The sequence below is a fragment of the Endozoicomonas montiporae CL-33 genome, from assembly GCF_001583435.1.
GTDB lineage: Bacteria > Pseudomonadota > Gammaproteobacteria > Pseudomonadales > Endozoicomonadaceae > Endozoicomonas_A > Endozoicomonas_A montiporae.
In genome coordinates, this window is the sequence record NZ_CP013251.1 from 475858 (window position 1) to 532860 (window position 57003).

Genomic DNA, 57003 nt, shown 5'->3' on the forward strand with positions numbered 1-57003 from the left:
TGAGGGCTGCAAATGTCGATAAATTGCTCCTGTTTTTTGATCTCATTCGTTACGTAGCACCTCTACGCGCCTCATGAGATCAAAAAACAGCAACAATTTCTCATCATTTTCGCTCTCCTCAAAAGATCATGAACAGCTTCCAAGTTTAAATAGAAAAACAGGAAGTATTATGCCGGAAGTCATACCTGCCCACTCGGTCGGGCTGGTTACACCTCAGACTTTTCACTTTGATGAACCTCTTGAGTTGAGCTGTGGGCAAACTTTATCTGAGTTTGACTTGGTCATTGAAACCTATGGGTCGCTCAATGAAAACCAGACGAATGCAGTATTGATCTGCCATGCACTCAGTGGTCATCATCATGCAGCCGGTTACCATTCCATGGACGATCGCAAACCTGGCTGGTGGGATAACTGCATTGGTCCCGGTAAGCCCATTGATACAAACCGGTTTTTCGTCGTCAGCCTGAACAACCTGGGTGGCTGTCATGGCAGTACAGGGCCAGTGAGTATCAATCCGAAGACAGGCAAGCCTTACGGTCCGGACTTTCCAATGGTTACGGTAGAGGACTGGGTACACAGTCAGGCTCGTCTGTCCGATCGTCTGGGCATTCAATGCTGGGCCGCAATTGTTGGCGGCAGTCTGGGTGGTATGCAGGTTCTCCAGTGGTCCATGGCCTATCCCGAGCGTTTACAGCATGCTGTGGTGATTGCCTCTGCATCTAAACTTTCAGCCCAGAACATTGCCTTTAACGAAGTCGCGCGTCAGGCCATTATGTCCGATGAACAGTTCTGCGAAGGTCGTTATCTGGAAAAAGACACCATTCCGCGCAGCGGTCTGGGTCTGGCTCGTATGGTGGGGCATATCACTTACCTGTCTGATGATGCGATGGGAGCCAAGTTTGGCCGGGAGCTAAAAAACGACACATTCAGCTTTGATTATGATGTTCAGTTCCAGATTGAGAGCTACCTGCGTTATCAGGGCGAAAACTTTTCCGGCCATTTCGATGCGAACACTTACCTGCTGATGACCCGTGCTCTGGATTATTTTGACCCGGCCAGCCAGCATAACGATGATCTTGCCAAAGCACTGTCAGTGGCAAAGGCAAAGTTCATGCTGGTGTCGTTTACTACCGACTGGCGCTTTGCTCCTGAACGTTCCAGAGAAATCGTTGACGCACTGCTGGAAGCTGATAAAGAAGTCTCTTATCTGGAAATTGATGCTCCCCAGGGGCACGATGCTTTTCTGATGGAAATACCCCGTTATATGCAGGCACTGGCTGCTTATCTGGATCGGGTAGCAGACGACTGTAGTGTTTCAGACAGTTCAAACCAGAACAGGGAAGGTCAGGCATGAGCAGACGTAATGATTTCGATATAATACGACAGTGGATTAAGCCGAAAAGTCGGGTGCTGGATCTTGCCTGTGGTGATGGCGAGTTGCTGAGATCTCTGAAGCAGGAAAAACAGGTAAAAGGCTACGGCCTGGAAATTAACCCACAAAATATCGAACGCTGTATCGTTAATGGCATCAACGTGCTTGAGCAGGATATTGATCGCGGGTTGGGCAATTTTCGTGACGGCAGCTTTGATACGGTGGTGATGACCCAGGCGCTGCAGGTACTGCGTCACCCTCATCTTGTAATGGACGAGATGCTCAGGGTGGGTAGGGAGTGTATTGTGACGTTCCCGAATTTTGGACACTGGCGCTGCCGCTGGTACTTATCCACAAGGGGTAAAATGCCTGTATCCAAGTTTATGCCCTATACCTGGTATGACACGCCGAATATCCACTTCTGTACATTCCGCGACTTCGAGGAATTGTGCCGTCAGAAGCAATTTACCGTTATCGAACGGCTGGTGGTGGATAATGCTCATAAAGGCGGTTGGAAAACCAGACTGCTTCCGAACCTGATGGGTGAGATTGCCATTTATCATCTGACCCGGTGATGTTTGACTCAGCTCTATCAATAATATGAGTCTCTGAGAAAGAGGTGCCCTGTGAAAATAATAAACACAACACAATCGCTTTTGGTTCTTGTCATGGGGTGCTTGTTACTCAGCACTGTCAGAGCTGCGCCTCTGTCTGAAGCCAGCATTCCTGAAGCCCGAACGATGAAAAACGAGCCTCTTCGCTTCGGAGATTACGAGGTGTATTTTTCAGCGTTCAACAGTACGTTTATTGCGCCGGATATTGCTAAAGCTTATCAATTAGAGCGCAGCCCGAAGCACGGCCTTGTCAACATTACTGTACGCAACGTTAAAGACAGTGAAGTGGGTAAAGCCGTCACTGCACAGCTGGATGGTCAGCGGAAAAATCTTATGCAGCAGTCTGTTCCCCTGAGCTTTAAGGAAGTAAAGGAAGGTTCGGTTGTCTACTATCTGGCAGAGTTCCGGTTCAGTAATGAAGAGCTGCTAGAATTCAGCATCAACGTGAAGCCTGAAGGCTCGGATAGAAGCTATCCGGTGAAATTCAGGCAGACCTTTTATCAGGACGGAAAATAGTCGTCTTAACGGGAGTAAACAATACAGTGAGTGGTGAACGTCGCCAGATCGTTCTGGCCAGTGGCAATCAGGGAAAACTGAAGGAATTTCAGCACCTGCTGAGCAATCTGAATATTGATATGCTGCCGCAGAGTCAGTTCAACGTGGACTCGGTGGAAGAGACCGGGCTGACCTTTGTGGAGAACGCCATCCTCAAAGCCCGTCATGCAGCAAAAATATCCGGGCTTCCGGCCATTGCTGACGACTCTGGTATCGAGGTGGATGCCCTGAATGGTCAGCCGGGTATTTACTCAGCCCGTTATGCCGGTGAAGGTGCTACCGATGCAGAGAATAATGCGAGGCTTCTGAAAAATCTTGAAGGGTTGGAAGAGTCTCAGCGAACCGCTCGCTTTCATTGTGTACTGGTTTATCTGCGTCATGCCGACGACCCGACCCCGCTGGTGTGCCATGGAAGCTGGGAAGGTTGTATTCTGGAAGCGTCCAGTGGCGACCATGGGTTTGGTTATGATCCACTGTTCTTTGTACCTTCTGAAGGCTGCTCGGCGGCGGATTTACCCAAAGACGTGAAAAACAGCATCAGCCATCGCGCTGTTGCCATGTCAAAACTGGCCGGACTGCTTTAGTTATAGCTACTTAAGGAGTTATAGCTACTTCAGGTTTAGCCGCTTCAGGCGGAACCATTTCAGGCATAAAACTGTCCTATTGATAACCATTCACGAGCTGACCGAATAACGCATGCTGCAACTGCCCCCTTTGAGTCTTTATGTACACATTCCCTGGTGTATTAAAAAATGCCCCTATTGTGATTTTAATTCCCATGCCCTGAAAGGCGGGCTGCCTGAACAGGCGTATGTGGATGCTTTATTACAGGACTTTGATCAGGAGCTGGAAGCCATTCAGAGGCGCCCCTTGCAGAGCATTTTCTTTGGTGGCGGCACTCCCAGCCTGATGTCGGCAGAGGGGTTTGATCGGCTATTAACGGGGCTGAAGCAGCGCATTGTTTTCACTGATGATATTGAAATCACCATGGAAGCCAACCCGGGAACCTATGAGCATGACCGGTTTAAACGTTACCGTGATGTTGGCATCAATCGTTTGTCTCTCGGAGTTCAGAGTTTTCAGGATGAAAAACTGAAGGCACTGGGGCGTATTCATTGTGCTGCTGAAGCACGTGAAGCCATTGCTTCCCTGCAAGAGATTGGCTTTGATAATTTCAATATTGACCTGATGCATGGTCTGCCGGGGCAGTCTACCGACGATGCCTTGTTTGACCTGAAAACCGCGATTGACCTGAAACCAACACACCTGTCCTGGTACCAGCTGACCATCGAACCTAATACCATTTTCTATTCAAAGACTCCGGTACTGCCGGAAGAGGATGAACTCTGGTCTATTCAGGAAGAAGGCTGGGAGCTGTTGCAGCAGGCAGGTTTTGAGCAATATGAAATTTCGGCGTACAGTCAGCCTGGACGACAGGCACGACATAATCTGAATTACTGGCAGTTTGGCGATTACATTGGTATTGGTGCCGGTGCGCATGGCAAGCTGACCGACATGGCAGCGGGCAATATTTACCGTAACTGGAAAACCCGGATGCCAGCCGACTACCTGAACGTCGCAAAACCGTTTGAGGCGGGTCAAAGGGTTCTGGAATCCGATGAGTTGCCGATTGAGTTTATGATGAATGCTTTAAGGCTGAATGCCGGTGTTCACGAGCAGTTGTTTACCCGGCATACAGGTATGCCGCTGGATGCACTGAAAGAACAACGAAGTTTTGCGATTCAGCAGGGATTACTGGAAAATAACCACAGGTTGCAGCCTACGCGCCAGGGGCGGCTGTTCCTGAATAATCTGTTAGAAATGTTTGCCTGAGTCAGTACTTAACCGGTTCTGGTACGCTTTGGCAGAAGTAACAAACAAACGCACAGGTAACCACCATGGATGGTATTGCACAAATCATCATTGCAGTGTCGCAGTTTTGCCGTAACAACCTGACGCTGATTGCCATTGCTTTAACGGCAGTGGCTGTCGTTTTTGGCGGTAAGGCATTGTCAGCATTATCCTGCAGCTGGACATCACGAATGCACGGTGTGTTGAGAATTCCTGTCAGGGCGGTATTCAATCTTGCCCTGTTTGGTGCGATTTTTTCTTTTGTACCGTACTGGGTAGCGAGTCTGCTGGCTTACTTCAACAATTACACGCTGGCACCGGTTTTACTGGTGTTATTTATTCTGGTGGGGCTGGCTTCCGATCGATACGCTCGCTGAAAGCTGATGAAAAAAGAGGGGCTGTTTTGCCCCTCCTGATACGTCATGAATTAACTACGCGACAGCGATTTGTTCATCCATTGTCGTTTCTTTCCACTGATCAAGCTTCCGCTTAAGCAGGAACGCTCCCACAACAAACGTTGCCAGCTCGCTCACAGGTGCAACCACCCAGATGCCTGTAGCTCCCAAGATTCTTGGCAAGGTCATCAACAGAATAAAGCTGATCACTCCACCTCGCATTAACGACAGGGTTCCGGCAAGGCGTGGTTGTTCCAGTGCGGTAAAGAAGCCGGAAATGACGATATTGGCGCCCATCAGAATAAACGCCAGACAGAATATCTTCATAAACTGGTGCGACAGGCTGATCAGTTCGGCATCGTTCAGGAACAGTGCTGCCAGTTGTTGACCAAAGAAGAAAATACCGGCGTAAGCGGCGGTACAAATCACCAGTGCGATTCTGATGGTCAGCTGAACGGCTTCAGAAATACGCTGATAATCCTGTCTGCCCCGCAGGAAGCTAACGATAGGTTGCATGCCCTGAGTCAAGCCAATCATGGTCAGCAAAACCAGGTTGTTGGCATAACCAATGACACTGAATGCCGATAGTTCAGAAGTGCCCAGATACGCCAGAATCATGTTGTTGAACAGCAGCAGAATCAAACCGGCAGACATTTCCGTCACACAATCTGGCCCGCCAATTTTAATAAAGTGGAACAGCTCTCTGAGCTTTGGCATGACCCTGACAAACTTCAGTGAACCGGTTTTACCCAGTTTGCCGGTGAAATGCAGAAGCAGAAAAGTAGCCTGTGTCATCTGGGCACAGCCTGTGGCGATAGCCGCTCCGCGCAGCCCCATACCCAGCCGGATGACCAGTATATAATCCAGTAAGATGTTCATCACAGCCGCCATACCGATAACCATGAGTTCCAGCTTGGGGAATCCATCGACTTTGACGAATACTTCCATGGAATAGGCGACAAGGTAAAAAGTATTAAACAGCAGCAGCGTTTGCAGATATTCCACTACCATCGGGATCAGCTCACCCTGAGCCCCGAGTATCACTGCGATCTCTTCGATAAAGATATAGCTCAGAGTGCAGACCAATAAGCCAAAGATCAGCAGGGCATAGATAGTACTGGAAAAAAGACGACTGGCGTCTTCATGTTTACCTTCACCGCGCTTGGCACCCACAATGGTTGCAGAGCCAATGGTAACCAGAATGGATATGGCAAACATAATGCTGATATAAGGCATCGACAGATTAACGGCCGCCAGTGCCTCGGGCCCAACCCCCCGTCCGACAAACATGCCGTCAACCATGGTGTAGAGCGCAAAAATCCATACGGCCATCGTCGATGGAACCGCATAACGAAACAGTGTTTTTCCTATGCTGCCAGATTGCAGATCAATAGCTTGAGACATTTTTAATTAAGTTGTTGATGGACGAATGGCTTGCAGCCAACGGAGTTTTTCAAGATAGTTGTGCCAGCATAAAGTCTCGAACAGTTCCAGAGTCAAGCGATTGTATGAAGTTATATCGAATCGGGGAGATCAGTCAGCTGTACGACATCAGTGTCGATACTCTGCGCCATTATGAAAAGCTGTGTATTCTTTTACCTGAACAGGTCAACGACAGTGGTTATCGATATTATTCCAACCGGCAGATCTGGCAGTTAAATATCATTCGTACTCTGCGACAGCTGGGTATTGGGTTGATGGACATCAGGGATTACCTGAGTCATCGCACACTGGAAAACAGTCAGGGTCTGGTGGAGTTTCAGCTGGAGACCGTTGACCAGAAACTGCGAGAGCTGAACCTGTTGAAACAGGAACTGGAGGCGCGACACTATTATTTACTGGAGTCGCAGCAGGTGGAGGTGGGCGAGATAAAGCTCAAAACGCTTCCGGCTCGAAAAGTCTGGATTGAGATGCGTGAAGTCAGGACCATCTGGGAGATTGACCGCCTGCATAAAGAGATTGAACTGAATATTGAAGGTTCCCGACTCAGTTATTTTGCCTGGGGACGAGCGGGGGCGTTTATCAGTGAAGACGATTTTCACAAGGGCAATCATGCCCATTATTGTGGTTCTTTTATTTTCGATAAGCTGGCTGATAAAGAGATTCCGGCCGGAGATTATCTGTGTTTAGATTTTCAGGGTGAATACAGTCAGCAAAATATTGATGAACAATACTTCCGCATGAAGGCTTACATGAAAACCTATTCGCTGGAACTGGCCGGATCTGTGGTGGAAATCTATAAGCTCGATATCCATGAAACCGATGATGAACAGGAATACCTGACAGAAATACAAATTCCGGTCAGGTCTTTCCGCTAAATCATAACTTCACTTTGAATTCAGCTATTTCCAATGTATTTGCTGTACCGCTGGTTTTTGCCAGCATGGCACCCAGAACGATCAGTTTACCGTTAAGGTGTGGCACCAGAATGATGTCAGCACCACGTTGCACCGTTGCTTCTACATTGGCAGCCTGACTTTTTTCTTCACAGGTCAGAATACCGGTATGGCACCCGACAGGTGTTGAAAACACATGATGACCATTCTCGGTAGTCATATGTTCACTGCCCGGTGTGCAGGACTTTCGATGCCGTTCCAGACGACCATCACTCATGGCAAGAATGTAGGTATTGTAAAACTTGCCATCGCCGTCTGACTCAATCAGACCCGCGCCGATATTGATGCGGTAATGTTGTGCCAGATGTTGCAGATGCTGGCAGGCAAGACCATCCGGAACCTGCTCTGCCAGCCTGACAATAGCCCGTCGTTTCAGATTATGCAGATGTCGGAATGCTGTAATACACATTTCCGGAAAGCAGAGGAAATCTACACCTTGCTCTGACGCCTGTTTTGCATAGGCATCGATACAGTTCAGGTTGTGGAACTTATCGTTGGCACGATGATTAAACTGAACGGAAACAATCGTTACTTCTTGCACTGGTTCCCCCTCTAATTATTTTTCTGTCAATAGCTCGTTTGACTTTTCCCTGAGCATTTAACAGTCTGTTTTTATTTCATATTTTTGGCTTGGAAGGCAGTCTAACATCCGATTTTCATGGTGGTCAGTGAAAGGCAGCCGAATTGAGCCATTAACGATGTTTCCTATGACTGGCGTCAGGAAAAGAGTCTGAGTCGATAATCTGACTCTTTGAACTATACTCTGCTCCAAATCAAAATTGAGAAGATAATAATGATAACGCTTAACGAGCTACTGGTTGGTTTCTGTGGCTCAGTATTCCTGCTTGTATTTCTCACCATCCGGTGTCGTGTGCCTGCATTCATGGCGCTGCTTCTGGCCAGCTATGTGGCCGGTTTTGGATTTGGTATGACACCCGATGCCGTGCTTTCACTGGTCACTGCAGGATTTGGTGACACGTTAGGGTCTATAGGGCTGACAATCGCTCTGGGTGCCTTTCTTGGCATTGTTCTGGAATATTGTGGTGCAACCACTGTTATTGCCAATGGCATTATTCTTTTATTGAAAGGGTAGTGGCACAGTTCTGTGATTCTAGCCCTGTCTGCTAAAATACGACATTCGGCAACTTTGAAAAATGCGGTTTAAAAATGTGCCTTACGCAAGTCCTCTGTACAACATGTGGCAGTAACCAAGTTCGGCCTTTCGGATACAGCACTCATGATGTTCCACGATACTATTGCTGTAATGACAAATGTGAAATCAAAACCTTCATGCTTGAATATCGCTACAAGGCCTGTGAGCCTGGCGTTAAAGAAAAAATCATCGATATGGCAATAAATGGCAGCGGAATCAGGGATACAAGTAAAGTACTCGGAATAAGCAAGACAACAGTAATAAAGACTCTAAAAAAAAAGAAAGCGGTCTGGTAAAGGTCAACCCAAATATTCAAACTATTGATCTCAAGTCAGATGCAATTATTCATGTAGGGCTTGTCTGCCAAGAGGCTGAGCTAGATGAGCAGTGGTCGTATGTTCATGATAAATCGAACCAACGCTGGCTTTGGTATGCTGTTGATCACGCTACAAATACCGTGCTTGCTTATGTTTTCGGAAAACGGAAAGATGAAGTTTTTAAAGAACTCAAAACACTTCTGAAGCCATTTGGTATTAATAAATTTTACACCGATGATTGGGGAGCCTATGAGCGACACCTTGATGAAAACATGCATATTATTGGTAAAGCAAACACTCAGAAGATAGAGCGTAAAAACCTTAATTTTCGGACTTGGATTAAACGGTTGGCCAGAAAGACAATTTGTTTTTCAAAGCTCGAAAAGATGCACGATATTGTTATTGGATTATTGATTAATAAAGTTGAGTTTGGGGTCAATATTCACGCGATATAACAGTTCTGGCCCACTACCATTGAAAGATCGTTTCCCCGGACTTGTACTGGCTATTACCGGGTATATTGTTTCAATCCCTATTTATTGCGAATCAGGATTTATTATTCTCGACTCGGTCAGAAAACAACTGGCCCGATCCCACAAGGTGTCACCGGTTTTTCTGAGTACGGTATTGGGTTGCTCACTGTATGCGACCCACACACTTGTACCGCCTACGCCGGGGCCATTGGCAGCTATTGCCAATCTGGGTTTGAACAGCCATATATCACTGGTTATACCACTGAGTCTGCTGTTTTCTCTGGTTGCAGTCTTTGCAGGTTATGTATGGGGCACACGTTTTCGCAAAACAAAAATAGCAACGCCAGTGATTGAAGCTAAGGAGAGTGTTTCTGATAGTCAGCCTTTTAACTATCCATTTCTGCTGGCTGTGCTTCCCATTGGGGCTCCAATTATTTTGATCACTCTGGGTGGTGTTGCGAACAATTATCCAGAACTGACATGGCTGGCATTTATTGGTCATCCGGTGAATGCTTTACTGGTCGGATTAATATGTTGCTGGCCTTTGCAGCGCGCAGCTGGATGTCGGGTTGACTGGAACCAGGCGATCAGAAAAGCGCTAGAAACCGGAGGGCGCATTTTGCTTGTCGTAGGTGCAGGCGGTGCCTTTGGTTATGTGCTTCGTCACGGTGGCATGAGTCAGTTTATTTCCAGCCTTCCTGATCTGGGACAGTGGGGCTTGTTGTTGCCCTTCCTGATGGCAGCATTGATCAAAACCGCAGAAGGCTCTGCAACTGTTGCCATGATTACGTCCAGTGCCATGGTCATGCCTTTGCTGGCTGCATTAGGTCTGGACAGTCATGAAGGACGGCTGCTTGCCTTTTTCGCCTGTGGGGCAGGGGCGATGACCGTAGCGCACGTTAACGACAGTTTCTTATGGGTGATTGCAGAGTTTACCGGAATGGATACTGTCACGGCTTTGAAATCAGTCACTGTTGCCACGTTCTTTCAGGGCATTTCGGTCTTTTTGGCTGTTGAGTTTGTAGCTCTGTGGCTTCTTTAAACAGTCATCAACGATTTTCACTATGGATTTCTGACTACTGAATAATCATATGGGTGAAAGTCTCATATTGACTGGTACTATAATTCCAAGTCACCTTTCTGCATGGGGAATGGGATGACATTGTCCATACCCACTTCCGTGACCTTGGCGCAGTAGGTCACCGCCAGTAACTTCCAGCCATTGTCGAACATGCCACTCTGAATTAATGACCTTGCTGTCAAAATACCTTGGCCTCCGGGATGCCGCCACCTCATTCCAGAACACTTCATTCGCTGCGTTACCAAGGTTTTACAAGTAGCCTCAATAACCCCTGAGCCTATTGGCAAGTTGTGCGACAAGTGTTCAGCATAGTTCATGCGGGTTCGATTACTTCTGAAGTACTCCAGCTCTGTTTTCAACTTCGATCGACGAGGGTGTCGTTTATGCTGGTAAGCCAGAGCTTTGATGACTTTTTCAACACCTTCGGGCTCCTCTTTGAGGATGTGGCGATAGGTGATGAACTTTTCTCTGGATTTGTTGCTGTTTTCACCATAGGACAGGTCAAACGCTTTCTTCAGGTGCTCTGCGGCATGATAGAAGTCTACAACCTCGTGACCTTCAGGGAGTTCATTGGCAAGGTAGGTCCAGTTGTCTTTTGCCCCATCAGCGACTTTAACAAGCGTCAGATCTGGCCTCTGTCGAAGAGCTTCGCTCAGGAGTGCGGAGAGTGATTGTTTCAAAGTCACTTTCTTGCTTTCAGGCATTCGACTCATCCTGACCGTTGAGAGGCGTTCACCCTGTGCATCGTAAAACGACAATGTTCCACAACTGGCCTCCTGACAGCCAGCAGGGCCACGGGTTCGCTTGCCATCGACTCTATTCTGTTCCCGCTTTTCCTGACGTTTACCATCTTTCATCGGCAACATGACGCCATCAAGAGAAGCGGCCGCAGTCACAGCTTCTTCAGGAACCTTGACGCTTTCCCAGAGAAAGTCTTCAAAGGCTTCCCTATTGGGTTCCCACTGCGCATTGAACTTTTTGGGTAGTCTGGCCAGAGAGCTTTCCGAGGGCGTCATGTTCCCTATCAGATCAAGTAGGCTTTTAGCCTCTCCGGGAGGCATTTGCGCAACCATCCAGACAGCTTGTTTAGCTGCTTTTGGTGTCCAATACCCCTCTACAATACCTGCCTGTAGCTCCAAAGGGATGATAGAGTGATCCTTACCGTTACGATAGAGCGTACGCAAAACCCGGACAGGGCCGACAGCGGATTGATAAGTTTCTGAAGATCGCAACACCCGATGGTAACAGACACCGCTTACCTCAATCGCAGGAACGTCAATATCAAGCCCGGTCAGGTCTTCTGCCAGAACGCTTTGCTCTGCTTCGATAAAGAGTTTATGGATCTCACCTTCATAGTCTTCAAAGTGCTTGATTGGGCTGTGTTCCTGACGAAGAACGGCCAGTTTTTGCTCAAGCTGTTGGATAGCATGACAAGAAAAATTGGCGGCTTCAGCTAGTGGCTGACATACTTGCATCGGGGCGGCCTTTCACTGTTGCGGTATCTTTTACAGTAACCATCATAGCGGTGTTTGGCCGTTCCTATGTAAGTCCAGAGAAAATTTGTAGCTGCTGTATAAACCACGGACGGCAAGCCCAGAAAAAATGGTCAGTATGAGACTTTCACCCAATCATATTGTTATGTGATGGACTATTGCTTTTCACAAGAAAAGGGTTTCATTATTCTTTTTATGTTGCTAAACAAGCAGAGATGAAAACAGAACATAAATAAAAATTGTGCAGTGAAAAAGAACCTTAAAATGATTCGATGGCATTCATAGGTTGTAGCAGTTGAATACTATCAATAGTGACTGAAGTTAATTAGCCGACCATTCTAAAGGAATAGATTATGTCGTTAAAATGGAAGTCCCTTATTACCTTTATTGCTCTGTCAGTCTCAGCATTACTGGCAAGTTCTCTATGGAGTGACTCTACGGAGCGAACCCCCAACAGTCTTGATTACTCGCAGTATTTTCTGGCAGATATTCGTGATGCGGAATATTGTGATCTTAAAGTGTCTGAAGATGGAAAAAGCATTTCGTTTGGCAAGAACGTGACCAATCCGGCAATGACTTGTCCTGATGCATTTTCGTGGAAACTGTTCACTGATGTGGTCAATGCCAGGTTCTGGTCAGACTGGGCTTCCGAAACCGATAACTGGCCTGAAGACCCTTGGCCCCTATGCACTGGTGGTAATAAGAAAAATTGCTGTAGCCCGGGAACCAGAGTAACTGGTACCCCGGCTGAAGGTCATTGCCCTGTTTATCCGGGAGATGAACATAAAGCCGATCTGAAGCTTCTGGACAAGGCAAAGGATGATCAAGCTATCCAAACGTTGTTTAAGAAGAACTCTAAACTGATCCGCAAAAGTTTCCCCTCCATTCTGGAATCAGGTGCCAGCGCGGCCCTTCAGGGGCATGGTAAAAAAATGCGTCTGAGTGCATCAGCCAGTGACTCGATTGCCAACTGTACGCCGGAGCAAATTAAGAATTTTAAGTTTCCTGAAAACCCGGAAAGCATAGGGCGATTGATCCGGCAAACCAATGCAGAACTGACTGTACGCAACCGTCCATTCCATGAATACCTTTATCATAACGACCTTTACAATGCAGATGGTGTGATGAACGTTTTCAGGAAAAACAAGAAAAATCAGTCTGAGAATGCACCCTATCACCTGCGTAACGTTTCTGCTGGAAAATATGGTTCAGAAGAGAAAGTAACGCCCCCCGGTGAACAGCAGTTGAGCAGGATCGATTTGCCACCCGATGCCATTATGATCAAAAGCAACTGGTTGCATCATGATCTGGCAAAAAAAATAGGTATACCAACGACCGAAGGGTTTATTACCAGTCAGCAGATGGAAACCCAGCTGTGTCTGGCAAAGGATAAAACGCCTGAAAGCTGTTCAGATAAAGCAAAAGATTATCCGGCAAACTTTTGTAACCTGACCGGTGAGCATTATCTGATGGCGTTCCATATCTCTTCCAAAGATGTTCCCCAGTGGGTCTGGACCACCTTCGAACATGTATCCAATCCGAGCCGTTGTGACTTTATTGGCTGTAATGATTCATTTGGTTATGCCAGTCAGCCTGCAGCGGGTGCCAGCCCGGATTCTGCGGATAACTTTCTGGTGGTTCTGGACGGTGGAAAAATCAATCAGCGCAGTGACGAGTTGAATAGCCCCAGTATTGTCAACAACCTTGATAAATACTATGCCCTTGAAACCATACGGCCTGCTCTGGACAATTTGTTCAAGAAAACAGGTATTGGCATGAAAGATGGCAAAAGCGATAACACCGCAGACCCCGATCCTCATGACAGTGCCTGGCGTAATTACCGGTTGAAGGGCTCGCAGGTGAACTTTACCGATCACGAGGGGCGTTCAACAAAGCTGGGTAACTCGATTACTGAAGCAGGCTTTATGACGGGCTCCAGCTGTATCAGTTGTCACTCAAGAGCCGGGGTGCATATAGCGTTGGAGCTCAATGAAAAAACAGAAGAGTATGAAGAAAAGGCTAACTTCTTTCATCTGAGTGTGTTCAATAAAGTTATCAGTCAGTTTGGTTACGCACAGAGTGTACACAATGTACCTGATCCAAACTGGTTTCATAACAGTGATGAGGTCGGAACGCTGGATGTATTGCAGACTGACTTTATCTGGGGATTCCTGTTTGCCCAGCCATTGAGTTCAGGCGACAGCGATGCCAAATAGCCTTAATTAAAGGGATTACTCGTAACCCTGTAGCCAGCAACATTATGACTAAAGATCAGTGTTGCTGGCTTATCCCTTATAAAATCAGATGTCTACTGTCACAACATCCAGCGTATCCATCGTTCCGGCAGTTTCCGCCAATAATTGACCTTTGTCGTCAAGTACCCTGACAGAGCCTTTTGGATGAGAGGTCAGAATCAGTCGGGCACCATTTTCTGCCATAGCATTAATATGAACACCCTCTCTGCTTTCCGAATCGGACAGAATGCCGGTGATTAGCCCGTCAGGCAGTTTAAAAACGCCGTGGTCATTGCAGGGGCCTGAGTGTTCGCCAAATAGGCAGGATTTGCGATGACGTTCAAGCCGACCATCACGCATGGCCATGACAAACGTGTTGAAATAGAGGCCGTTGTCAGCCTCAACCATGCCAGCACCAATATTCAGGTCGAATAGCTCTGCCTGATGTTGAAGATAAAGACAGGACAATCCATCAGGAAAGGACTCAGCCAGCCGGTCAGCCTGTACCTGTGATAAATCGGATTCGCCCAGAAAACCGGGAATGCACAGTTCCGGAAATATAAGGATATCGACGTTTTGTTTTGAAGCCTGCCCGGCAAAGGAACGGATTGTAGTGAGGTTGAAAAATTTATCGTTAGCGTGTCGTTTGAATTGAACAGAAGCAATGGTTAAAGCAGTCATCGTTTCTTCCAACAGTTTGTTGTAGGTAAGAAACGTATAGCACAGGAAGAGTAATTACATCGCCAATCTGGACGAAGTAATTACTCCCGGCAGTTAATCAGGCTGTTCGCTCAAACAGCAGATCCCAGACGCCATGACCCAGACGCTGGCCACGCTTTTCAAATTTGGTCAGAGGACGGAACTCGGGACGTGGAGAGTAGGATTGCTCTCCCGCCTGGTTGGTGAATCCTTCCGCAGCACTCATTACTTCCATCATTTGTTCTGCGTAGTTTTCCCAGTCTGTTGCCAGATGGATGATACCACCCACCTTCAGTTTCGGACGAAGCAGTTCGATAAACTTTGACTGCACCAGACGGCGTTTATTGTGACGTTTTTTGTGCCATGGGTCAGGGAAGTAAATCTGTACCCGTGAAAGGCTGCCGTCAGGAATACACTGTTTCAGAACTTCCACGGCATCGTCGTTGTAAGTGCGGACATTGGTCAGTCCGGCAGTGCTGGCTTCGTTCAGCAGACTGCCAACACCGGGACGATGCACTTCTACACCGATAAAGTTTTTGTCGGCTTCTGCTCCGGCCATTGCTGCCAGAGACAAGCCCATGCCATAGCCAATTTCAAAGACTACGGGCGCTTCGCGTCCAAAGGTGGCAGCCATATCCAGAGAACCGTCTTTCAGCTCCAGCCCCCATTTGTCCCAGCATTCATCCATACCGCGCTGTTGACCAGCAGTCATACGGCCCTGACGCAGCACAAAGCTTTTAATTTCCCGGCGCTTGCCAGGTTCAACGGTTTGTCCGGTCTCTGTCACAGAGTCCTGATTATCACTGGAGTTGATGGAGTCACTCATGAGCATTCATAGTTCTAAATGGGAAAACCGGCGTAAGATACCGGTCAAAGGGTCATTTGAAAATAGCAAATAGTGCCAATGCCAGCCAGCCCAGCAGGAAAGCGACTCCTCCCAGAGGCGTGATCATGCCCAGCCAGCTGATACCGGTCAGAGCCAGAGCGTAGAGACTGCCGGAAAACAGAACAATCCCTGCCAGAAAACTGTTGGCGCTCCAGCGCAGCCATTTTGAGGAATCCGCCCGTTTGGAGTCCGAAAGCTGTAAAACCAGAACTGCAATCAGAATCACTGCAAGACTGTGATACATCTGATATTCAGTGCCTGTGACCCAGACATTAAACAATCGTTCTGGTAGCCGTTCTTTCAAACCATGAGCGCCAAAGGCACCCAAGCTGACGGCGATGAAACCGCTGATTGCACCGAATAGAAGATAGAGCTTTGCCATAGTGTTACTGATTTAGTGTCAATGCATTTTGTTATTGTCATCTGCCCACTTCGTATCAGGATGTGGGCGGATTTAGAGATCAGATGTTGAACGATTGCAGTGATTTGCCCGACGATGGCAGATCAATCACCGTATCTGCTGCCAGTAGCAGCCCTTCCTGAAAATAGCGGTTACTGGTTTCATGCTCGCCCAGATGAGCCAGCAGTCTGCCCAGCTCGTTGTAGGTATCCGCACGTTTGCGGAATCTCAGGCTGGCTTCGAAATACTCCCGGGCTTTACCCCACAGCTCGTTACGAAGTGCCAGCCGACCGGCACTTAGCAGCAGGTCAGGGTCGTTGGGTCGTTCTTTCAGCAATGACTCGGTAAACAACAACTGTCGTTTCAAATCATTACTGCGAATTTTGCCGTACAGAAGAATCAATTCTTCGCTGTAGCATTTAGGCAGGTTTTCCCGCAAAACCGGTGCGGCTTTCTCTTCCAGTCCCAACTGTACCAGGCTGCTGGTATAGCGATACAAAATCACAGGGTCTCTGCGTTGAGATGCACTCAGATCATTCCAGATTCGTTGCAGAGGTTTGGCCCGCTCATCGTCTGATGTGATACCACGGCTGTTATTGGCTGCCTGTTCAAACAGAGCCTCGAAGGACTGCAGCTCCAGCCTGCGATATTCCTCGTCATCAACCACCTTTAACCGTTTCAGTTTTGGCAACAGTTCTGCCAGTGACTGCCAGTCATTTAAACGGCAGTAGACTTGTTTAAGCAGCTTCAGCACAAAAGCGTGGCGAGGCTCTTTTTTGTGCAATCGTTTAATGGTGGCCAGAGCCTGTTCCAGCTGTCCGGCTGACAGTTGAATCTGGGTCTGGGTAATACCAATCGCCAGATCTGCACCAGGTGCCTTGTGATCTGCCCGGCGCAGGTAGTCGGAACAAGCGTCGTGGTTACCTGCTTCATGAGCAGCACGGGCAGCTGCCAGATAGGTCAAAAGCGGGGTTTCACCGGCTTCGGCCGCCTGTACCAGCAGTTTTTCCGCCTTTTTCCAGTGACCGTGAGTGAACTCGGCAAAGCCACGGATGCTCAGCTTGCGAGCATGGCGTTGTCTGGCGTCAGCGGTAAACGGATAGATAAAGCTGGTGGCTCCAAACAGAACCCGTAGAAGCCCGGATACCACCCAGAAGGCACCAGCCAGCAGTGCAATGATCAGGCAGAGTCCCCAGAGGGTGCTCTCAAACGTCATATTTTCATAAGCAATCAGTACATAGCCTGTGTCGTTCACCATAATATTGGCAAGTAACAGGCAGCCAAACAGCAGGAGCAGGAACAGGGCAAATGTTTTCATGAGGTCTGTACCCCGCTCTCTGACTGTTCAGCTTCTCCGTCAGAAGGCGCTTTGGGAGGTTCCGGATTGTCTGCTGGCTCTGAGGATTGGTGTTGCTTGATAGCGTCCAGAGCGCGGTTGATATTGGGCAGAGTCGGGCTGACGGCGACGGATGACAATGACTGCAATTCTTCCAGCATACCCACTGATGCATCGCCGGACATTTCAAAATAACGCTCTACCCAGCTGCGGGCCTGTTGCAGAGACTCGTTGTAAATCTCCTGCTCTCTTGCCAGAAGAGCCAGTTTGGCCTGCTCAATAAGCAGTCGCAGATTCTGGCGCATCAGCAGGTTTTCCTCACTGGTCAGCAGCGGTGTAACAGGGGAAGTGCGATCCGTTGTGAATCTGAACAGGCCGGTAAAACTGTCCCAGGTGTTTTGCAGCATGCCCAGAAGCAGTGCTTGCCAGTCAGAGTGATCAGCTTCAGCGGTTGTTGCTTCTGGTGGGCCTGACGATTCCTCTTTCTTGAAGCTCTCGGGCTGAAGCAGTGGCAACTCATCCACTCTGCGACTAAGAGCAGACAAACGCAGATAAACACCTTCCTGGTCCAGATGAGGCACCATCTTTAAGACGGCAAGGTCTTCAGCCAGCGCTTCACGAATGGGGTACAGGCTGTAATCATCCAACTCCAGAAGAATATTGTCAGCGTCCTGCAGCAGGGCTTTGGCGCTGATGACATCGTTGGTCATCAACAGTTTCTGGTTGGCAAGACGCAGCAGGTATTCCACCTCGGCCAGCTGCCAGCCGTCGCGATTACTGCCTGCCAGCTCCCGGACGTGGCGAGACAATACATCCATACGGTTCAGCAAGCGGTCATTGCGCTGCTGTACAGCCTGTAACTGCTGGTCAACAGGAGCCAGTGACTGAACGGTTTCTGTCAGGCGTGCCTGCTGTCGGGCAATCTGTGACTGCAGTTGCTCCTGACCACTTTGCAAGACAGGCTGATTGTCTTCCAGTGCTTTTCCCCGCCAACCGATGTAAGCCGCAGAGCCTAAAGCTGCCAGAGCAACCAGCAGTGCCAGCAGGGCAACCAGCAACGGCAACCGGGAAGGTTGGGCTGTAGCGGGTTTGGCAGCTTTACTGCTTTTTTTGTTGTCTTTCGGGGTGTTCGGATTCGTATCCGTCACTTCAGTATTTTTGGCCTGTTCAGAGTCTTTGGACTGTTTGCTCACATTATTGCTCACAAGATTGCTCACAAGGAGGTTTCATCGTTGATCTTCTCAAGAACCGAAAGCATGGCGGCATGGTCGGCACCTGTTGCGGTATAAACCTGCCTGAACCCCAGCTTTTTTGCCTGCCGGGCGACCCGTTGACCGGGAATCACCAGCCGGTAGTGTTCCAGCAGGGACATAGGCAGATGCTGACACAGATTTCGGATGGTTTCGCCACTGCCCGCAAGAATGACATTAATACCATGATCCGACAGCTGTTGTCGCACCTGATTGGGCTGATAGTCCGGACAGAGGCGCTGATAGACTTCCAGAGTATCCACCTGCGCGCCTTTTTGTTGCAATGCTTTTTCCAGAAAATCCCGGCCACCTGACCCTTTGATCAGCAAAATACTCTGGCCTTCTGGAGAGCTGAATTCATCCAATGCCAGCAAGCTTTCACTGTCGTTGCCCTGATCAGAACAGGAAGCAGACACATCAAACCGGGCGAGAGTTTGGCGGGTTGTATTGCCAATGGCAAACCATTGCTGACCAACGGGAAGTTGTGGCCAGTAGTTTTCAATCAGCTCCAGACCATACTGCGCAGCATGTTTGCTGATGGCAATGATTTTCTGGTAACGATCCAGCTGCAACACACGCTCTCGCATAGCCTGCGTTTCTGCCAGCGGCCTGATTTCCAGCATTGGCAGTACAAGAGTTTCTCCGCCCTGCTGCTGAATGTGCTCAGCCAGCCTGTTTCCCTGTGGATTCGGACGGGTCACCAGTGCTCGAATACGGTTGAGAGAATTATCCGGCATAGAAATCAGTCGTGCATTAATTCGTTGAGAATCTTCCCGGCACCCAGCTGTAACAGCTTTTCTGCCACCTGAATACCGGCTGCCTCACCGTCGCTGCGGTGGCAACGGGTTTCTGCTTCCAGAAGCATGCAGCCATCCGGTTGTCCGACCAGCCCGCGGATAAACAGTTCATCACCGTCCAGCTCGCAATAGCAGGCAATAGGCACCTGACAGCCTCCGTTCAGACGGCGGTTCATGGCTCGCTCAGCCATTACCCGATCAGCGGTATCCTGATCATGCAAAGGTGCCAGCAGTTGTCTGATCGCTTCATCATCCGAACGGATTTCGATACCAACGGCGCCCTGACCAGCCGCTGGCAGACACTGTTCGGTGGTCAGGCAGTTTCGAATCCGGCCTGCCATATCGAGACGAATCAAACCTGCGGCGGCAAGGATGATGGCGTCGTATTCGCCGTTATCGAGTTTGGCAAGGCGCGTGTTGACGTTGCCACGCAGAAACCGAATGGTCAGATCCGGACGGAGTTTCAACAGCTGGCATTGTCTTCGCAGACTGGAGGTTCCCACCACCGCACCTTCCGGCAATTCATCCAGATGATGAAAGTCATTGGATACAAAGGCATCCAGAGGGTTTTCCCGTGGACAGATGGTAGACAGGCCAAGACCATCCGGAAATGACATGGGCACATCCTTCATGGAATGCACGGCAATATCGGCCCGACCTTCCAGCAGAGCGTTTTCCAGTTCTTTGACAAACAGTCCTTTGCCACCAATTTTCGCCAGAGGCGCATCAAGAATGCGATCGCCTTTGCTGGTCATTTTTATCAGTTCGACATTGAGCCCCGGATGGAAATGTTCCAGACGTTCCTTCACGTACTCTGCCTGCCAGAGAGCCAGAGCACTTTTTCGAGTGGCAATTCTTACGGTCTTCATGAATGGTTTTACTGCCTGTCACCCCGGTGTCGCACCGGGCTTGTTATTGGAGTGGCTCTGATAATACGACAGGAGGGCGGAAGACAGAAATAACTCTACATAGTTTGCATAATCTTCTTCATCAAAGGCACATGACGACGGCTGACCGATAGCGGCTTTTCCACATGCGCCAGTTGAATGCTGTAGTGCCCGTTGTCATCGCGCAGCATACGTTCAATCAGGCTTTTGCGAACCAGGGCATTGCGGTGGATGCGGACGAACGTCGCTTCGAATTCTGTAGCCAGATCTTTCAGCGGGTCATCGATCAGGGTTTCGCCATTTTCATGGTAAACCGTCACGTATTTACTGTCGGCCATGAAATAATAAATGCTGTCCAGCGGCACCAGCTCAATACCTTTCAGGGTTTTGGCGGAAATCTGGGTGCGAGTGCCGTTGCTTGCCAGAGAACTTTGCAGTTGATTCATCTGCGCCCTGTTCACCTTGCTGGCACGGTTCAGTGACTGTTGCAGGTCTTCGACTTTAACAGGCTTTAACAGGTAGCCTATGGCCTGTACGTTGAAGGCCTCAATAGCGTGGTTATCATAAGCGGTACAGAAAATGATGGCGGGTGGCTTTTCCATCTCTGCCAACAGATTAGCGGCTTCAAGCCCACCCATCAGGGGCATGCGAATATCCATCAGTACTATATCCGGCTGATGCGCTCTGGCGAGTTCAACCGCTTCGTAGCCATTACTCGCGTCTTGCTCAATGGCTTCGAACCCTTCCAGTCGATTCAGCAGGTGCCGAACCCGGTCACGGGCGAGAGGCTCATCGTCGGTAATCAGTATCTTCATGCTGTGGATAACTTGTTTTCCGGGTAGCTGATAATGGTTTCGTAAATTTCTGTTCCATTGTTCAGGGTCAGGTGGGTGTCAATGCTGGCATGGTGACCATAAAGCAGTTGCAGACGGGACCTGATGTTGTCCAGTGCCAGCCGGTTTCCACGCTCTACGGCTTGTTCGCTGTTGTCCGGCACCGGGTTTTGCACCCTGATAGTTACTTTATCGTTGCCAAGCGCGATATCTACACTCACCGTACCACCGTTTTCTCTGGGCTGGATGCCATGATAAACCGCGTTCTCTATAACCGGCTGCAGAGTCAGGGGCGGAATGGTCAGAGTCACTGGTAATGGTTCAGGCAGGTTGTGCAGACGCCACTCACTGTTCAGTCGTTCGCCCAGCCGGTGTTTTTCGATTCTCAGGTAACCTTTGCACAGTTCGATTTCCCGGCTCAGGGCGATCAGGTCCCCTGCTTCCTGCAGGCTGGAGCGAAACAGGTCAGACAAATCTTCAACGGCCTCTTCAGCCTTGTCCTGATCAATATGAATCAGGCTGGCGATGATGTTCATGCTGTTGAACAGAAAGTGAGGTCGAATACGCGCCTGCAAAGCCTGAAAGCGTGCGTTGGCGTTGGCAACGGTCTGGCGGGAGGCTTCGTGCTGAATATAAAAGTACCGCAACAGCATGGCCGTCATAATGAGAGCAATAAAAGCGTGACGTAATAATTGAGTCCAGTCCGGAAAGGTGAGCAGGAAGGCATCTTTCCATAGAAACCATTGTGCCAGTAGCGTCACCGTGAGGGTAATGATCAATACGGTTGCCAGAACGGCGGAGACAATGACGGTGATGGGTGAATGTTTCAGCAGCAGTCTGAGTCGGCACAACACAGCGGCACTGCACAGGGCTATCCACTGGACAAACAGGGAAGTGATGGCGAGTCGGTTCCAGTCAAATCCGTGGCTACCGGGAAAAGCCAGCACCTGAATCAGTACAAACAGCTCAGCCACCAACACCAGGATGAACACTGCCGAGGTGTGACACAGGTCGGGAATAAACAGATGATCACTGTTCTGTTTGTCGAGAGCGGAGTGTGGCATTGGCTGCTTGATTCATTGTTCTTATTGAAGCCTGTTCATATAATGCCGTAGCCGGAGCGGGAAGTACAAAGCTCTCAGAAGAACGAAAAGAGGTTAGACATGTCTGATAACAGTAATCAGCAATGGGGTGGACGGTTTAGCGAGGGTGTGGATGCCTTTGTGGCACGATTCACGGCATCCATCGACTTTGACCGACGCCTGTATCAACACGATATTGCTGGTTCCATGGCGCATGCCCGTATGCTGCACAAGGCAGGCATTCTGACCGGCGACGAGCTGAACGCTATTATCAGTGGTCTGGAAGGTATTCTGGAGGATATCCGACAGGGCAACATCGACTGGTCTGTTGAGCTGGAAGATATTCACATGAATATCGAAGCGCGTTTAACCGATCGTATTGGCGATGCTGGCAAAAAGCTGCATACAGGCCGTTCCCGTAATGATCAGGTGGCAACGGATATTCGTCTCTGGCTGCGGGATGAAATAGACCATATTGATCAGGAACTGAATCGCTTTCAGCAGGGCTTGCTGGGTCTGGCTGAACGTGAAGCCGATACCATTATGCCCGGTTTTACCCATTTGCAGACGGCACAGCCGGTCACCTTTGGTCATCACCTGATGGCATGGTTTGAAATGCTGGTTCGGGATCGTGAGCGTTTGCAGGACTGCCGCAAGCGTGTGAATGTTTCTCCCCTCGGTGCTGCGGCACTGGCAGGTACGACCTACCCCATTGACCGCGAGTTTACTGCACAACAATTAGGCTTTGATCGCCCGACCCGCAATTCGCTGGATTCGGTCAGTGACCGGGACTTTGCCATTGAGTTCTGTTCGGTAGGTGCCCTGATCATGACGCACCTGTCCAGAATGTCGGAAGAACTGGTGTTGTGGACATCGGCGCAGTTTAACTTTATCGATCTGCCGGATCGTTTCTGCACCGGCTCCTCCATTATGCCGCAAAAGAAAAACCCGGATGTGCCGGAACTGGTGCGGGGTAAAACCGGCCGGGTGAATGGTCATCTGATTTCCCTGCTGACATTAATGAAGTCTCAGCCACTGGCGTACAACAAGGACAATCAGGAAGATAAAGAACCTTTGTTTGATACGGTGGACACCCTGAAAGACAGCCTGCGGGCATTCGCGGATATGATTCCCCATGTCGAAGCGAAAAAAGACGCCATGGCAGACGCCGCCCGTCGTGGTTTCAGCACCGCCACCGACCTGGCTGATTATCTGGTCAGAAAAGGCATGCCGTTCCGTAATGCCCACGAAGTGGTGGGCAAGTCAGTCGCTTATGGTATTGAGCAGGGTAAGGATTTGTCTGAAATGACACTGGAAGAGCTGAAGGTATTCTCTGACACTATTGAGGCGGATGTTTTTGATGTACTGACTCTGGAAGGTTCGGTCAGTGCCCGTAATCATATTGGCGGAACGGCGCCGGAGCAAGTTCGGAGTGCAGTACACTTTGCTCGAAAAACATTAAAAGACTAAGACATTCTATTTGACAGGTCAGGTGTTCTTCCTGACCTTTTCTTTCCGCTCTTTTCAGTCAGAGACGATTGCTCTTCTTTAAAGCTGCTTCGAAAATTCATCAGAAAAGCTTGTAACGAAATCATAAAAAAGTGTTCAAAATCTTGTAGTTACTGGCATTCACTAAATGAAATTGTTGCCGAAACAGGCGTATGTTGACGTGTGTCATCCAATATGTTGATCGATGTTTTTCTTTGTCCGGACAGGGATTAGAGTACGACGCAGAATCTATCTGGTCGAAACGTACGCAACCTACAGAACGAAGACACACGAATGCACAAGTTAAAGAAATTAGCCCTTGCCATGACGGTTTCAGCGGCAGCAGTCACTGCTGTTGCCAAACCGGCTGCAGTGCCTGAAGTAGCTAAAAGCGAACAGCCCAATGTCATCATTATCTATACCGATGATATGGGCTGGGGTGATGTTGGCTACCACGGTGTAGACGATATTCGCACGCCGAATATCGATAAGCTGGCGGCTAACGGTGTGCATTTTCCTCAGGCGTATGTTTCGGCTTCTGTCTGCGGCCCTTCCCGTTCCGGTATGTTGACGGGTGTTTATCAGCAGCGCATGGGGGTTTACGGTAACTTCAAGGAAAATACCATTCCTCAAGATCAGCCGCTGGTAATGGAGATCATGAAGGATCAGGGTTACACCACAGGCGTCATTGGTAAATGGCATCTGGGTGATGGTACTGGTAAACCTAACGACCGTGGTGCTGACTTCTTCTATGGTTTCCTCGGTGGCACACACGACTATTTCCGCTCCCAAACTGAAGACGATGGACGTGTAATGTTCGCGCCTATCTTCCGTAACGATGAAGTTGAGCCTCCTATTCAGGAGCAGGACGGCTACCTGACGGATATGTTTACCGATGAGGCGGTGTCGTTCATTAAGCAGGCAACGGATAAAGACGAGCCGTTTTTCCTGTACCTTGCTCACCTTGCGGTTCACCATCCGTGGCAGGTGCCGGACAGTTACCTGAAAAGACTTGAAGACTTGCCTGTAAAAGAAGGTTTTGCAGGTGATGAGCGTCGTGTATTTGCCGGTATGACTCTGGCACTGGACGATGGCATTGGTGCAGTGATGGATAAACTGAAGAAGCAGGGTGTTGACGACAATACTCTGGTATTTTTCATGAGTGATAACGGTACGCCAGCGGGTCAGGGTTTTGAACGTCCACGTCGTAAACAGCGTGGCGAAACCACCATGTCCAGCCCGGGGCCATTCAACGGCTTCAAGGGAACGACTTATGAAGGCGGTGTTCGTGTACCGTTTGTTATGCACTGGCCGGGCATGGTGCCAGAAGGTTTGAAGTACGAGAAAAAGGTCAGCTCGCTGGATATCGTTCCGACCATTGCCTCTCTGTTCAAAGGCACGAATACCGGCAAATTCCCGTTTGATGGCAAAAATCTGCTGCCTTATCTGAACGGAAAAATGGGTGAAGATGCCAAGCCTCACGACACCCTGTACTGGCGTCGTGACGAGGACTATGCGATTCGTGATGGTGACTGGAAACTGACCCAGAACCGTAACCATGGCCCACGTACCATCCGCCTGTTTGACATGGCGAATGATCCGGGTGAGTGGAAAGACCTTGCGGCAGAAAAGCCGGAAAAGGCTCAGGAACTGAAAGACAAGTTTGATGCCTGGGAAGCGACTCTGCCGATTAACCAGTTCAGTCCGAAACCCACCAACCGTAACTTTGATTACGACAAGGGGAATCGGGTGGATGTTCAGGAAAATAACAAAGCGGTTTTGTCCCGCGGTAAACGTTAAGCGACAGGGCCAGACTCAATGTCTGGCCATATGCGCCCTTACCGGATTGTGTTTCCAGGATAGTCCGGAATCAATCTGGGTGATTTCAAACGACAGGGCGCATATTATTTGACCTCTCGTATTAACGGGCTCCAGCCAGTCCAGCAGCAGTCTGTTAATGGCCTCTCCACTTTGCTTCAGCTGTTCAACTGTTCTTCCAGCCCCGATTCTGAAATTCACGTGAACATAAGCGTATTGTGAGTCACCACTGGTGATATGGTGATGGTCACTGGCAAATGCACGACAACGCAGCCCTGTTAACGGAAACAGTGAAGACTGTTCGATATAGCCCTGAACACTTTCAAACAGTTCGTTAAAGTCGGCATGAGGCTCCAGATTGCTGGAATAGTCGATGATTAAATGGGGCATAGATCACCTGTTATATTGATATCCTGCTTACGTCTTAGCCATAAAGTAATTGCGGCAAAAACAGTGAAATCTGGGCTACCAGCACAATAATCGCCAGCCGGATCAGGTCGGCTATCCAGAAAGGTGTCACCCCTCTGAAAATAACGCCGGTATTGATGTCTTTTAATATGGCACTCAGTACAAAGACATTCATACCCACGGGCGGCGTAATCAGGCTGATTTCAGTGACAACGACCACAACAATGCCGAACCACACCAGATCAAAACCAAGGTTGGCGACCAGCGGGAAAAACACCGGAACGGTCAACAGCAACATGGACAGGGACTCAAACACCATGCCCAACAGCATGTAAATGACCAGAATGGCAAAGATAACCAGCATCGGTTGCAGATTCATGTCGATAACAAACTGCAGCAGGTCGTCAGGCAGTCCGGCACGGTTGATGAAGTTGGAAAAAATCAGCGCACCAATCAACACGCCAAACAGCATAGCGGTTGTGCGGGTCGAGTCGGTAATCACTTCAAACAGGGTTTGTAATGTCAGACTCTTGCGGAACAGGGCAATCAGAAACGCACCACCGGCACCAATGCCTGCCGCTTCAGTGGGCGTGAATATACCGCCATAAATGCCGCCCATGACCAGTGCGAACAGAGCGATAATGCCGCGCACTTCCCGCATGCTTTCCCAGCGCTCTTTCCAGTTCAGCTTTTCACCACGCGGGCCGGATTTCGGGTTTCGCCAGACAATATATTGGACTGCAGCAAGGTAAAGCAGCACACCCAGTAAACCGGGAATAAAACCGGCCGCAAACAACTCCCTGATGCTCGTTTCGGTTAACAGGCCGTACATGACCAGAATCACACTGGGAGGAATCAGAATGCCCAGCGTTCCACCGGCCGCAATAGAGGCTGTTGCCAGACCATCGGAATAACCAAACTTGCGCATGGGTGGCATGGCGACTTTTGCCATGGTGGCAGAGGTTGCCAGGCTGGAGCCACAAATGGCAGAAAAACCACCACAGGCGACGATGGTTGACATAGCCAGACCACCCCGACGATGCCCGAGGAATGCATAGGCAGCGTTGTATAATTGCTGTGACATGCCGGAATGAGTGATCAGGTTGCCCATCAGTACAAACAGGGGAATCACCGACAAGTGGTAATCCTGTGCCGTATCAATCACCCGTCGTGACGCCATGGTGAGAACCGGACGCCAGTTAAAGTCGGCCATATTTCCCAACGTCAGCCCCTGCATGGCAGCAAACCCGAAGAAACCGACCAGTCCCATCGCCAGCGCAATGGGCATCCGGATAACGATGATTAAAATCAGCAGGACAGCGAAACCAATTAATGCAGCTTCCATAAAACAGCCTCCTTTACCTGCCGGGTTCACTGACCTGATGGTCAGAGAGGTGAGGTTTCTTCAACCATAAACGCCAGATGCCCCACAGCAACATACCTGCTGCAGTGGCCCAGCTCATAATAGCAATGTATTGAACGACGATGCCCACGGGAAACGACAGAAACTCTGTGACTTCGTTGCGTCGAATAGAACGTGCAGCCAGCTCCCAGATACGGTTAGCCAGCGCATAAAAAGCAAAGCTGATAAGCAGACCAGACAGGGTTCCCAGTATTTTGATCACCAGTGCCGGAAGAAAACGGTCAAGAATATCCACCACCACATGTCCACCCCGCCAGGTAATCACCGGCATTTGTGCAAATACCAGCAGCGCAATGCCAATCTCGGTCATTTCTGTGGCACCGTTGAGCGGGTTGCTGAAGAAATAGCGGCCGACCACGTCAATACACGTCACCAGCATAAGGATTAACAGTGCCAGCCCGGCCAGTGTTTCCAGAATCAGGGCAACCCAGCGCAATGCGCCGGGCTCCTCGTAGTTTTCCGTTAACCATTTGCTAAAGCTCATAAGACTTACTCGCTGGTTTCAGAGGTATAATACCAATTCCCTTTTCTAAACATGAATTGCGCAGCCATTCTGAATCACGGGAGCTGCGTTGGAACTCCTCGCAATAGCTCGCTATTACTCGTCGTTCCGCCTTTATGCCCTTCAGGGTATTGTCCCGCGACCCAGAATGACTTGCTCATGGTCATATTTAGAAAGCGGAATTGGTATAACCGGTGGCAAGAGCCAGATACTCATCAAGCACTTTCTGACCATCAACACCACGGGATGAGGCTTTCTTCACCCAGTCACTGCGAACTTCCGAAGTGATGCGATCCAGTGTCTGGTAGATCGGTGTCGCCTGATCCGCTTCGGTGTAACTTACGCCGGACTCGGATGCCACAGAGAAACCGTCAATATTAGCCTGTTCCCAGACTCTGCCTGCCATAGCCGAAAACTTTTCACCAGAGATAGAAAGAATGGCGTTACGATCTTTACTGCTCAGACCATCAAGAAAGTCTTCACTGGCAAAGAATGAGAAGCTGCCACGGAACACACCGCCGGGCACGCTGATCATCTGGCTGATCACTTCGTTCAGACGCAGGGACTTTTGGGTCATGGGCGCAATCATCACGCCGTCAACCACACCCTGTTGTAACAGTTCATAGACTTTTGGTGCCGGAGCACTGACATTGGTGACGCCCAGTTCATGACCGATCTGGGAAGCAATACCACCGGGAGCGCGGATTTTCAGGCCTTTCAGATCGTCCAGTGTCTCAACCGGCTTTCTCAGTTGTAGTGCAGCAGCCCCTTCAGTAAACAGACCCAGCAGGGTAATACCCTCGTGCTCACCAGCCTTTGACAGGTATTGCTCATTGATTCGCCAGTAAGCGACAGACGTTGCTTCAGCAGTGGCGTTGGTCATGGGCATTTCAGACAGTTCTGTCAGTACAAAACGACCGGGCACGTAGGCATGCAGTGACCAGCCTGCATCGGCGACACCGTCTTCAACCAGATCAAAGTAACTTCTTGGATGACCCAGGTCGTATTCCAGTTTGACCTTTACTCTTCCTTCCGTAGCTTCTTCAACCCACTCAGACCAGATTGGAAATACTTCAGCATTCATTGGGTGTGTAGGTGCCAGCCAGGTGGCGATTCGAAGTGTTGTGGCAGCACTGGCTGACAGAGTAAACAAGGTGGATGCAACCGCGATGGTTGCCAGTGCAAAAAGACGTAAAACTGATTTCATACCGAGCCTCGTTATTGTTGTTTTATAGAAGGTCACGTTAAGTGACCTTCATTGGGCGATCAGATTCAAGAGTCAGGCACCCCATTTCGGGATGTGGTGTGAACCGAGAGAGATGCAGACATTCTTGGGTTCTGCAAAGACTTCGTAACTGTAGGTTCCGCCTTCGCGCCCGGTGCCGGATGCCTTAACGCCTCCAAAGGGTGTGCGCAGATCTCGCACGTTCTGGCTGTTCACAAACATCATGCCGGTTTCAACCGCTTTGGCGATTCGATGTACACGGCTGCTGTCATTGGTCCACAGATAGGATGCAAGACCATAGTCGTTATCATTGGCCTGCCTGATGACGTCGGCTTCATCTTTGAATGGAATCAGTACGGAAACCGGGCCAAAGATTTCCTCTCTGGCAATCCGCATATCGTTGGTCACATTCGAGAACACGGTAGGCGCGACAAAATGCCCGTTCTTCAGGCTGGTTGGCAGATAGTCCGGTTTTTCGGGGCCACCTGCCAGCAGGGTGGCGCCTTCTTCCAGACCAATACGGATATAACCTGTCACTTTGTCAAAGTGTTGTTTTGAGATCAGTGAACCGACTTTGGTGTTGATATCCATTGGATCGCCACACCGAATATTGCGAGCTCTTTGGGCAAACTCTTCACAGAATTTGTTGTAAATGGTTTCCTGAACAAAAATTCTGGAGCCTGCCGTACAACGCTCGCCGTTAATGGAAAAAATACCGAAAACGGCCGCGTCCATAGCGCGATCCCAGTCGCAGTCGTCAAAGATCATGACTGGTGACTTGCCACCCAGCTCCATGGAGAACTTCTTCAACCCGGCGTTGGCAATAATGTGTTCACCGGTTGATGTGCCGCCGGTAAAGGAAATGGCATTCACCTCTTTATTGGTGATCAGGGCTTGTCCGGTGGTTGAGCCATAACCGTGAACAATGTTGTAAACCCCTTTAGGGACGCCGGCTTCTTCCATGATTTTGCCAAGGAAATCTGTGGTCAGCGGTGACAGCTCGGACTGTTTCATAACAGCGGTATTACCCAGTGCCAGACAGGGCGCGGATTTCCAGGTGCCGGTCATAAACGGTACATTCCATGGGGAAATCAGTGCGCACACACCGGTTGGCTGATACAGGGTGTAGTTCAGCAGCTGGTCATCCATGGGATAAGTATGACCATTCATCTGTTTGGACATTTCTGCGAAGAAATAAAAGTTGTTGGACGCTCTGGGTATGAGTGCATTACGGGTCTGGAAAAGTGGTAGTCCGGTGTCTTTTGTTTCCAGCTCCGACAAGGTTTCTACATTGTCGGCGATCAGATCACCAATACGGTTAATAATGGCTGCCCGCTTTTGTACCGGCATATTGGCCCAAGCCGGAAAAGCGGCTCTGGCAGCTGCACAGGCTTCCGCGACCTGTTCTGGTGAAGCCTGCGCTACCGTGGCAAGGTGTTCGCCGGTTGCCGGGTTAACGGTTTCGAAGGTTTCTGCGCTCTCGACCCACTGACCATTAATAAAATTTTTAATCATGTGTCTGCCTCGGAATGACTTTTATTATTTTTTGCGGCGTTCAATGCAGTTTGGGTTCAGCCATAAAAGGCTTCGGTATCAACCAGTGAATTGGTGACTGAACCTATGCCACTGATTTCTACAGAGACTTCGTCGCCCGCTTCTACATTGACCAGTCCGCCAATGGTTCCCATGGTGATGAGTGAACCAGAAGCGAGGGTCATGAAGTCACTGATATAAGCGATCACATCGGCGACACTGTGAATGTAATCTGCGGTCGAACCACTACTGACCACTTTACCGTTGACGGTGGTTGTGACAGAGAGTGCATCAGGATTATCAATTTCGTCAGCACTGACCATCCAGGGCCCGAGAACACCAGAACCATCGAAGTTTTTGGCTTTCACTGGCGGGCGGTAATAGCCTTTCACAAAATCCTGAACAGTGAAGTTATTGAGGAGGGTATAGCCGGAAACGTATTTGAGAGCGTCTTCTTTTCTGACCCTGTGCGCTGCTTTACCAATTTCAATCACCAGCTCAGCCTGCGGGGTATAAAAGTTGACCTGATCAGGACGTTGTACCGGAGTATTATGGCCTGTCAGGCTGTTGGGAAGTTTGAAATAAAGAATCGGGTTTTCAGGAATAGTCACCTGACACTCGTCTCCATGACGGGCACTGTTGACAGCCAGACCTATGATTTGCGCACATTTTGGCGGGAGCCACTGGGCTGAAGTCACATCGGTAACCCTGCCATCATCCGTTAGCCAGAGTTTTCCATTCTCACTGGTGATATTGACGACAGAATTGTCGATCAGGACTCGTGCGCGTTTCATTATTTTTGTACCCCGGGTCAGTCGGTGATTCTTATTTTTAGAAGCTGTTCATAATTTTGTTGAGGGCTGCAAATGCCGATAAATTGCCCCTGTTTTTTGATCTCATTCGTTACGTAGCACCACTACGCGCCTCATGAGATCAAAAAACAGGAACAACTTCTCACCATTTTCGCTCTCCTCAAAAGATCATGAGCAGCTTCTTTATGCAGCACAGGCTGCGACTTTACTTGAATTTTCGGGTATTTGTTTTTATTGGAAACAGCTTAACATTTTATCTGTTAATTAAATTGTTAAAGAAATTTATTCGGATCACAAATTGATGTCAATATTCATCTGTTAAAGTTTGTTAGCAAGCGAGCAGTGTGTAAACGAAAGAATAATTAAAAACATAGAATAATCAGTTAGATATGAATATCTTTAATGATGAATGCAGGATAAATATTTACAGTTCAGGTTTGATTTCAATAAAACAAACACTATGCAACAAAACTTGACACCGGCTAAAAATCTCAAAGATAATTAATATAGTAATTAATGTAGTAAGCTGTATCGATATAAGCCCGGTTAATGTTTGAGCAAACATTAACAATAAAGCGAATAACAAAAAGGGTTTCTTCATGCTTTCATCACAGGTTATAGAGCAAGCCGCCCAAAGCCTGCATCAGGCGGAAATCAAGCGAGAGCAGATTCGACAGCTCTCGTTGCAGCACCCGGATATCACCATTGAGGATGCCTATGCGATCCAGCGACGCTGGGTCGATATCAAGTTGGACGAAGGCCGTTCGGTGGTTGGTCATAAGATCGGTTTGACCTCAAAAGCCATGCAGTATTCATCACAGATAGACGAGCCAGATTATGGGGTTCTGCTGGACGATATGCTGTTTGAAGATGGTGCAGAAATACCCACGGATCGTTTTATTGTGCCGCGCATAGAAGTGGAGCTGGCTTTTATTCTGGGTAAACCATTAAAGGGGCCGGGTTGTACGATATTCGACGTTTATAAGGCGACTGATTATATTGTTCCAGCACTGGAGTTGATCGATGCCCGCAGCCATTCTCTTGACCCGGACTCTGGCAGACCGCGCAAGGTGTTCGACACCATTGCGGATAATGCCGCAAACGGCGGCATTATCATGGGGGGGCGGATTATCAAACCTGAAGACGTTGACCTGCGCTGGGTTTCTGCGTTGCTTTATCGTAATGGTGTGATTGAAGAGTCGGGTGTGGCGGCTGCTGTATTGAACCATCCGGCAAATGGGGTTGCATGGCTGGCCAATAAGCTGGCGCCTTATGATGTGGAGCTGAAACAGGGACAGATTATTCTTGGTGGATCATTTACCCGCCCGGTAGCTGCGAGAAAAGGCGACACATTTACAGTGGATTACGGCGACATGGGATCTGTCAGCTGTCGTTTTGTCTGACCCGACTGAAGGAAAATAATAATGAAACATCCTGTCAATCCATTTAAGCAGGCGTTGTCAGAGGGTTCAGTGCAACTGGGAATGTGGCTGGGGCTGGCAAACAGCTACAGTGCCGAACTGATTGCTGGTAGCGGCTTTGACTGGCTCCTGATTGATGGTGAACACGCACCTAATGATATCAATACCATTTTGTCCCAGCTTCAGGCACTGGCTGCGTATCCGTCGGAGCCGGTAGTTCGTGCTGTCTGGAAGGATACGGTGCTGATCAAGCAGCTGCTGGATATCGGTACCCGAAACCTGCTGATTCCCATGATTGAAACCATTGAGGAAGCCCGTGAAATGGTGGCAGCAACCCGTTATCCGCCGATGGGCATACGCGGGGTCGGCAGTGCATTGGCAAGAGCTTCACAATGGAATCGCAAAACGGATTATCTTCACAACGCCAGCGATGAAATTTGCCTGCTGTTGCAGATTGAAACATTGAAAGGTCTGAATAATCTGGATGCGATTCTGGATGTTGAAGGGGTGGATGGTATTTTTATCGGCCCGGCTGATCTGTCTGCAGCACTGGGGCATTTGGGTAATCCCGGGCATCCGGAAGTACAGGCGATCATTGAACAGGCCATTACCAACATTGTTCAGTCTGGCAAAGCGGCGGGCATCCTTAGTGCCGATGAAACGCTGGCGCGGAAATACCTTGAGCTGGGAGCAACCTTTGTCGCCGTTGGAGTCGATACGACGCTGTTGGCAAGAACTTCTGAAGCACTTCTGGCAAAATTCAAAGCCTCGGACCAGACATTAGCCAGCAAGGCATCAGGGCCATCGGTTTATTGACGGGCCTCCCTGCCCTGTTTTGCAACGAGCAATAACCTGCAGCGAAGAATAAAAAGATGAGAGGCGATCCATAATGAGAAAGTTTGATGACTCGGTTTCCCTGAAACTGTTAAAAGCCAGAGATGGTGTAATGAGCTTTTTCCGCCCGCTGTTGCAGGAACATGGTTTAACAGAACAGCAGTGGCGAATACTGCGTGCACTGTATGAATTTGATGAACTGGAGCCAAATCAGCTGTCCCGGAAGTGCTGCATTCTGGCTCCGAGTATGACCGGCATGATCAACCGGCTGGAGCAAAAAGGCTACGTTGTCCGGCGTCGTCCAATGGAAGACCAAAGACGTACATTGATTCGCATGACCAAAAAGGCCAGAGACCTGTTTGCCGAACTGAGCCCTGAAGTGGATAAACAATATCGGCGAATGCGAAAGCGGCTGAGTCCACAGCTGGTTGATCAACTCATTGAATTGTGTTCTGAAGTTGAAGAGCGCATGAAGCTATAAAAAAGATTCAAAAACAGGCGGTAGAACAAGAATGAAACACGCTCGCGTTGAAATTGATGGTGTTATTGAACAGGTGACCTGCGAAGATTCCAATCCGGATAATTATCAGGTAACGACCCGTGATGGGCGGCAGTATTCAGAACATGAAGTCACATGGCTGGCTCCCCAGAGTGGTGTGATTATTGGTCTGGCGTTGAATTATGCTGACCATGCCGCTGAACTGGACTTCGATAAACCGGAAAGCCCGATTCTGTTTGTGAAGTCTCCTTCCAGTACCAATGCGCATAATCAAAAAGCCTACCGCCCGGATCATGTGAACTACATGCACTATGAATCGGAGCTGGTGGTGGTGATAGGAAAGTCCGCCAGTAAAGTGAAAGCTGAAGATGCCATGGAGTATGTGGAAGGCTATACGGTCTGCAATGAATTAACAGTGCGAGATTATCTGGAAGACTTTTCCCGTCCCCCCATTAAAGTGAAGAATGTTGATAGTTTTGGTCCGCTGGGTCCCTGGGTGGTGGATCGTGATGATATTGCCGACCCCCATAAACTGGCGGTGAGAACCTGGGTCAATGGTGAACTTCGGCAGGAAGGGAATACGAAAGATCTGATTTTTAACATTCCGGAACTGATTGAGTACATCAGCAGTTTTATGACCCTGCAACCCGGTGACATGATTGCTACCGGGACACCCAAAGGCTTGTCTGATGTGGTGCCGGGCGACGAGATTATTGTCGAAGTAGAAAATGTCGGGCGACTAAGGACGTGGCTGGTTTCAGAGGAAGAGTATTACAGTCAGGCCAGCTAAACGACTATTTGTGAGCAAGTTGTGAGCAAGTTATAACAATAAGAGCAAGGAGTCAGGTATGGGTGAAATCGTACTTGCGGCCAAAATTACTCATGTGCCGTCCATGATTATTTCTGAACAGCCCGGTCCTCATCAGGGTTGCAGAGATGCTGCGATCAACGGGTTGAAACAGCTGGGAGATATGGCAAGAGAGCTGGAGGTTGATACCTTTATTGTTCTGGATACCCACTGGCTGGTGAATGCGGCGTTTCATATCAATGGCAATCGTCGTAACGAGGGTGTTTATACCAGCCATGAGTTCCCACATTTTATTCAGAATCTGAGTTACGACTACAAAGGGAATCCTGAACTCTCTCAGAGTATTGCCGGAAAGGCAGTGGCTAAGGGTATTAACGTCATGTCTCACGAGGTACCCAGCCTTGATCTTGAATACGGCACCATTGTACCTATGCGCTACATGAACAAGCCGGGTGATATTAAAGTGATCTCCATTGCGGCCTGGTGTACACGACATGAGTTGGAAGACTCTCGGCGCGTAGGTGAAGCCATTGCGGAAGCCGTGAAAGAAAGTGACTCCCGCGTGGCTCTGCTGGCGTCCGGTTCTCTGTCGCACCTGATCTGGGAGAACAGAAAGGTTGATGACGGGTTGTTTACGATTTCCAGTGAGTTTAACAAGCAGATGGATCTGCGGGTGCTGGAACTCTGGCAGCAGGGAGACTTTAAAACCTTCCTGAAGATACTGCCGGAATACGCCGAGAAGTGTAATGGCGAGGGCGGTATGCACGACACTGCCATGCTGTTTGGCGCGCTGGGGTGGGATCAGTATGAAGGCAGAATCGAGACAATTACCCCTTATTTTGAAAGCTCGGGTACAGGGCAGGTGAATGTCCTGTTTGAAGTGTGAGCCGGTGATTCAGGAGTAGTTATGATTCCAGAGATTACGAATATCGTTTATGCCACGGATTTGCAGGCCGGTTCCCGTCCGGCATTTCGCATGGCGGTCAGGCTGGCACTCAGCAATAATGCCCGACTATTTTTTATGACGGTGATAGAAGACAGCAATGAATACGCCAGAAGGCACGTCAGCCTCGCTGTAACCGATAAAATGCTGAAAGAGATGGAAACTGAAAGCGTGGATCGGTTGCAAGACAAAATGGTGAAGAGACTTGAGCGTTTTATTGAGGAGGAAATGGAGCAGGGTGTTGAATTTCCCCAGGGTAAGCCTGAGCTTCATGTGATTGAGGGCGCCCATGCCGAGCAGGCTATTATCGGCTTTGCTGATCGGGTTGATGCCGACCTGATTGTGATGGGTAAACGCAGAAAGCATGGAATGGATAAACTGCTGGTGGGGTCAGTGGCGAATAAGGTGCTGAAGGCTAGTCATATTCCTGTTTTGATCGTGCCATTAATCTGATAATGGCAGAAGAGGGGATCTCCCCCTCTTCTGATTTGATGCATTCATTAGCTAACGTTTTTGGCGAGTTGTCTTTTTTGGTGTCTTTTCTTCGTCTTCTGGATTTTTCGGCGCAGAGAAAAAGGCAATAAACTCAAAAGCTTCTGATCGGTGCTCACTTGCATGAACTGCTCTGCAAAAGGCAGATTTGAGAGCCAGAAATTAATTCTGTCCTGGTGGGTTAAACCGATCATAGAGTCTTTGGGTGTCGTGTAACTTTTATAGCCAATATCCGTCATCTTCTGTACTAATTCATTCTCGTCCCTGCTTCTGGAGGGGATTTTTCGAATATCGAAATCGACCATGATATTGGAGAGTTTGTTGATTGAGCCACTGTCTAACAGGCTTTTCAAAATGAGTGCCTCTCCACCTTCGCAGTTAAGCTTCATAATGGTCAAATCGCCATCAGAAACGTGCTCTTCGATAAAGGTGCTGGCATTTATAAATGTGCAGCTGGCAGTGAGTGACGTATCAATATCAACTTTGTCCGAGAAGAGGCTGGCTCCGCCCTCCTTGTCCCCGTAAAGCAGCTGCTCACCATCAAAGTCAGCCAGACCAAATTGCTGCACAAAGAGTTTCCCGCTCTCTATGTACGGGCTGAACTTCTCCCTGATGTAGTCACAGCACTCAGCGATAGGCTCAAAGCAGTGAACTTCATCAAACAGGTATTTTGGCTTTAATACCTCTTCCAGAGTCTCTCCTTTGTGGCCGCCAACATCTAAAAAATATTTTTTCATTTCGCTTCTGCTTTGGTTCGAGGTAATTTGCTGCTTACAAAATAGACAGGATTGGTGGCAGAAAGAATATTATAATGGCAGGTAAACGACAACGTTAATTATCAGGGTAACTTGGCTCCTACCTTCATAGGTCTCTTTCAGGCTTGAGCCTGAACTGATTGGGTGGCAACCCGGTCATCCGCTTAATGAAGCGTGAGAAGTAGGCTGGGTCTTTAAAACCAAGCTGGTAGCTGATCTGGTTAATGCTTTGTCCGGTAAACAGCATCAGTCGTCTTGCTTCAACAAATACCCGGTCGTGAATAAGGTGTTTGCAGGACTTTCCAGACAATCGCTGGCAAATCGTGTTCAGATGAGTGGTGGATATGCCCAGTTCTGCTGCATATTTGACGATAGGCCAGTGTTCTGTGTAGTGGGATTCAATAAGGATGTTAAAGCGGGTAAAGGTTTTGCTGTCGGTCGTCCCTGTATTAAGCGTAGGGTTGTTGTTCGCGGTCATTCTTAACAAGTTAATCAGGAAAAGCTTTGTCCATGCGGCGATTGCGTGGTGCTGGTGCCGAGTTTCATTCTCAAACTCTGTCTGAAATAGCTGGCACAGTTCCAGAAAATGACGGGTTTTGGTATCGCTGTGCTTCAGGGAAAAGCAGCGGGGAGCGTCATAAATAATTCCAGTGTCGTTTAATAATGCCCAGACAGTTTCCTGCTTTACGGTCATAACATAGCCAGAGGTTTCGTCATCGGTGACAAACGCGTGAGGAGTGGCTGGTGGCGTATAGATACACATGGGGGCGTTCACCCGATAATAGTGATTGTCGAGTTGTACCCTTACCGAACCTTGCAGAATCACATGTACCTGAAAATAGCGATCGTGGTGGTGAAGAGGCATGTTGCGACCAAAGAATAACGCCATTTTCTCATATCGCTCATAATGAATATCTTCATGGGCGTAGCGTTGGTCGTAGGCCTGACCAATATTAATATTGGGAATGCACTGGATGTTTTTGTCAATTATCAGGTCTGGCACAGACTTTTCCCTGACTGGTTTCGTTGACAGGCTCCGCATTGCGGAGCCTTGATCCTCTTATCCCTGTGGTGTGTAGTTTTCAGCGTACTGGCGGTAAGTCTGAAGAGCTGCCTTGCCGTCAACGCCACGTTTCTTGGCGTTGTCGAGCCATTTATTTTCAACCAGAGGAAGAATTCGAACCAGCTCTTTTGTCATGGCGTCGTCTTCGTTCAGGTTAATGATTTCAACGCCACCGGCTATTGCGGCATTAATGCCGTCAACATCAGCTTCTTCCCAGACCTGACCAATGCGCGCTGACAGCTTCTCGCCAGACAATGCGCGAATGGCCTCCCGGTCTTTAGCCGACAGGTTTGCCATAAAGTCTTCACTGACGAAGAAAGAGAAGCTTGCCCGGTATAAACCACCGGGGAAACAAATGACCTGCTTGGTGACTTCACTTAATCGCAGGGCTTTCAGGTCCTGCAATGAAATAATGGTGCCATCCACTACGCCCTGTTGCTGCAGTTCGTAGATTTTACTGGCCGGTGCACTGATGCCGGTGACCCCCAACAGCTCTCCGAGTTGTGACGCTATGCCCCCGGTCACACGGATCTTTCTGCCTTTTATATCATTGAAACTGTTAGCGGGTTGAGTGAGATAAAGGCAATTACCGCCATTGGTGAACAGTGCCAACAATTCAATGCCTTCGTGTTCGTTCTGTTTGGCAAAGAACTCTTTATTCACTTTCCAGAAAGCAGCAGAAGAAGCCCGGGCATCGGCTTTTACATGAGGCATTTCTGCTACTTCAGTCATGATAAAACGGCCGGGGATGTAACCATGAACGGACCAGCCGGCATCGGCTACGCCGTCTTCAACCAGATCGAAGTAGCTTTTGGGGTGACCCAGATCATATTCCAGTTTGACTTTAACGCGACCTTCCGTCGCTTCTTCAACTTGTGTTGCCCATTCGGGGAATACGGTTGCATTCATTGGGTGTGAAGCAGGCAACCATGTGGCGAGTATCATTTCTGTGGCGGCCTGGCCGGTGCTGGTGACTGCCGTTAATGCCAAGGCGGCCAGTAATTTCAGGCTGTGTTTGAACATACTGGATTCCTGATCTTTTTCTTGTTGAGAGAGTATGGTCCAAAGGTCTGTATGTAGTAAAGGTTGCCCTGTCGGCAGCCTTTGTCTGTTGCTACAGGTAGCCTTTCTTGAGGTCTTCACCATTGTGGTAGGCTGGATCGTTCCAACCATCAATGTCGTAGTCGCTCATGCATTTCTCAACCAGTGCACTCATCTCTGCCATGGCTCCGGTATTGCGTGCCCAGCGCAGGCATTGCATACGCACTTCTTCAGCACTGCCTGCGTAGTTGATTTCATACAACTCATGTCGTCCACCAAATTCGGTGCCAACAGCATCCCAGAGCAACTTCATTATTTTAATACGGTCAACGTGTTCTATGCCGCGTGAACCACGACAGTATTGAGCCAGATATTTATCCAGCTCGGGGTTCTTCAGATCCCTTGCACCACTAGGCATGTAGATTAAGCCGCTGGCGGCAGTTTGCTGGATAATGTTCATGATCTTTGGATACGCCGTCGGTGCAAATACCCGATAGGACTGCAAGGCGGCAACGTTCGGCAAGTAGGCATCCTTTTGCCAGGGTTCAGCTTCGGCATACATGGAGTCAGTCAGTGACCAGAACATATTTCGCCAGGCGACCACTTCACCGAGGTCGGCAGAAACACCCCGGAAATCAACAACGCCTGTGCACTCAAGGGCTTTTTCCAGCAGACCTGCAAGGAAGTCGAGTTTGACGCATAGCCTTATGCAACCCTGCATTGGGAACAGGCGACCAAAACCCGCCACCGGGAACCATGAACGGAGTTTGTCGAAATCGCGATAAACCAATACGTTTTCCCAGGGCACAAAGACATTATCAAATATCAGAATTGCGTCGTTTTCATCAAATCGGCTGGACAGTGGATAGTCAAAGGGTTCGCCCACCCGGCCGGAGTTCATTTCATAGGAACCACGGGAGATTAGCTTCACGCCTTTGGTGTTCATCGGGGTGAGGAACATCAGGGCAAAATCAGTATCGTCGCCAATGACCTGCGCAGAACCCTGGGCTATAAAGTTGTAGTGAGTCAGGGCTGAATTCGTGGCAACGACTTTGGCGCCACTGACGTAGATGCCTTCATCGGTTTCCCGTTCAACATGTACATACACATCTCGTACCTGATCGGACGACTTGTCCCGATCTATGGGCGGGTTGACAATAGCATGGTTGAGATACAGGCAGGATTCCTGAATGCGCTTGTACCAGCGGCGGGCATTGTCTTCAAACTTGCCATAATATTCCGGGAATGCGCCTAATGAGCTGCCAAAGGCGGCTTTATAGTCGGGTGTACGTCCCATCCAGCCATAGGATATTTTTGCCCATTCGGCGATAGCGTCCCGCTGCTCTCTCAGTTCGTCTTTGCTGCGGGCATAGCGGAAAAACTTGTGAGTGTAGCCACCGTTTCCGGTATCGGTTTCCCGGCACAGTGTATCTTTTGATTCAGGAGCATGGAGGGCGTCGTACAGTTTGGCGACGGTAGCCGCCGAGTTTCTGAAGGCCGGATGTGTTGTGACGTCTTCAATGCGCTGTCCGTCAATATAGACTTCCCGGCCATCTCTGAGAGAGGCAAGGTATTCTTCTCCGGTCAGTGGACGGTTCGTTTCTGCCCGAAAATCTTCCGGACGATAATCCTGAGGGCGCATAGTCATGATATTTCCTACCTATATTATTTTTGTCGTTTTGTGCAGGCGGTAATAGGTAGATTATTTCTGTTGTGGAAAGTACATGGAATGGCTTTTTGGTGGAAAGAGTTGTACTTTTGACAAGTGTTTTCTTGACAATGCAGGCATGAAGACAAGTGGCTTCATGCCGTAGCAAAGAGTTAATCAGTGTCGTTTGTCGGCAACGCTGCTGACGTTACCCCAGCCACCCCAGTAATTCTGTTCTTTCACCAGATTGATGACATCATAGGCCAGCGCCTTCCGCTCCTGCTTGTCAAAACGACCGTAAGCTTCGTTGTAAGTGTTGAAGAATGTGATGCGGTCTTTTGCGGTGAACTCGCGAAAACTGAGTTTTTTGGCCAGTTGCACAAGGTTTTTCTTCACCAGCTTCATGGGAATCTTTTTGTGATAGCTGTTCCGTTCAATATCAATCATAACGAAACGACCTTCTTCGGTTGGTTCCATGAGGATATTGCCCGGGCGCAGGTCTCCGTGAACGATACCGGCTTTATGCATTTTCCCGATATAACGGGCAAAGGAGACGATCCATTTCTGGCGTTGAGTTTCGTCAATGGTTGGGTCATTGCGGAGCAGGAAGTCGGGCACTTCTTTTCTGGGGCCGGATGCGGTGACCAGATAGCCATTTTTATTCGAGAATGTGCCGGATGCGACCACTTCAGGTACTTCAAAGCCTTCCTTTTTGGCAATGTTGGCCTGCTTGATCCAGCGTTCACTGCGGCTGCCACGAACCATTGCCTTGATGTTTTCCATAGCGTTTCGGGGCAAGAACTCTTTGAAATAGAGTTCTTCCGAGCCATTGTACTTGGCGACCTTGGCCATGGTTGAAGAACGAATCCATTCCCAGTCTTCAGGCAGCTGGTTGACTTCGAGTTTCGCGAGGGCGGTTTTAAAGTCTACGCTCATATTGGTTCGGCCACAGCATCCGTGAGAGAAAAAGTGAGACGATAATGCAAGAAAGCGAAAGATGGAACTATTCGTAGATATGACGATCACACTGATTACAAATGCTTTGTTTGTTACAATCCTCCGTTATTTCTCCTTTACTTGGACCGATGTATGAGTCAGCTTCTCCACCAGTTGCTTCTGGATCAGGCAGAGAAAACACCTGATGCGCAGGCTCTGGGTGTCAAAACACAATGGTATGATTACGCCTCTGTGGCCCATCATGTAAAGCGTGTTGCCACAGGATTACAGCAACATGGGCTGACTCGTCATGAACGGGTTGCGATTTATCTGCCTAAAACGGCAGAAGCCGTGTTTAGCTTTTTTGGGGCAACTGCAGCAGGTGGCGTGATGGTTCCGGTGAACCCGGTTCTGAAGGCTCCTCAGGTTGTGCATATTCTGAAAGACTGCAATGTGCGCTTTCTGATCACCAATAAAGCCAGATACAAACAGCTTCAACCATTGTTGAGTGAGTGCCATGACCTGATTCAGGTAATTGTAGTTGATTCTGCTGTTGATGAAGCACTTTCGGTTCTGTCCTGGGAAGAGTTTCTTGGGGATGCAGAGCAGTGGCAGCACTCATCCGGCATTGATGCCGATATGGCTGCGATTCTTTATACCTCTGGCAGCACCGGTAAGCCAAAAGGTGTCGTATTGTCTCACCGTAATATGGTGACAGGTGCTCACAGTGTTGCGCAGTATCTACAGAACAAGGCAGACGACAGATTGCTGTGTGTACTTCCATTCAGTTTTGATTATGGTTTCAGCCAGTTGACCACGGCATTTTCTGTAGGGGCAAGCTGCTATCTGCTTGAATACCTGTTGCCAAGAGATATCGTTAAAGCGGTAGAGAAACAGAGTATTACCGGTCTGGCTCTGGTACCACCTCTGTGGGTTCAGCTGGCAGATCTTGACTGGCAACAGGCAGGGCAGGGCTTGCGCTATTTTACCAACTCTGGCGGTGCAATGCCTACGGCAACGTTATCATCATTACGGGAAAGGTTCCCGAATGCTTCGCCTTACCTGATGTACGGACTGACGGAAGCCTTTCGATCCAGCTATCTTGAACCTGCCGAAGTTGATCGTCGTCCGACGTCTATGGGTAAGGCTATTCCTAATGCTGAACTGCTGGTGGTTAATGAGCAGGGCGAAGAGTGCCAGCCTAATGAGCCGGGTGAGCTGGTTCACCGGGGTGGTCTGGTGGCAATGGGTTACTGGAATGATGCAGAGCGTACTGCTGAACGTTTTAAACCGGCACCCATGGCATTCAAGGAAATTCCAGCGCCTGAGATGGCAGTCTGGTCAGGGGATGTGGTGAAACGGGATGAAGACGGTTTTCTGTACTTTATCGGGCGTCGCGACGATATGATCAAAACGTCTGGCTATCGGGTCAGCCCCAGCGAGTTGGAAGAAGTGGTTTATGCCTCTGGGCTGATTGTTGAAGTAGCTGCTATCGGTTTAAGCCATATCCGGTTGGGACAGGCGATTGTTCTTGTAATCGTTTGTGGTGACGAACAAACCTTTGATGAAAAAAACATTATCAAATATTGCCAGAAGAACCTGCCCGCTTATATGGTTCCGGCCAGAGTGATTAGAAAACAGAGTCTTGCCCGTAACCCGAACGGCAAGATTGACCGAAAAGTATTAACTGAAGAATACAAAAACCTGTTCAGTGAGACAGGGGTAAACGAATGAGTAAAAAACATGACCGGCTTGAACGCATTAATGTTCGCGACAACGAATTGCTGATAGCTGGCAGAAAAGCTTCGGAACTGCTTGAGATTGCCGGTGGTTCGCCGCTTTATGTCTACAGTCGTACAGAATTAAACGACAGAGTGAAAGAGTTGCGTGCAGTCATGCCTGAAACTCTGAAGCTGCACTATGCCATCAAGGCAAACCCCATGCCTGCTGTTGTACAACATATGTCAACTATGTTGGACGGGTTGGATGTCGCTTCCCATAAAGAGATGCTGGTGGCTCTTGGCACAGGCGTTAATCCGGAAACCATCAGTTTTGCCGGGCCTGCCAAACAGGTGGTTGAGCTTCGTGCTGCGGTATCGGCAGGGATTATCGTCAATGTGGAGTCGATACTGGAGCTGGAGAGGCTCTACACCATTAGCGACGAACTGGGAATAAAGCCGAAAGTGGCCCTCCGTGTGAATCCGGATTTTGAACTGAAATCATCCGGAATGAAAATGGCGGGCGGGCCTAAACAGTTTGGTATCGATGCGGAGTTAATGCCGGAGATTCTGGCTAATCTGGATACGTCGAAAATTGATTTCAAAGGTTTCCATATTTTTTCAGGTTCCCAGAATTTGAAAGCGGATGCGCTGATCGAAGCTCATGGTAAAACCTTTGAGCTGGCAGCGAGACTGACAGAGCTGTCTCCTTCGCAGGTTGAGCATGTCAATATCGGTGGCGGGCTGGGAATTCCTTATTTCCCGGGCGAAAAGACGCTTGATGTAATGCCTGTTTCGGAAAACCTGCAACGCTTGCTGAACAATAGAAAAGGCGCGTTCCAAAAGGCTGAAATTGTTATGGAATTAGGTCGTTACTTTGTTGGTGATGCGGGCTATTACCTCTGCAAGGTAACTGATAAGAAGATTTCGAGAGGTCAGACCTATCTAATGACGGATGGTGGTTTGCATCATCATCTTTCCAACTCTGGAAACTTTGGTCAGGTGATTCGTAAGAACTATCCTGTACTGATTGCTAATCGTCTGGATAGCGATGAAACCGAAAAGGTAGAGATTGTCGGGCCATTGTGTACGCCTCTGGACATTGTCGGTGCAAAACTGGAACTGCCAAAGGCAGACGTCAATGACATTGTTGTGGTGTTTCAGTCCGGTGCTTACGGTGCCACAGCCAGCCCTCAGAACTTTCTGAGCCATCCTCATGTCAGGGAGTTGTTGATCTGATGTCCGCAGCTGCATTGCCTAAAGCAAAGGTCAGAGCCGCAACGGCAGAGGATTTTGATGCGGTCTATCCGCTACTGCAGGAGCTGAACAGTACTCGCTTTACCCGTGAGATTTGGCAGAGGCTGTTTACCAACCTTTGGCAGCAGGATGACTGGTGTCCTGGCTATGTGCTGGATAATGGAGAAGAGGTGGTTGGTTTTCTGGGAGGGCTGAATTCAACGACTGAACTCAATGATGAAGTACACACTGTGTGTAATCTGACAGCGTGGATTGTGAAGGATGAGTATCGAAGTAACTCTATTATGCTGTTGATGCCTTTTCTCAAGCGCAAGAACACAAGCCTGACGAGCCTGACCTCTTCGCCGGAGGCTTATAAAGTGTACAAGAAGCTTGGGTTTAAAGATGTGGACTCAGAATGCCGGATTATTTATCCACTGCCTTCTATTACAGGGAAATACAGGGTTATTTCAGACAGGGAAAAAGTTTTACAGGCTTTGAGTCAGCAGGAAGAGAAAGTTTTTAGTGATCATGAGGGGCTGGATGTAAAGCAGCTTGTGATCAGTGACAGGAAAGAGCATTGCTATTTGTTAATCACCCGACGATTAGGTCGTGGGCACATTCATAAAATAAGCAATGTTGAATTGTTCAGGAAGGCAATTGGGGCAGTAAGCCGTACTATCTGCAAGAGTATTAATGTTAAATCGTTGCAGGTGGACGAGCGTTTTCTGGAAGGGCAGAAAATTCTTTTGTCGAGAAAAAAGGCGTTTTCCCAGCCTAAACAGGTCAGGGGGCTGTTACCTCCTGTATTGGTGGATGCGGCTTATTCTGAACTGTCTGTGTTGGCTACAAAATAACAAAAAGCCTGGGATTTATGGTTGATAAATTCCAGGCTTTTTATTGTAATCAAGCGAATTGAATTTGAGCCCAATCAAGCTTAGGTATGATTTTATCGGGCAATATACTGGAAGGTGAAATATTGAAACATTTAATTCCTAAGTGACCTAACTGCTGAGAAAATAATCTGAACCATGGCAATATTTGAGTTTGGTAATCTCTGTTTAAAAAAGAAGGCTCATCATTTTGTCTTTCATCATAAAATCTTAGGCCCTTCTCAACAGATAAATCCATGCCAAATATGTAAATTTCTCGATAACCTAGAATTAATGCAACTTGAATTGCAGAAATAACAACTGTCGCACCGTCAAAGATGCCGACTTCAGGATTCAAACTGACACCTTGCTCTGTAGCTTTGTTGTAATAAACAGAGTGCTGTCTTTTTGAAAGTTGGTTAATTTGCATTTGATTCAGATGTGCCGTGTTGATGTTGCAGCCAGCATTTTCATAAAGGACTAATTTTTCAGGTTCTTTTGTTAGTTTGTATTTAATTATTTTTTCTAAGTTTTTATCGTTGCAATAAAAATTTTCAGAAACTCTTATTGCTTCTTTTACTATACCTTGTTTTTTTTTAAAAAAAGTACCGTCAGTTACAATATAGTGTTTTGGATTTATGTTGATTTCTTTGAATTTATGCAGTGAACCGTTTACACCAATAAAATCTATATTTTTTTCCAAAGAGGCTAAAAAGCTATTGTCAATTTCATTAACCGAAGGGCCTGTTGCCAAGATAGCGCACTTCCCTTGAAACGATCCCTGCTTTCCTTTTATGTGCGAGATTTCTGAAAAGTACTTACCTTTGAAGTAAGAATTAACGGAGTTGTTTAGTAAGCATGGTCTTGTGAGAGCTAAGTACTTATACTTTTGTAGAGGGGTTTTTTGATTGGAATAAGAGCTTTTAAATAATGATCTGGCTTTATTAAAGAGCATAATAGAACTTTTTAACAGTACATCTCTAAATGTCGATAATGGCTAGGTTTGGTCATAAATTTCTTTTGTTAACGTATTCTAAAATACTGCCAACAGTTTCAAATATGGTTGCATCAATGTCATCATCAGCAATGTCAAATCCAAATGACTCTTCTAGAGCAGTGATTACGCCTACTACAGCCATTGAGTCGAATTCAGGTAAGGCTCCTATAAGCTCTGTTGATTCTGTAAAACTACTAGTGTCGATTTCGAGTATGTCTTTAAGTATTGTATTAATTTCATTAAGGTTTGGCATTAGATAATCCTGTACTACATCGTTTAAATTAAAATTTAAAGGTTTATATTATGTTGCCTAATATAATGCCTAGACTAAAAACAGCTGCTGCTATAAAGTAATTTCTGATCTTTTTCTTTCTCTTTTTCTTCTTTTCATTCTTGTCGCTTATATGAGATTCATAACCTGTGTGTGCAACTGCATCATTTTCAAGAATGGCTGCATACATATTATTAGACGTCATGTGTTTTGAAAGACTACTCTCGACAAGAGAGGCACTGTTCTTTTCATCGAAGAATGAAGAGTATCCGTTCGATATTTTTAAGTAATCAGAAGTTCTTCTTAATCCGGGGTTGAAAGAAAAGCCCTGCCATTTTTCTTTAGATGATAATAACCGGTAATAGACCGTGTTTTCTTTAGTAGTAAACTTATCGCCCAAAGAGTGAAAAGGGTAATCTCTCTGCACATCATGGTAAAAGCTTCTCAGCCAGACCTGATAAGCCTGACTATCTGATTTGAGTACTGACAGAGAGTCTTCTATAAAACCTGTCCGGTAGAAATCCCAGTCATCTTCACAGTGAAAGATATAACTAGTATCAACCAGTGAATAAGCCTTATCGATAGATCGAATTTGCCCTAGCTTTGGTTTGTTAACAATGACTGTAAAGTATTGTTTATATTGTTCGGGAATCGCCGAGTGTATGGCATCATCACCAGAATCCTCAGTTATAATTATTTTTTTTATGGGGTATGTGTTGAACTTGAAGAAACTATCAAGAGTATTCTTTAAAAGATCAAATCGACCACAGCTTGTAATTACAACTGTAACTTCACTGTCTTCAGAAAAAACTGAAGCTGACATAAATGATAACCTTTTAAAAATATTTACAACCAAGGTGGCGGGAGCAGTTTTTTATACAGACGCCTGATGCTTTTCTCTATCTCTTTAAGGAAGTTTGTTTCATTAGGCAGCCTTCTTTTTATTCCTAAGTCCTTAAGGAGTGGGAATAGGTCTTCGCGAATAGAGGACGACTCCAATGCATCCTCAGTGATTTCTACATTTCTTGGATAGACAGCATAAGTATCCAGATCTTTGTTGATATAACCTCCAGTCATGAAGTCATCCACTGGCATGGAGATCGGAAATGCGTGTTTCAGTAATTTCTGAGCGCCCTTATTACTCACCAGGTAGGCGGTAGTGCATGCACTTTTATTTGAAAATTTAACGAGCTTTGAGTGAGAGGTTATTTTCTTTTGTTGCCAGAAGGAAGGGTAGCACTCTCTGTAGTAGACCATAATCAGGTCTTTATAAGGCTTTTCCTGAAGTAGGGCGCTGCATGATTTCAGTGTTTCCTCAGAAAGCACTGCATCGGATTCAATGACAAAAGCAACATCAATGTTCTCATCGACAATTTTTTGCCAGATGGTTGTATGGCTCAGGTAACAACCGATTTCTCCTAATGCTAAAGGTCTGCCAAGATGGTCTTTTGCATGACTTTCAGAATAAATAGATTTCTGTTCATCAGTCAGTTGGTGGCCATCTACAGCATTTGAAAAGGAGAAGGTAACACCAAGCTTAGCAAGATGCTTCGAGATTTCTATTTTTCTTTGCTGCTCTCTCTCCATGCAGATGGCAAAGACAGGAATGGAAGAAAGTGTAGTTGCACTGCTTTTCATAATTTCTTAAGCATCAAAGGTATTTGTTTTTTAAGTATTCGATGAAAGAGCTTTCAGGGAACGTTGAATTTTTATCAAAATCCTGACTCTTCAAGCTTTTTTTACGCATCATTTCATTCCAGAGGTGAACCGCATAACTGCCATTAAAGAAATCACGGTTATCTTTGAAAGTTTCATCAAAAATAGCATTCCAGTTATGATGTGGAATGGGGTAAAAGTAAGTGAAGGGTTTTAAATGGTCAAGAAGTTGATGGTGTTTAATCGCCCGGGTAAAGCCTAAAGGGCCGCCAGTCTCACCCCATTCAATTTTTGATGGGTCATTTTTATAGAGCGTTTTTCGTATTAGCTTACGCCGTTTATCTGATTTGGTATCATAGGGCAAAACCATGTTGGGATTTTTACAGATCTCGATCATGTAGGCTGAAAAAGGGTGACCTTTAGGGAATTTCATGACAGCACTGTTGATTGAGTTGTAGGCTTCAGCCGCAAGAATAATCTCTTCATCTTCAAAATCAAATGGCTTCAGGCAGATAACATCCATATCCACCCAGAAACCACCTTTTGCATAGACAACCGCATGACGGAACCAGTCAGAAAAACCAGCATAACTGCCTTTGCAGTAAGTGAAAATGTTGGATTCATGAATGATTTCGTTGGCATCACAAACTGTGGTGCCTTCCGGGATGTTCTTTACGTTGTCATAGACATAAAGGTGAAATTCATGACCGTTTTTTAAAAATGAGTTGATGCAGAGCTGCTCCATTGTGGAGAGCTCAGGACCGATCCAGAGCGACTGTATGATGTCTTTTTTCATAGTTGGTGGAAGGTATATCTAATAATACTGAAAATTATAAGTAAGTGTTTGAACTTGCCAGGGCTTTCTTTTCAATTTCGTCGTAGGCATTTGCCATGAAAAGTGGAAGAATGAAGGCAAACAGCATACCTCCCGGGTATTCAAAAATACGGTGTCCATCAAACAGTAAAGCCACCATGATTCCGAAAACAATAGCATCCCACTGATTGAGCTTTGAAGCGCCGGTGATAATCCGATAAGGTCTGATGAGCAGGCAGGCAAAGAAAAGGGCTAAAGCTACCATGCCACCATAAAATGCCATGTTTAAATACACTGAATGGTAGTTGTTCATGATTAAGCCATTCTCAAGCGTCATTCTGGCACTTGAAGCAATGCCGTGACCAAATATCAGTGTAAGGGGACTACTGGTTATCTTGGAAATAGCTGTTGAGTAGATAACAAATCTTGCCGAATCGCCTCTGCCTAGCAGGCTGGAAATATAGTCAGGCGATATGATTTGCACTAAAAGAACTGAAAGAATGATAAAACCCATGCTTGAAAGCAGGTAAAATTTAGATTTTTCAGAGTTTAAGCATTTTGATAAAACAATTACAGCCATACCTATAGAAGCACCAAGAATCGCTCCACGAGAAGCTATCAGTAAGATACAAGTTCCTAAAACGATAAATATTGCTGCAAACTGAAGTCTTAATGGAGTGTACACTGCTCGATAAAATGCAGCGATAGCTGCACCTGCAAGAAACCAACTGACCGGGTTTCTGTTGCCATAGACTCCAAATACAGGGTCTTCAAGGTGGGTGCCGATACCTCCCCATTTCAAACCAACGGTAGCGAGTAGAGTGAGTGCTGAGAGTATGTAGACAATATCAAAATTCTTGAGTTTCTCTGAATTGTATTTGGCACTGCAAAATACCAGCAGTAAAAATGCATAAGTGGCTAATATTCTTGTAGCCATATTATGGATGGAATTACCCTCAGACCAGCTAAGGTTTATTACAAAATATAAGCTAAGTAAGCTGAACAGCTTCACAAAGGTATTGCTATAAAAGCCTTTTATGTCTTGCCAACGCATGAATAACAGAATGGGCAGGCATAACCAGACTCTATACAAATTAACGACAGCTTTACTGTAATCAATTAACGACGGGGCCATTATGGCGATTACTAGAAAATAAAACGACCATTTTTCAATGATCAGTTCTTTAGGCTTTGGCAGTGAAAGGTTCATCTTCTAAATACAGCTTATTGATTGAAAAAGAAAATCTCGTTTGATTTTACATTTTTTCGATAATAGCTTTCAGCTCCGAAAAATGGCACAGGTCTTCGTGCTAATAGCTCTTGGAAAAAATATCGCATTTTTATTTTTACTTTTTTTGATGAACGTAAATCATGCATCATTTCTAATGCACAGTGTTTATTGATTTGTTGTACCGGGTTGAGTGGAATAGAAACAATACCACTGTATTCTGTATTTAGCGGAGGAAGAGATGCCAGTGTTCCGGCTGGGCCAAAAGGCCAGTGGTCGGTGTTTATTATATGGTTTGCATAGTACAGATACTGTATATCAGTTAGCTCAAGTTGTTCCTGAGCTTCTTTTACCGCAGTGGTGGAATACTGATGATCAATATGATGATCAATGACCTGATCAGGAGTGATAATGATGTCAGGCTTGAATAAAAGTAAGACTTCTTTCAGGTCTGAAACCAAGGTCTGCCAGTTTGCTGTGCCATGTTCGTCGGATGTCAACTTGACCGTATTGAACGCTCTGAATGGTAACGTAGTATCAGAATACGACCTTTCAACTACTTCAGATTTATTCTCAAACATTTGTTTGAGTGAGTCATCAAAGTAACCTAAGTTGACAGCGCCTGCTACGGATTTTCCTGCCCAGAGAGGAACCATCAGACTGTCGTGGGCTCTTAGCTTACCTTTTATCAGTTCGGGTGCCGTATGACCGGCGGTCAGTCTGGCAAAATCATCAGCTTCTTTCTCACCTGCTGAGACAGTAACAATAAAACTCTCTGAATTGCTGTATGTACCGAACGCTGCAATTTCTGCATCATCGGGGTGAGGTGAAATAACAAGAATCTTCTTGCTTTTCAGTTCAGGCTTTTTATAAGCAATCAATTTTGCATCGTTAGAGTTAAGAGAGCAATGAAATGAATCTAAGGTGATTTTTTTGCTAGCTTGATCAGCAATACTATGGGTGATATTAAGATACCGCTTTCCTTTTGCACCTCTTTCAAAGTACTGGCTATGCAAATGTTTAGCAGCGGACTGAATAGAAAGGTAAGGGTCAAACAAGTAGCCTGACAGTGTGCTTTTTATAGTGAGCTCTAATAATAGAGTATACTTGTCGTTTAAATATTTCTCAGGTAACTCTATATTATTATTTTTTATGCTGATGTCGCAGGTTTCTGCGCCATTAAATGTGGAAGTCTGATCTTTTGAAACATCATAGTGAATATGATCAGCCCAAAAAGCTTCTTTTAAAATATAAGCCAATACTAAGGCTAATAATGCTGAAAGATAAAAGCCTGAAATGACTAAAAGGCTTAGTGTTATTAGTAAGCCTATGGCTGCAAAAGCTGTGTATGGTTTTTTTTTCATTGTCTCGTGTTATTGTTTTACCCAAGCCTTAACAGCCTTTCTGAAATAGTTTGGTTTCAGAGCGGCTTTTTTATCGAATTTGAAACCTGTTTTATATTCTTCAAGAGCCTCAGTGTAAGAACCATTCAGAAAAAGTGATCTGAATTCTTCAAGGTGCTTCAAAGCTCTGAATCGGCTTTTATAGCCCATGAGGTTTGCTGGCAGCTTATCCGAGTCAAAGACTGCGTCAGTCAACATTTCAGCCAGGTCGGGATATACTTTGGTGCGATGGCTGTTTTCATGTTTTCTTATCTCAGAAACGTACTCGTCAATCTTGACAACATTTTCATTCGCAAGAAGGTGAGAAAATAGTGGTTCATCTTCGCTTTGTCTGAGGTGTTCATGAAAGTAATATTTTAAAAACACGTCTTTTTTGTGCAGTACACAGCTGCTGAGCATGGATTTCTTATTATCCAGCGCATAGGTTTTGAAATCTTCTACCTTTGACCCGGTAAGGTTCCATAAGCAGCGTGCTTTTCTTTTACCCGCGTTGTCAACGGAATAATATCTTCCGATGATAAAGCCTGCTTCAGGGTGTTGTCGGATAGTTTTATGAAGACTATCGAGTGCATCAGGTAGCAATTTATCATCGCTGTCCAGAAAAAACAGGTAATCGCCTCTGGCAATGTTAGCGCCATTGTTTCTGGTAGCTGATAGCCCCGCGTTTTCCTGAACCAGATACTTGATGGTCTTATTCGGATGCTGTGAAATCAGCTCATGTACGACTTCGTCAGTGTTGTCTGTAGAGCCATCATTAACAATGATAATTTCATAGTGACTATAGGTCTGCTGAAGAATGGACTCTACCGTTTCTGGCAGAAAGTGAGCGTAGTTATAAGCAGGTATAACAATGCTGAATAAAACAGTCTTATCGTTCATGGTATGGCGTTTCTGATCCGGGCAATAAAGGGTGTAAAGTGTTTTTCAGCAGCAGGTCGGACTTTCCAGTTTTGCTCAAATCGGTCAATGTGTCGGGTGTAAGATTTTCTGAAAAAATACTTGCTTTGGTAAAGCGTTACTGAGTCTAAATCAATCAGGCAAGGCAGGTTGTCTTTTATAATAAAATTAGTGGCTTTGAAATCACCATGCGTCATAAACACTTTAGGGAATGTGACCAGCATATCTTCTATCTGGCTTGATACCCTATCCCATGAATCCTGTGGCTGATCATTCTCATAAAAATCAGCCATTACCTGTCCATCGACAAACTCGGACACATAGTAGCTGGCATTCAGGAAAAGGTCATGTCGTTCTTCCGACATGCCTAAAGGCTCTGCTGTGGGTATTCCAAATAGCTTGAAAAGATGAGCAGCCTGCCAGCATATAAGGGCCCGTGATTTAACAAAGCTTCTGGTCAGTTTGTAGAAAAAGCTAGAGCTTTTGTACTGCTTGATGATGACCTGCTTTCCGCAGCTTAGTTTGTGTTTGTATATTTTAGTGATTTTGCCATGGCCTAAGCATTCTGAGCCATGAATAATCTGGTCAACATTCTTTAGTAACTCAATTATTTCGCTTTGTTGATCTGATGGTGAGGCTGTTATTTTCGTCTTATTAACTTCCAGAGTTTTAGTATTGTTTATTTTATTTATCAGATTGTCTGATAGTCGCTTTCTGAAGTGAAAGACTTTTTCAAGTAGCTCACTTTGGTTTGTAAGTATACTTGCGCTTACTTTAGTGCTTTCCAAAGCCTCTAGTACTTGTTGATCGTATCTTGGGTACAGTGACGCGATAAACTTTACAAAAGCACTCTTATCGAGTTGGCTAAAATCAGAGCTGTTAAAATGTCGGGTTAAAATATCGACTCTTTCTTTGTTTGACTTGAGAAAAAGCAGTTTGTTGGTTTTTTCTACATCCAGCATGCTTATTCCCGACCTTCAAAGAACGAAAGAACATGTCTTATCTGTTTCTTCATTTTTGGAGTAATGACTTTGCTGCTTGTGTAAAATTTATAAAAACGCATTCGTTCGCTTTTACTCAGGTGGTACTTGGCTTTTTTATCCAGACAGGCCAAGTCTTTTACTATAGACCGTTCCAGAAAAGGAAAAAGAGGTTTGCTTCCTCCCGGGCAGTCTATCAGGGCTATTCTGGGGTGCTCTTCCTGAGTGACCAGAATGTTACGCCATTTTAAATCATTGTGGACAAACCCATTGGTGTGAAGCTTTTTGGCAGCAGATGCGACTTGCTCAATCACAGAATTCATCCATTGCTTGCTCTTTAAGAAGTCAACATCTCTATAAACCACTTCTGCAAGATCCAGAGTATTCCTGACTTCTTCAGTGATCAGCACGCCACGCTTCAGCATGGTGAAGCTTTTTTGCTCACCATAAGCGACGACTTTTGCGGCAGGCACACCAAGCTGGTGAAAGAGAAGCATATTTTCCCATTCTGCCCGGATCCGGCTTCTGCCTAAATACCGTCTGAGGCCTTTGCCACCAGAGGTATAACGTTTGACGTAGTAGTTGGTTCCTTCAATGTTGACCTTGATGACATCGCTGAAACGGTCATCGGTAATTCTTTCACCCGTCAGATTGAATACTTTGTCTATATCTGCAAAAGCGTCTTCGGCAGCTGTATTCAGGTAATGCCCGGTCACTGTCCAGCAGGAAGAGGTTATCATAAATTCTTTTTACACAGTTCAGGCAGAGCAACTGTTTAAAGTCTCTGGCTTAATCAATAATTTGGATGCCCGGCCTTACGTTCCATTCTTTTTTGTAACTTTTCAGCCTTGGATTCGATTTTTTTCCACAACTTGGCGTATTTTTTTAAAGCTTCTTTTAACGGAAGCCCGGTATAGGTTTTTATAAATCGAAAACTATCCCGCTGTGTCAGCCCGTATTCCATAGCAGAAAAATACAGTCCCGAGATGTCTTTCAGTCGCCACCGATCAGGTAATTGTGGTCTGATCTGGGCTCTGTGCAAGTCAATCAGGTAAAAATCCAGACTCTCCGGTTTACTGAGCTGGTTGCGGTTAAACATGAAATGGCAGAGATAGTAGTCTCTGTGATTAACACCATTGTCATGCAAGGTTCTGGAAATAGTCGCAAGCTTGCTAATAATAGTGCGCTTTAAACCACAATCAGGCGGAGTTTGCTTCCATTCTTCTCCCAGATCCTCAAGAGTGATCATGTCCCTTAGCTCTTCAGTCACAAGAAATGAATGAATTTTTGCCGGGTTACAACCTCTCTCGCCATACGCGACTGGAACCATGGTCTTTAAATCGAGTGCCTGCAGCTTTTGCAATGCTGCCCATTCATTCCGGGCACCCAGCACTGGCATTCGAAGTCTTAGCAGGTTTTCAAAGATTTCGCCCCAGCCAACACCCCGGTGGACTTTGGCAAAGTAGCCAAGGCCGTTTTGTTCAAAGCGAAACGTTCTTCTTGCTTCCAGCTCTCTGAACACTTCACCATCCATGGAATCCAGCAGCGTATGAGGGTCTTTACCTTTCCAGGCTTGTTCAAAATCTTCACGCAGGTAAAGCGTCATGCCGCAGTCTTGTCCTTTCTGGCGTAATTAATGATGACCTCAGCGGCTTTAGAGTGCTGACTGTACAAATCGTTCACCTGAGCAAACTGAATACCGTTATTGATCCAGTCTTTCCGGTTGTCCGATGTCAGCATATCAGCCGTTAACTGGTTGAATGTTGCCTGATTAAAGGGAGAAGAAGCGACCAGGCCTGCTTTGGCCTCAGTGATATAAGGCGCGTAGCCGCAGATGTCCGTGGTCAGTACCGGCAGGCCGCAGGTAATGGCTTCCAGCAAAACCATTCCGGCACTTTCAGTGTATGCCGGGTGAATCAGTAAGTCAGACATCATCATGAGTTCATGGATGTCTTTTCTCGCACCAAGAAACTGAATGTTCTGCGAACAGCCCAGCTTATCTGCTCTGGCCTCATAGGGTTTCGGATCATCATTACCCGCTATGACAAGCTTTGTTTGCTTCAGCAGAGGCTGTGGTAACGACGCAAGGGCATCAATGGCCCGGTCGAGCCCTTTGGTTTTAAAGCTGGACGCAACCAGCAACAAAACAGAGTTATTCTCAGGAATTCCCAGCTTATCCCGGTAATGGCTCCGTATGTTTTCACGTTCATGGATCTTTGTATTGCGATCAATGCCCGGTGGCAGCATAACAAAGCGTTCAGCCTGGGTTCCGTACAGCGTTTGAAAGGTATCTTTCTGGTGCTGGGTCAGGGTCAGAATAAGGCTGTTGTATCGGGGTGAGAACACACTCTCTTCAAGAGCTGTATAATATCGGCAACGCGATGTCAGCCGGTACAGCCAGCTTCTGTCGTTCAGTGCCTTTTCTTTGAAACAGGTATCCGATGCATAGTAAACATCAAGACCGGCCATTTTATTAAAGCCAATTAATACATCACCGGGATTTTGCCTGTAGTTTGCCTGAACCTGACGCTGAAATGACAGCATACGACGGTGGTTGCTTGAACCTTGTGCCGACAGAATCTGAATATCAAAGCCTTCAGGCTTGTCACCAAGCCAGCTGGTCGTATAAACCCGAATCTCATGTCCACGCTTCTGGCACTCAAGCGCAATCCGTAGAAAGTCTCGCTGAAGACCGCCAAACGGAAAATATTTAAACAGCGCAAACGCCAGAATCATGGATACTCCCGGTCAGGTGTTTCACTAAGCAGTGGTTGTAAAGATGACCAGACAAAGTCCGGTGTCATAGGGATGAACATCTCTGGCTCAATATTCTGGTTAATCACAGAGGTCTTATCGATTTCAGGACAGTCATCCAGCGTCAGGTGGATTTGAGACTGTCCGTAAGCGCCTACCAACTCGGGACTGGTTGGTCCATAAAGTGATACGGCGGGTATCTCCAGTGCCGCTGTTAAGTGTCCGAGACCGGTGTCTACAGCGGTAACAGCTTTGGCTCTGGCAATGACGCCCGCCACGGCGCAAATATTCATTCTGGGCAGGACGATGGCTGACTTTGAACTGCGGGCAATGATTTCGGCGCGCTCTTTTTCTTTTTCGCTGCCCCAGGGCAGTACGACGTCATAGCCTGCATCATTGACTCGCTGTGCCAGCTCGCACCAGT

General features: G+C 47.3%; 58 protein-coding genes (1 of these 58 only partly in view). 22 read left to right on the forward strand and 36 right to left on the reverse strand.

What is annotated here, in order from left to right; genetic code table 11:
• Positions 1 to 169 precede the first annotated feature (169 nt).
• The 6 genes from metX (at position 170) to EZMO1_RS02100 (ending at position 4769) form a co-directional block, all read left to right on the forward strand.
• Positions 170 to 1354 carry a homoserine O-succinyltransferase MetX gene (metX, locus tag EZMO1_RS02075; protein ID WP_051790682.1) on the forward strand — a complete coding sequence of 395 codons (1185 nt, stop codon included), beginning with the start codon at positions 170 to 172 and terminating at the stop codon, positions 1352 to 1354.
• Positions 1351 to 1947 (forward strand): methionine biosynthesis protein MetW, encoded by a 597-nt coding sequence (gene metW / locus EZMO1_RS02080; protein ID WP_034879408.1) that lies wholly within the window; start codon positions 1351 to 1353, stop codon positions 1945 to 1947. Before metX ends, metW begins: the two co-directional genes overlap by 4 nt.
• Positions 1948 to 1998: 51 nt before the next feature.
• Positions 1999 to 2502 (forward strand): DUF4426 domain-containing protein, encoded by a 504-nt coding sequence (locus tag EZMO1_RS02085; protein ID WP_145912439.1) that lies wholly within the window; start codon positions 1999 to 2001, stop codon positions 2500 to 2502.
• Between the two features lie 26 nt (positions 2503 to 2528).
• A complete protein-coding gene (gene rdgB, locus EZMO1_RS02090) occupies positions 2529 to 3125 on the forward strand; it encodes an RdgB/HAM1 family non-canonical purine NTP pyrophosphatase (RefSeq protein ID WP_034879406.1) in 597 nt (198 codons plus the stop codon).
• 130 nt (positions 3126 to 3255) lie between these two features.
• Positions 3256 to 4374 carry a radical SAM family heme chaperone HemW gene (gene hemW, locus EZMO1_RS02095; RefSeq protein ID WP_338030496.1) on the forward strand — a complete coding sequence of 373 codons (1119 nt, stop codon included), beginning with the start codon at positions 3256 to 3258 and terminating at the stop codon, positions 4372 to 4374.
• Positions 4375 to 4439: 65 nt separating this feature from the next.
• On the forward strand, positions 4440 to 4769 hold the full coding sequence (locus tag EZMO1_RS02100; protein WP_034879404.1) for a DUF3392 family protein: 330 nt from the start codon (positions 4440 to 4442) through the stop codon (positions 4767 to 4769).
• A 54-nt stretch (positions 4770 to 4823) separates the two neighbouring features.
• Here the strand turns inward: EZMO1_RS02100 and EZMO1_RS02105 are convergent, their stop codons facing one another.
• Positions 4824 to 6191, reverse strand: a complete 1368-nt coding sequence (locus tag EZMO1_RS02105) for an MATE family efflux transporter (RefSeq protein WP_051790680.1) — start codon at positions 6189 to 6191, stop codon at positions 4824 to 4826.
• Between the two features lie 104 nt (positions 6192 to 6295).
• On the opposite strand from EZMO1_RS02105, the gene EZMO1_RS02110 reads away from it, so the two are divergent.
• Entirely contained in the window at positions 6296 to 7105 is an 810-nt protein-coding gene (locus tag EZMO1_RS02110; RefSeq protein WP_034879403.1) for a MerR family transcriptional regulator, read from the forward strand.
• 1 nt (position 7106) lies between these two features.
• On the opposite strand, the gene EZMO1_RS02115 is transcribed toward EZMO1_RS02110, so the two are convergent.
• Positions 7107 to 7724 (reverse strand): nitrilase-related carbon-nitrogen hydrolase, encoded by a 618-nt coding sequence (locus EZMO1_RS02115; protein ID WP_051790679.1) that lies wholly within the window; start codon positions 7722 to 7724, stop codon positions 7107 to 7109.
• Between the two features lie 252 nt (positions 7725 to 7976).
• Here EZMO1_RS02115 and EZMO1_RS02120 point away from each other — a divergent pair, with 252 nt between their 5' ends.
• The 3 genes from EZMO1_RS02120 to EZMO1_RS02135 all read left to right on the forward strand — a co-directional run bounded on the left by EZMO1_RS02120 (position 7977) and on the right by EZMO1_RS02135 (position 10168).
• A complete protein-coding gene (locus EZMO1_RS02120; protein ID WP_082212354.1) occupies positions 7977 to 8276 on the forward strand; it encodes a GntT/GntP/DsdX family permease in 300 nt (99 codons plus the stop codon).
• 74 nt (positions 8277 to 8350) lie between these two features.
• Positions 8351 to 9108 (forward strand): IS1 family transposase gene (locus EZMO1_RS27935; RefSeq protein ID WP_420809906.1). Its coding sequence is split into 2 segments (ribosomal slippage): positions 8351 to 8618 and positions 8618 to 9108, totalling 759 coding nucleotides; the frame shifts between segments, so codons are not numbered across the junction.
• 19 nt (positions 9109 to 9127) lie between these two features.
• Entirely contained in the window at positions 9128 to 10168 is a 1041-nt protein-coding gene (locus EZMO1_RS02135) for a GntP family permease (RefSeq protein ID WP_051790677.1), read from the forward strand.
• A 77-nt stretch (positions 10169 to 10245) separates the two neighbouring features.
• On the opposite strand, the gene EZMO1_RS02140 is transcribed toward EZMO1_RS02135, so the two are convergent.
• Positions 10246 to 11682, reverse strand: coding sequence for a hypothetical protein (locus tag EZMO1_RS02140; protein WP_034872942.1), 1437 nt, complete (start codon positions 11680 to 11682; stop codon positions 10246 to 10248).
• A 371-nt stretch (positions 11683 to 12053) separates the two neighbouring features.
• On the opposite strand from EZMO1_RS02140, the gene EZMO1_RS02145 reads away from it, so the two are divergent.
• Positions 12054 to 13916 carry a hypothetical protein gene (locus tag EZMO1_RS02145; protein ID WP_051790675.1) on the forward strand — a complete coding sequence of 621 codons (1863 nt, stop codon included), beginning with the start codon at positions 12054 to 12056 and terminating at the stop codon, positions 13914 to 13916.
• Positions 13917 to 14000: 84 nt separating this feature from the next.
• Here EZMO1_RS02145 and EZMO1_RS02150 read toward each other — a convergent pair whose 3' ends face one another.
• From EZMO1_RS02150 to EZMO1_RS02190, 9 genes are all read right to left on the reverse strand, one after another.
• On the reverse strand, positions 14001 to 14615 hold the full coding sequence (locus EZMO1_RS02150) for a nitrilase-related carbon-nitrogen hydrolase (RefSeq protein WP_034879400.1): 615 nt from the start codon (positions 14613 to 14615) through the stop codon (positions 14001 to 14003).
• 97 nt (positions 14616 to 14712) lie between these two features.
• Entirely contained in the window at positions 14713 to 15459 is a 747-nt protein-coding gene (trmB, locus tag EZMO1_RS02155) for a tRNA (guanosine(46)-N7)-methyltransferase TrmB (RefSeq protein ID WP_034879515.1), read from the reverse strand.
• 52 nt (positions 15460 to 15511) lie between these two features.
• On the reverse strand, positions 15512 to 15901 hold the full coding sequence (locus EZMO1_RS02160; RefSeq protein ID WP_034879399.1) for a DUF423 domain-containing protein: 390 nt from the start codon (positions 15899 to 15901) through the stop codon (positions 15512 to 15514).
• Between the two features lie 79 nt (positions 15902 to 15980).
• The gene (locus tag EZMO1_RS02165) at positions 15981 to 17237 is read right to left on the reverse strand and encodes a heme biosynthesis HemY N-terminal domain-containing protein (RefSeq protein ID WP_034879398.1); all 1257 of its coding nucleotides are present in this window, start codon (positions 17235 to 17237) and stop codon (positions 15981 to 15983) included.
• Complete coding sequence (locus tag EZMO1_RS02170) at positions 17234 to 18472, reverse strand: uroporphyrinogen-III C-methyltransferase (RefSeq protein ID WP_034879397.1); 1239 nt, start codon at positions 18470 to 18472, stop codon at positions 17234 to 17236. Before EZMO1_RS02170 ends, EZMO1_RS02165 begins: the two co-directional genes overlap by 4 nt.
• A complete protein-coding gene (locus tag EZMO1_RS02175; protein ID WP_051790673.1) occupies positions 18469 to 19242 on the reverse strand; it encodes a uroporphyrinogen-III synthase in 774 nt (257 codons plus the stop codon). The genes EZMO1_RS02170 and EZMO1_RS02175 overlap by 4 nt, the downstream gene beginning before the upstream one ends.
• A gap of 5 nt (positions 19243 to 19247) precedes the next feature.
• A complete protein-coding gene (gene hemC / locus EZMO1_RS02180; RefSeq protein ID WP_034879396.1) occupies positions 19248 to 20171 on the reverse strand; it encodes a hydroxymethylbilane synthase in 924 nt (307 codons plus the stop codon).
• Positions 20172 to 20266: 95 nt separating this feature from the next.
• Entirely contained in the window at positions 20267 to 21004 is a 738-nt protein-coding gene (locus EZMO1_RS02185) for a LytR/AlgR family response regulator transcription factor (RefSeq protein ID WP_034879395.1), read from the reverse strand.
• A complete protein-coding gene (locus tag EZMO1_RS02190; RefSeq protein WP_034879394.1) occupies positions 21001 to 22086 on the reverse strand; it encodes a sensor histidine kinase in 1086 nt (361 codons plus the stop codon). Before EZMO1_RS02190 ends, EZMO1_RS02185 begins: the two co-directional genes overlap by 4 nt.
• A gap of 99 nt (positions 22087 to 22185) precedes the next feature.
• On the opposite strand from EZMO1_RS02190, the gene argH reads away from it, so the two are divergent.
• Both argH and EZMO1_RS02200 read left to right on the forward strand, forming a co-directional pair.
• Positions 22186 to 23574 (forward strand): argininosuccinate lyase, encoded by a 1389-nt coding sequence (gene argH, locus EZMO1_RS02195; protein ID WP_034879393.1) that lies wholly within the window; start codon positions 22186 to 22188, stop codon positions 23572 to 23574.
• A gap of 312 nt (positions 23575 to 23886) precedes the next feature.
• The gene (locus EZMO1_RS02200; protein WP_051790671.1) at positions 23887 to 25392 is read left to right on the forward strand and encodes a sulfatase family protein; all 1506 of its coding nucleotides are present in this window, start codon (positions 23887 to 23889) and stop codon (positions 25390 to 25392) included.
• A gap of 15 nt (positions 25393 to 25407) precedes the next feature.
• On the opposite strand, the gene EZMO1_RS02205 is transcribed toward EZMO1_RS02200, so the two are convergent.
• From EZMO1_RS02205 to EZMO1_RS02230, 6 genes are all read right to left on the reverse strand, one after another.
• Positions 25408 to 25800: a 5-carboxymethyl-2-hydroxymuconate Delta-isomerase gene (locus EZMO1_RS02205; protein ID WP_034879392.1), complete on the reverse strand. Its 393-nt coding sequence runs from the start codon at positions 25798 to 25800 to the stop codon at positions 25408 to 25410.
• A gap of 34 nt (positions 25801 to 25834) precedes the next feature.
• The gene (locus tag EZMO1_RS02210; RefSeq protein WP_034879391.1) at positions 25835 to 27163 is read right to left on the reverse strand and encodes a TRAP transporter large permease; all 1329 of its coding nucleotides are present in this window, start codon (positions 27161 to 27163) and stop codon (positions 25835 to 25837) included.
• A 13-nt stretch (positions 27164 to 27176) separates the two neighbouring features.
• Entirely contained in the window at positions 27177 to 27725 is a 549-nt protein-coding gene (locus EZMO1_RS02215; protein WP_034879390.1) for a TRAP transporter small permease, read from the reverse strand.
• A 187-nt stretch (positions 27726 to 27912) separates the two neighbouring features.
• On the reverse strand, positions 27913 to 28950 hold the full coding sequence (locus tag EZMO1_RS02220) for a TRAP transporter substrate-binding protein (RefSeq protein WP_082212352.1): 1038 nt from the start codon (positions 28948 to 28950) through the stop codon (positions 27913 to 27915).
• A gap of 72 nt (positions 28951 to 29022) precedes the next feature.
• A complete protein-coding gene (gene hpaE / locus EZMO1_RS02225; protein WP_034879389.1) occupies positions 29023 to 30483 on the reverse strand; it encodes a 5-carboxymethyl-2-hydroxymuconate semialdehyde dehydrogenase in 1461 nt (486 codons plus the stop codon).
• A 56-nt stretch (positions 30484 to 30539) separates the two neighbouring features.
• A complete protein-coding gene (locus EZMO1_RS02230) occupies positions 30540 to 31295 on the reverse strand; it encodes a fumarylacetoacetate hydrolase family protein (protein WP_034879388.1) in 756 nt (251 codons plus the stop codon).
• A gap of 617 nt (positions 31296 to 31912) precedes the next feature.
• Between EZMO1_RS02230 and hpaH the strand changes: the two genes are divergently transcribed.
• The 6 genes from hpaH to EZMO1_RS02260 all read left to right on the forward strand — a co-directional run bounded on the left by hpaH (position 31913) and on the right by EZMO1_RS02260 (position 36271).
• Complete coding sequence (gene hpaH, locus EZMO1_RS02235; RefSeq protein ID WP_034879387.1) at positions 31913 to 32716, forward strand: 2-oxo-hept-4-ene-1,7-dioate hydratase; 804 nt, start codon at positions 31913 to 31915, stop codon at positions 32714 to 32716.
• 21 nt (positions 32717 to 32737) lie between these two features.
• Positions 32738 to 33550, forward strand: coding sequence for a 4-hydroxy-2-oxoheptanedioate aldolase (gene hpaI / locus EZMO1_RS02240; RefSeq protein WP_034879386.1), 813 nt, complete (start codon positions 32738 to 32740; stop codon positions 33548 to 33550).
• 73 nt (positions 33551 to 33623) lie between these two features.
• Positions 33624 to 34049 (forward strand): homoprotocatechuate degradation operon regulator HpaR, encoded by a 426-nt coding sequence (hpaR, locus tag EZMO1_RS02245; RefSeq protein ID WP_034879385.1) that lies wholly within the window; start codon positions 33624 to 33626, stop codon positions 34047 to 34049.
• A 31-nt stretch (positions 34050 to 34080) separates the two neighbouring features.
• A complete protein-coding gene (locus EZMO1_RS02250; RefSeq protein WP_034879384.1) occupies positions 34081 to 34857 on the forward strand; it encodes a fumarylacetoacetate hydrolase family protein in 777 nt (258 codons plus the stop codon).
• A 58-nt stretch (positions 34858 to 34915) separates the two neighbouring features.
• Positions 34916 to 35761 carry a 3,4-dihydroxyphenylacetate 2,3-dioxygenase gene (gene hpaD, locus EZMO1_RS02255; RefSeq protein ID WP_034879383.1) on the forward strand — a complete coding sequence of 282 codons (846 nt, stop codon included), beginning with the start codon at positions 34916 to 34918 and terminating at the stop codon, positions 35759 to 35761.
• A gap of 21 nt (positions 35762 to 35782) precedes the next feature.
• Positions 35783 to 36271: a universal stress protein gene (locus EZMO1_RS02260; protein WP_034879382.1), complete on the forward strand. Its 489-nt coding sequence runs from the start codon at positions 35783 to 35785 to the stop codon at positions 36269 to 36271.
• 47 nt (positions 36272 to 36318) lie between these two features.
• Here the strand turns inward: EZMO1_RS02260 and EZMO1_RS02265 are convergent, their stop codons facing one another.
• The 5 genes from EZMO1_RS02265 to EZMO1_RS02285 all read right to left on the reverse strand — a co-directional run bounded on the left by EZMO1_RS02265 (position 36319) and on the right by EZMO1_RS02285 (position 41753).
• Positions 36319 to 37047, reverse strand: coding sequence for a class I SAM-dependent methyltransferase (locus EZMO1_RS02265; RefSeq protein ID WP_034879381.1), 729 nt, complete (start codon positions 37045 to 37047; stop codon positions 36319 to 36321).
• Between the two features lie 124 nt (positions 37048 to 37171).
• Complete coding sequence (gene hpaA / locus EZMO1_RS02270) at positions 37172 to 38068, reverse strand: 4-hydroxyphenylacetate catabolism regulatory protein HpaA (RefSeq protein WP_160174128.1); 897 nt, start codon at positions 38066 to 38068, stop codon at positions 37172 to 37174.
• Positions 38069 to 38125: 57 nt separating this feature from the next.
• A complete protein-coding gene (locus tag EZMO1_RS02275) occupies positions 38126 to 39151 on the reverse strand; it encodes a TRAP transporter substrate-binding protein (RefSeq protein WP_034879380.1) in 1026 nt (341 codons plus the stop codon).
• A gap of 91 nt (positions 39152 to 39242) precedes the next feature.
• On the reverse strand, positions 39243 to 40817 hold the full coding sequence (gene hpaB / locus EZMO1_RS02280) for a 4-hydroxyphenylacetate 3-monooxygenase, oxygenase component (protein ID WP_201772245.1): 1575 nt from the start codon (positions 40815 to 40817) through the stop codon (positions 39243 to 39245).
• A 177-nt stretch (positions 40818 to 40994) separates the two neighbouring features.
• Positions 40995 to 41753: a lipopolysaccharide kinase InaA family protein gene (locus EZMO1_RS02285; RefSeq protein WP_034879378.1), complete on the reverse strand. Its 759-nt coding sequence runs from the start codon at positions 41751 to 41753 to the stop codon at positions 40995 to 40997.
• Positions 41754 to 41906: 153 nt separating this feature from the next.
• On the opposite strand from EZMO1_RS02285, the gene EZMO1_RS02290 reads away from it, so the two are divergent.
• Genes EZMO1_RS02290 through EZMO1_RS02300 form a run of 3 tightly spaced genes read left to right on the forward strand, consistent with a single transcriptional unit; the run spans position 41907 to position 45564 of the window.
• Positions 41907 to 43487, forward strand: coding sequence for an acyl-CoA ligase (AMP-forming), exosortase A system-associated (locus EZMO1_RS02290; protein ID WP_034879377.1), 1581 nt, complete (start codon positions 41907 to 41909; stop codon positions 43485 to 43487).
• Complete coding sequence (locus EZMO1_RS02295; RefSeq protein ID WP_034879376.1) at positions 43484 to 44710, forward strand: pyridoxal-dependent decarboxylase, exosortase A system-associated; 1227 nt, start codon at positions 43484 to 43486, stop codon at positions 44708 to 44710. Before EZMO1_RS02290 ends, EZMO1_RS02295 begins: the two co-directional genes overlap by 4 nt.
• Positions 44710 to 45564 carry a GNAT family protein gene (locus tag EZMO1_RS02300; protein WP_034879375.1) on the forward strand — a complete coding sequence of 285 codons (855 nt, stop codon included), beginning with the start codon at positions 44710 to 44712 and terminating at the stop codon, positions 45562 to 45564. Before EZMO1_RS02295 ends, EZMO1_RS02300 begins: the two co-directional genes overlap by 1 nt.
• A 49-nt stretch (positions 45565 to 45613) precedes the next feature.
• On the opposite strand, the gene EZMO1_RS02305 is transcribed toward EZMO1_RS02300, so the two are convergent.
• The 13 genes from EZMO1_RS02305 to waaC form a co-directional block, all read right to left on the reverse strand.
• Positions 45614 to 46333: a hypothetical protein gene (locus EZMO1_RS02305; RefSeq protein WP_236632092.1), complete on the reverse strand. Its 720-nt coding sequence runs from the start codon at positions 46331 to 46333 to the stop codon at positions 45614 to 45616.
• A 253-nt stretch (positions 46334 to 46586) separates the two neighbouring features.
• Complete coding sequence (locus EZMO1_RS02310) at positions 46587 to 46829, reverse strand: acyl carrier protein (protein ID WP_034879374.1); 243 nt, start codon at positions 46827 to 46829, stop codon at positions 46587 to 46589.
• A 43-nt stretch (positions 46830 to 46872) separates the two neighbouring features.
• A complete protein-coding gene (locus EZMO1_RS02315; RefSeq protein WP_034879373.1) occupies positions 46873 to 47670 on the reverse strand; it encodes a glycosyltransferase family 2 protein in 798 nt (265 codons plus the stop codon).
• A 23-nt stretch (positions 47671 to 47693) separates the two neighbouring features.
• Positions 47694 to 48485, reverse strand: a complete 792-nt coding sequence (locus EZMO1_RS02320) for a glycosyltransferase family 25 protein (RefSeq protein ID WP_034879372.1) — start codon at positions 48483 to 48485, stop codon at positions 47694 to 47696.
• 13 nt (positions 48486 to 48498) lie between these two features.
• On the reverse strand, positions 48499 to 49299 hold the full coding sequence (locus EZMO1_RS02325) for a glycosyltransferase (RefSeq protein WP_034879371.1): 801 nt from the start codon (positions 49297 to 49299) through the stop codon (positions 48499 to 48501).
• 34 nt (positions 49300 to 49333) lie between these two features.
• Entirely contained in the window at positions 49334 to 50527 is a 1194-nt protein-coding gene (locus tag EZMO1_RS02330; RefSeq protein ID WP_034879370.1) for an O-antigen ligase family protein, read from the reverse strand.
• Positions 50528 to 50541: 14 nt separating this feature from the next.
• Positions 50542 to 51909 carry a PIG-L family deacetylase gene (locus tag EZMO1_RS02335; RefSeq protein ID WP_082212351.1) on the reverse strand — a complete coding sequence of 456 codons (1368 nt, stop codon included), beginning with the start codon at positions 51907 to 51909 and terminating at the stop codon, positions 50542 to 50544.
• Between the two features lie 9 nt (positions 51910 to 51918).
• Entirely contained in the window at positions 51919 to 52827 is a 909-nt protein-coding gene (locus EZMO1_RS02340; RefSeq protein ID WP_034879368.1) for a glycosyltransferase family 2 protein, read from the reverse strand.
• Positions 52824 to 53807 carry a BUD32 family EKC/KEOPS complex subunit gene (locus EZMO1_RS02345; RefSeq protein ID WP_034879367.1) on the reverse strand — a complete coding sequence of 328 codons (984 nt, stop codon included), beginning with the start codon at positions 53805 to 53807 and terminating at the stop codon, positions 52824 to 52826. The genes EZMO1_RS02340 and EZMO1_RS02345 overlap by 4 nt, the downstream gene beginning before the upstream one ends.
• A 2-nt stretch (positions 53808 to 53809) precedes the next feature.
• Positions 53810 to 54565, reverse strand: a complete 756-nt coding sequence (locus EZMO1_RS02350; RefSeq protein ID WP_051790664.1) for a lipopolysaccharide kinase InaA family protein — start codon at positions 54563 to 54565, stop codon at positions 53810 to 53812.
• A gap of 53 nt (positions 54566 to 54618) precedes the next feature.
• A complete protein-coding gene (gene rfaP, locus EZMO1_RS02355) occupies positions 54619 to 55431 on the reverse strand; it encodes a lipopolysaccharide core heptose(I) kinase RfaP (protein WP_034879366.1) in 813 nt (270 codons plus the stop codon).
• Positions 55428 to 56561 (reverse strand): glycosyltransferase family 4 protein, encoded by a 1134-nt coding sequence (locus EZMO1_RS02360; protein ID WP_034879365.1) that lies wholly within the window; start codon positions 56559 to 56561, stop codon positions 55428 to 55430. The genes rfaP and EZMO1_RS02360 overlap by 4 nt, the downstream gene beginning before the upstream one ends.
• Positions 56558 to 57003, reverse strand: partial view of a lipopolysaccharide heptosyltransferase I gene (gene waaC, locus EZMO1_RS02365; protein WP_034879364.1) — the 3' portion only. It continues 589 nt past the right edge of the window; the window shows 446 of its 1035 coding nt (coding positions 590–1035); its start codon lies off the right edge, out of view — the gene reads right to left on this strand; it ends in the stop codon at positions 56558 to 56560. The genes EZMO1_RS02360 and waaC overlap by 4 nt, the downstream gene beginning before the upstream one ends.

Coding starts and splice junctions, on each gene's coding strand:
- metX (WP_051790682.1), top strand. CDS start 170: ATGCCGGAAGTCATACCTGCCCACTCGGTCGGGCTGGTTACACCTCAG.
- metW (WP_034879408.1), top strand. CDS start 1,351: ATGAGCAGACGTAATGATTTCGATATAATACGACAGTGGATTAAGCCG.
- EZMO1_RS02100 (WP_034879404.1), top strand. CDS start 4,440: ATGGATGGTATTGCACAAATCATCATTGCAGTGTCGCAGTTTTGCCGT.
- EZMO1_RS02105 (WP_051790680.1), bottom strand. CDS start 6,191: ATGTCTCAAGCTATTGATCTGCAATCTGGCAGCATAGGAAAAACACTG.
- EZMO1_RS02110 (WP_034879403.1), top strand. CDS start 6,296: ATGAAGTTATATCGAATCGGGGAGATCAGTCAGCTGTACGACATCAGT.
- EZMO1_RS02120 (WP_082212354.1), top strand. CDS start 7,977: ATGATAACGCTTAACGAGCTACTGGTTGGTTTCTGTGGCTCAGTATTC.
- EZMO1_RS02140 (WP_034872942.1), bottom strand. CDS start 11,682: ATGCAAGTATGTCAGCCACTAGCTGAAGCCGCCAATTTTTCTTGTCAT.
- EZMO1_RS02145 (WP_051790675.1), top strand. CDS start 12,054: ATGTCGTTAAAATGGAAGTCCCTTATTACCTTTATTGCTCTGTCAGTC.
- EZMO1_RS02150 (WP_034879400.1), bottom strand. CDS start 14,615: ATGACTGCTTTAACCATTGCTTCTGTTCAATTCAAACGACACGCTAAC.
- trmB (WP_034879515.1), bottom strand. CDS start 15,459: ATGAGTGACTCCATCAACTCCAGTGATAATCAGGACTCTGTGACAGAG.
- EZMO1_RS02160 (WP_034879399.1), bottom strand. CDS start 15,901: ATGGCAAAGCTCTATCTTCTATTCGGTGCAATCAGCGGTTTCATCGCC.
- EZMO1_RS02165 (WP_034879398.1), bottom strand. CDS start 17,237: ATGAAAACATTTGCCCTGTTCCTGCTCCTGCTGTTTGGCTGCCTGTTA.
- EZMO1_RS02175 (WP_051790673.1), bottom strand. CDS start 19,242: ATGCCGGATAATTCTCTCAACCGTATTCGAGCACTGGTGACCCGTCCG.
- hemC (WP_034879396.1), bottom strand. CDS start 20,171: ATGAAGACCGTAAGAATTGCCACTCGAAAAAGTGCTCTGGCTCTCTGG.
- EZMO1_RS02185 (WP_034879395.1), bottom strand. CDS start 21,004: ATGAAGATACTGATTACCGACGATGAGCCTCTCGCCCGTGACCGGGTT.
- EZMO1_RS02190 (WP_034879394.1), bottom strand. CDS start 22,086: ATGCCACACTCCGCTCTCGACAAACAGAACAGTGATCATCTGTTTATT.
- argH (WP_034879393.1), top strand. CDS start 22,186: ATGTCTGATAACAGTAATCAGCAATGGGGTGGACGGTTTAGCGAGGGT.
- EZMO1_RS02200 (WP_051790671.1), top strand. CDS start 23,887: ATGCACAAGTTAAAGAAATTAGCCCTTGCCATGACGGTTTCAGCGGCA.
- EZMO1_RS02205 (WP_034879392.1), bottom strand. CDS start 25,800: ATGCCCCATTTAATCATCGACTATTCCAGCAATCTGGAGCCTCATGCC.
- EZMO1_RS02210 (WP_034879391.1), bottom strand. CDS start 27,163: ATGGAAGCTGCATTAATTGGTTTCGCTGTCCTGCTGATTTTAATCATC.
- EZMO1_RS02215 (WP_034879390.1), bottom strand. CDS start 27,725: ATGAGCTTTAGCAAATGGTTAACGGAAAACTACGAGGAGCCCGGCGCA.
- EZMO1_RS02220 (WP_082212352.1), bottom strand. CDS start 28,950: ATGAAATCAGTTTTACGTCTTTTTGCACTGGCAACCATCGCGGTTGCA.
- hpaE (WP_034879389.1), bottom strand. CDS start 30,483: ATGATTAAAAATTTTATTAATGGTCAGTGGGTCGAGAGCGCAGAAACC.
- EZMO1_RS02230 (WP_034879388.1), bottom strand. CDS start 31,295: ATGAAACGCGCACGAGTCCTGATCGACAATTCTGTCGTCAATATCACC.
- hpaH (WP_034879387.1), top strand. CDS start 31,913: ATGCTTTCATCACAGGTTATAGAGCAAGCCGCCCAAAGCCTGCATCAG.
- hpaI (WP_034879386.1), top strand. CDS start 32,738: ATGAAACATCCTGTCAATCCATTTAAGCAGGCGTTGTCAGAGGGTTCA.
- hpaR (WP_034879385.1), top strand. CDS start 33,624: ATGAGAAAGTTTGATGACTCGGTTTCCCTGAAACTGTTAAAAGCCAGA.
- EZMO1_RS02250 (WP_034879384.1), top strand. CDS start 34,081: ATGAAACACGCTCGCGTTGAAATTGATGGTGTTATTGAACAGGTGACC.
- hpaD (WP_034879383.1), top strand. CDS start 34,916: ATGGGTGAAATCGTACTTGCGGCCAAAATTACTCATGTGCCGTCCATG.
- EZMO1_RS02260 (WP_034879382.1), top strand. CDS start 35,783: ATGATTCCAGAGATTACGAATATCGTTTATGCCACGGATTTGCAGGCC.
- EZMO1_RS02265 (WP_034879381.1), bottom strand. CDS start 37,047: ATGAAAAAATATTTTTTAGATGTTGGCGGCCACAAAGGAGAGACTCTG.
- EZMO1_RS02275 (WP_034879380.1), bottom strand. CDS start 39,151: ATGTTCAAACACAGCCTGAAATTACTGGCCGCCTTGGCATTAACGGCA.
- hpaB (WP_201772245.1), bottom strand. CDS start 40,817: ATGACTATGCGCCCTCAGGATTATCGTCCGGAAGATTTTCGGGCAGAA.
- EZMO1_RS02285 (WP_034879378.1), bottom strand. CDS start 41,753: ATGAGCGTAGACTTTAAAACCGCCCTCGCGAAACTCGAAGTCAACCAG.
- EZMO1_RS02290 (WP_034879377.1), top strand. CDS start 41,907: ATGAGTCAGCTTCTCCACCAGTTGCTTCTGGATCAGGCAGAGAAAACA.
- EZMO1_RS02295 (WP_034879376.1), top strand. CDS start 43,484: ATGAGTAAAAAACATGACCGGCTTGAACGCATTAATGTTCGCGACAAC.
- EZMO1_RS02300 (WP_034879375.1), top strand. CDS start 44,710: ATGTCCGCAGCTGCATTGCCTAAAGCAAAGGTCAGAGCCGCAACGGCA.
- EZMO1_RS02310 (WP_034879374.1), bottom strand. CDS start 46,829: ATGCCAAACCTTAATGAAATTAATACAATACTTAAAGACATACTCGAA.
- EZMO1_RS02315 (WP_034879373.1), bottom strand. CDS start 47,670: ATGTCAGCTTCAGTTTTTTCTGAAGACAGTGAAGTTACAGTTGTAATT.
- EZMO1_RS02320 (WP_034879372.1), bottom strand. CDS start 48,485: ATGAAAAGCAGTGCAACTACACTTTCTTCCATTCCTGTCTTTGCCATC.
- EZMO1_RS02325 (WP_034879371.1), bottom strand. CDS start 49,299: ATGAAAAAAGACATCATACAGTCGCTCTGGATCGGTCCTGAGCTCTCC.
- EZMO1_RS02330 (WP_034879370.1), bottom strand. CDS start 50,527: ATGAACCTTTCACTGCCAAAGCCTAAAGAACTGATCATTGAAAAATGG.
- EZMO1_RS02335 (WP_082212351.1), bottom strand. CDS start 51,909: ATGAAAAAAAAACCATACACAGCTTTTGCAGCCATAGGCTTACTAATA.
- EZMO1_RS02340 (WP_034879368.1), bottom strand. CDS start 52,827: ATGAACGATAAGACTGTTTTATTCAGCATTGTTATACCTGCTTATAAC.
- EZMO1_RS02345 (WP_034879367.1), bottom strand. CDS start 53,807: ATGCTGGATGTAGAAAAAACCAACAAACTGCTTTTTCTCAAGTCAAAC.
- EZMO1_RS02350 (WP_051790664.1), bottom strand. CDS start 54,565: ATGATAACCTCTTCCTGCTGGACAGTGACCGGGCATTACCTGAATACA.
- rfaP (WP_034879366.1), bottom strand. CDS start 55,431: ATGACGCTTTACCTGCGTGAAGATTTTGAACAAGCCTGGAAAGGTAAA.
- EZMO1_RS02360 (WP_034879365.1), bottom strand. CDS start 56,561: ATGATTCTGGCGTTTGCGCTGTTTAAATATTTTCCGTTTGGCGGTCTT.